This window comes from Streptomyces sp. NPDC001544 (genome assembly GCF_042894285.1).
In the GTDB taxonomy this organism is placed as follows: Bacteria; Actinomycetota; Actinomycetes; order Streptomycetales; family Streptomycetaceae; genus Streptomyces.
In genome coordinates, this window is the sequence record NZ_JBIAVN010000001.1 from 910,864 (window position 1) to 968,373 (window position 57,510).

The 57,510-nt window shown below is 71.4% G+C and carries 48 protein-coding genes (2 of these 48 cut by a window edge); 29 read left to right on the forward strand and 19 right to left on the reverse strand.

Features of this window, described 5'->3' with window-relative positions:
- From ACFY0F_RS04175 to ACFY0F_RS04190, 4 genes are all read right to left on the reverse strand, one after another.
- Positions 1-1,245, reverse strand: partial view of a phytoene desaturase family protein gene (locus ACFY0F_RS04175; protein ID WP_388788532.1) — the 5' portion only. It extends 267 nt beyond the left edge of the window; only the first 1,245 of its 1,512 coding nucleotides appear in the window; it begins with the start codon at positions 1,243-1,245; its stop codon lies off the left edge, out of view.
- Positions 1,246-1,620: 375 nt separating this feature from the next.
- Positions 1,621-2,250, reverse strand: a complete 630-nt coding sequence (locus ACFY0F_RS04180) for a TetR/AcrR family transcriptional regulator (protein WP_388788535.1) — start codon at positions 2,248-2,250, stop codon at positions 1,621-1,623.
- Between the two features lie 50 nt (positions 2,251-2,300).
- The gene (locus ACFY0F_RS04185) at positions 2,301-4,385 is read right to left on the reverse strand and encodes a YhgE/Pip family protein (protein ID WP_388788538.1); all 2,085 of its coding nucleotides are present in this window, start codon (positions 4,383-4,385) and stop codon (positions 2,301-2,303) included.
- Positions 4,357-5,190, reverse strand: a complete 834-nt coding sequence (locus tag ACFY0F_RS04190) for an ATP-binding cassette domain-containing protein (protein ID WP_388788540.1) — start codon at positions 5,188-5,190, stop codon at positions 4,357-4,359. The genes ACFY0F_RS04185 and ACFY0F_RS04190 overlap by 29 nt, the downstream gene beginning before the upstream one ends.
- Before the next feature lie 179 nt (positions 5,191-5,369).
- Here ACFY0F_RS04190 and ACFY0F_RS04195 point away from each other — a divergent pair, with 179 nt between their 5' ends.
- From ACFY0F_RS04195 to ACFY0F_RS04205, 3 genes are all read left to right on the forward strand, one after another.
- Positions 5,370-5,933 (forward strand): SAV_6107 family HEPN domain-containing protein, encoded by a 564-nt coding sequence (locus ACFY0F_RS04195; RefSeq protein WP_388788542.1) that lies wholly within the window; start codon positions 5,370-5,372, stop codon positions 5,931-5,933.
- Positions 5,934-6,021: 88 nt separating this feature from the next.
- The gene (locus tag ACFY0F_RS04200; protein ID WP_388788544.1) at positions 6,022-6,792 is read left to right on the forward strand and encodes a methyltransferase; all 771 of its coding nucleotides are present in this window, start codon (positions 6,022-6,024) and stop codon (positions 6,790-6,792) included.
- 284 nt (positions 6,793-7,076) lie between these two features.
- Entirely contained in the window at positions 7,077-7,466 is a 390-nt protein-coding gene (locus ACFY0F_RS04205; protein WP_388788547.1) for a DUF3040 domain-containing protein, read from the forward strand.
- 294 nt (positions 7,467-7,760) lie between these two features.
- Here the strand turns inward: ACFY0F_RS04205 and ACFY0F_RS04210 are convergent, their stop codons facing one another.
- The 4 genes from ACFY0F_RS04210 to ACFY0F_RS04225 form a co-directional block, all read right to left on the reverse strand.
- On the reverse strand, positions 7,761-10,148 hold the full coding sequence (locus ACFY0F_RS04210) for a DUF3488 and DUF4129 domain-containing transglutaminase family protein (RefSeq protein WP_388788550.1): 2,388 nt from the start codon (positions 10,146-10,148) through the stop codon (positions 7,761-7,763).
- Between the two features lie 22 nt (positions 10,149-10,170).
- Positions 10,171-11,532: a DUF58 domain-containing protein gene (locus ACFY0F_RS04215; RefSeq protein ID WP_388788553.1), complete on the reverse strand. Its 1,362-nt coding sequence runs from the start codon at positions 11,530-11,532 to the stop codon at positions 10,171-10,173.
- Complete coding sequence (locus tag ACFY0F_RS04220; protein ID WP_388788556.1) at positions 11,532-12,569, reverse strand: AAA family ATPase; 1,038 nt, start codon at positions 12,567-12,569, stop codon at positions 11,532-11,534. The genes ACFY0F_RS04215 and ACFY0F_RS04220 overlap by 1 nt, the downstream gene beginning before the upstream one ends.
- Positions 12,570-12,802: 233 nt before the next feature.
- Positions 12,803-13,351, reverse strand: coding sequence for a beta-class carbonic anhydrase (locus ACFY0F_RS04225; RefSeq protein ID WP_388788559.1), 549 nt, complete (start codon positions 13,349-13,351; stop codon positions 12,803-12,805).
- Positions 13,352-13,711: 360 nt separating this feature from the next.
- Here ACFY0F_RS04225 and rsmH point away from each other — a divergent pair, with 360 nt between their 5' ends.
- The 16 genes from rsmH to ACFY0F_RS04305 all read left to right on the forward strand — a co-directional run bounded on the left by rsmH (position 13,712) and on the right by ACFY0F_RS04305 (position 31,518).
- Positions 13,712-14,668, forward strand: a complete 957-nt coding sequence (gene rsmH, locus ACFY0F_RS04230; RefSeq protein WP_388788562.1) for a 16S rRNA (cytosine(1402)-N(4))-methyltransferase RsmH — start codon at positions 13,712-13,714, stop codon at positions 14,666-14,668.
- 64 nt (positions 14,669-14,732) lie between these two features.
- Entirely contained in the window at positions 14,733-15,239 is a 507-nt protein-coding gene (locus ACFY0F_RS04235) for a septum formation initiator family protein (RefSeq protein ID WP_388788565.1), read from the forward strand.
- A gap of 5 nt (positions 15,240-15,244) precedes the next feature.
- Positions 15,245-17,221 carry a peptidoglycan D,D-transpeptidase FtsI family protein gene (locus ACFY0F_RS04240; RefSeq protein ID WP_388788568.1) on the forward strand — a complete coding sequence of 659 codons (1,977 nt, stop codon included), beginning with the start codon at positions 15,245-15,247 and terminating at the stop codon, positions 17,219-17,221.
- Positions 17,222-17,425: 204 nt separating this feature from the next.
- Positions 17,426-18,946 carry a UDP-N-acetylmuramoyl-L-alanyl-D-glutamate--2,6-diaminopimelate ligase gene (locus ACFY0F_RS04245; RefSeq protein WP_388788571.1) on the forward strand — a complete coding sequence of 507 codons (1,521 nt, stop codon included), beginning with the start codon at positions 17,426-17,428 and terminating at the stop codon, positions 18,944-18,946.
- A gap of 4 nt (positions 18,947-18,950) precedes the next feature.
- Complete coding sequence (gene murF / locus ACFY0F_RS04250) at positions 18,951-20,366, forward strand: UDP-N-acetylmuramoyl-tripeptide--D-alanyl-D-alanine ligase (RefSeq protein WP_388788574.1); 1,416 nt, start codon at positions 18,951-18,953, stop codon at positions 20,364-20,366.
- The gene (gene mraY / locus ACFY0F_RS04255) at positions 20,363-21,436 is read left to right on the forward strand and encodes a phospho-N-acetylmuramoyl-pentapeptide-transferase (RefSeq protein ID WP_388788577.1); all 1,074 of its coding nucleotides are present in this window, start codon (positions 20,363-20,365) and stop codon (positions 21,434-21,436) included. The genes murF and mraY overlap by 4 nt, the downstream gene beginning before the upstream one ends.
- Complete coding sequence (gene murD / locus ACFY0F_RS04260) at positions 21,418-22,866, forward strand: UDP-N-acetylmuramoyl-L-alanine--D-glutamate ligase (protein ID WP_388788580.1); 1,449 nt, start codon at positions 21,418-21,420, stop codon at positions 22,864-22,866. The genes mraY and murD overlap by 19 nt, the downstream gene beginning before the upstream one ends.
- A gap of 85 nt (positions 22,867-22,951) precedes the next feature.
- Positions 22,952-24,307 carry a putative lipid II flippase FtsW gene (ftsW, locus tag ACFY0F_RS04265; RefSeq protein WP_388788582.1) on the forward strand — a complete coding sequence of 452 codons (1,356 nt, stop codon included), beginning with the start codon at positions 22,952-22,954 and terminating at the stop codon, positions 24,305-24,307.
- Between the two features lie 6 nt (positions 24,308-24,313).
- Complete coding sequence (gene murG / locus ACFY0F_RS04270; RefSeq protein ID WP_388788584.1) at positions 24,314-25,402, forward strand: undecaprenyldiphospho-muramoylpentapeptide beta-N-acetylglucosaminyltransferase; 1,089 nt, start codon at positions 24,314-24,316, stop codon at positions 25,400-25,402.
- Positions 25,403-25,428: 26 nt separating this feature from the next.
- On the forward strand, positions 25,429-26,232 hold the full coding sequence (locus ACFY0F_RS04275; protein WP_388788587.1) for a cell division protein FtsQ/DivIB: 804 nt from the start codon (positions 25,429-25,431) through the stop codon (positions 26,230-26,232).
- Positions 26,233-26,517: 285 nt separating this feature from the next.
- On the forward strand, positions 26,518-27,729 hold the full coding sequence (ftsZ, locus tag ACFY0F_RS04280; RefSeq protein WP_388788590.1) for a cell division protein FtsZ: 1,212 nt from the start codon (positions 26,518-26,520) through the stop codon (positions 27,727-27,729).
- A gap of 10 nt (positions 27,730-27,739) precedes the next feature.
- Positions 27,740-28,468, forward strand: coding sequence for a peptidoglycan editing factor PgeF (pgeF, locus tag ACFY0F_RS04285; RefSeq protein WP_388788593.1), 729 nt, complete (start codon positions 27,740-27,742; stop codon positions 28,466-28,468).
- A gap of 6 nt (positions 28,469-28,474) precedes the next feature.
- Positions 28,475-29,194: a YggS family pyridoxal phosphate-dependent enzyme gene (locus ACFY0F_RS04290; RefSeq protein ID WP_388788596.1), complete on the forward strand. Its 720-nt coding sequence runs from the start codon at positions 28,475-28,477 to the stop codon at positions 29,192-29,194.
- 129 nt (positions 29,195-29,323) lie between these two features.
- Entirely contained in the window at positions 29,324-29,956 is a 633-nt protein-coding gene (locus ACFY0F_RS04295) for a cell division protein SepF (RefSeq protein ID WP_388788598.1), read from the forward strand.
- A 50-nt stretch (positions 29,957-30,006) separates the two neighbouring features.
- A complete protein-coding gene (locus ACFY0F_RS04300) occupies positions 30,007-30,297 on the forward strand; it encodes a YggT family protein (protein ID WP_388788601.1) in 291 nt (96 codons plus the stop codon).
- 51 nt (positions 30,298-30,348) lie between these two features.
- Positions 30,349-31,518: a DivIVA domain-containing protein gene (locus ACFY0F_RS04305; protein ID WP_388788604.1), complete on the forward strand. Its 1,170-nt coding sequence runs from the start codon at positions 30,349-30,351 to the stop codon at positions 31,516-31,518.
- A gap of 170 nt (positions 31,519-31,688) precedes the next feature.
- Here ACFY0F_RS04305 and ileS read toward each other — a convergent pair whose 3' ends face one another.
- Positions 31,689-34,832, reverse strand: a complete 3,144-nt coding sequence (ileS, locus tag ACFY0F_RS04310; RefSeq protein WP_388788607.1) for an isoleucine--tRNA ligase — start codon at positions 34,830-34,832, stop codon at positions 31,689-31,691.
- 610 nt (positions 34,833-35,442) lie between these two features.
- Here ileS and ACFY0F_RS04315 point away from each other — a divergent pair.
- From ACFY0F_RS04315 to ACFY0F_RS04330, 4 genes are all read left to right on the forward strand, one after another.
- A complete protein-coding gene (locus ACFY0F_RS04315) occupies positions 35,443-36,465 on the forward strand; it encodes a TraR/DksA C4-type zinc finger protein (RefSeq protein WP_388788610.1) in 1,023 nt (340 codons plus the stop codon).
- Positions 36,466-36,535: 70 nt separating this feature from the next.
- Positions 36,536-37,120 carry a signal peptidase II gene (gene lspA, locus ACFY0F_RS04320; RefSeq protein WP_388788613.1) on the forward strand — a complete coding sequence of 195 codons (585 nt, stop codon included), beginning with the start codon at positions 36,536-36,538 and terminating at the stop codon, positions 37,118-37,120.
- Positions 37,121-37,190: 70 nt separating this feature from the next.
- Positions 37,191-38,135, forward strand: coding sequence for an RluA family pseudouridine synthase (locus ACFY0F_RS04325; protein WP_388788616.1), 945 nt, complete (start codon positions 37,191-37,193; stop codon positions 38,133-38,135).
- Positions 38,136-38,197: 62 nt separating this feature from the next.
- Entirely contained in the window at positions 38,198-39,784 is a 1,587-nt protein-coding gene (locus ACFY0F_RS04330; protein WP_388788619.1) for a Na+/H+ antiporter, read from the forward strand.
- A 58-nt stretch (positions 39,785-39,842) separates the two neighbouring features.
- On the opposite strand, the gene ACFY0F_RS04335 is transcribed toward ACFY0F_RS04330, so the two are convergent.
- Complete coding sequence (locus tag ACFY0F_RS04335) at positions 39,843-40,952, reverse strand: mechanosensitive ion channel family protein (protein ID WP_388788622.1); 1,110 nt, start codon at positions 40,950-40,952, stop codon at positions 39,843-39,845.
- Between the two features lie 117 nt (positions 40,953-41,069).
- Between ACFY0F_RS04335 and ACFY0F_RS04340 the strand changes: the two genes are divergently transcribed.
- Complete coding sequence (locus ACFY0F_RS04340) at positions 41,070-41,648, forward strand: dienelactone hydrolase family protein (RefSeq protein WP_388788625.1); 579 nt, start codon at positions 41,070-41,072, stop codon at positions 41,646-41,648.
- A gap of 32 nt (positions 41,649-41,680) precedes the next feature.
- Here the strand turns inward: ACFY0F_RS04340 and ACFY0F_RS04345 are convergent, their stop codons facing one another.
- The 5 genes from ACFY0F_RS04345 to ACFY0F_RS04365 form a co-directional block, all read right to left on the reverse strand.
- The gene (locus ACFY0F_RS04345) at positions 41,681-42,031 is read right to left on the reverse strand and encodes a hypothetical protein (protein WP_388788627.1); all 351 of its coding nucleotides are present in this window, start codon (positions 42,029-42,031) and stop codon (positions 41,681-41,683) included.
- A 103-nt stretch (positions 42,032-42,134) separates the two neighbouring features.
- A complete protein-coding gene (locus tag ACFY0F_RS04350) occupies positions 42,135-43,805 on the reverse strand; it encodes an alkaline phosphatase D family protein (RefSeq protein ID WP_388788630.1) in 1,671 nt (556 codons plus the stop codon).
- Positions 43,806-43,878: 73 nt separating this feature from the next.
- Positions 43,879-44,694 carry a thioredoxin domain-containing protein gene (locus tag ACFY0F_RS04355; protein WP_388788633.1) on the reverse strand — a complete coding sequence of 272 codons (816 nt, stop codon included), beginning with the start codon at positions 44,692-44,694 and terminating at the stop codon, positions 43,879-43,881.
- 77 nt (positions 44,695-44,771) lie between these two features.
- Positions 44,772-45,464: a hypothetical protein gene (locus ACFY0F_RS04360; protein WP_388788636.1), complete on the reverse strand. Its 693-nt coding sequence runs from the start codon at positions 45,462-45,464 to the stop codon at positions 44,772-44,774.
- Positions 45,465-45,531: 67 nt separating this feature from the next.
- Positions 45,532-46,857 carry a DUF2252 domain-containing protein gene (locus ACFY0F_RS04365; RefSeq protein ID WP_388788638.1) on the reverse strand — a complete coding sequence of 442 codons (1,326 nt, stop codon included), beginning with the start codon at positions 46,855-46,857 and terminating at the stop codon, positions 45,532-45,534.
- Between the two features lie 244 nt (positions 46,858-47,101).
- Between ACFY0F_RS04365 and dnaE the strand changes: the two genes are divergently transcribed.
- Positions 47,102-50,641, forward strand: coding sequence for a DNA polymerase III subunit alpha (gene dnaE, locus ACFY0F_RS04370; protein ID WP_388788640.1), 3,540 nt, complete (start codon positions 47,102-47,104; stop codon positions 50,639-50,641).
- A gap of 114 nt (positions 50,642-50,755) precedes the next feature.
- On the opposite strand, the gene ACFY0F_RS04375 is transcribed toward dnaE, so the two are convergent.
- Positions 50,756-50,929: a hypothetical protein gene (locus ACFY0F_RS04375; RefSeq protein ID WP_388788643.1), complete on the reverse strand. Its 174-nt coding sequence runs from the start codon at positions 50,927-50,929 to the stop codon at positions 50,756-50,758.
- A gap of 225 nt (positions 50,930-51,154) precedes the next feature.
- On the opposite strand from ACFY0F_RS04375, the gene ACFY0F_RS04380 reads away from it, so the two are divergent.
- From ACFY0F_RS04380 to ACFY0F_RS04395, 4 genes are all read left to right on the forward strand, one after another.
- Positions 51,155-52,372: an NYN domain-containing protein gene (locus tag ACFY0F_RS04380; protein WP_388788645.1), complete on the forward strand. Its 1,218-nt coding sequence runs from the start codon at positions 51,155-51,157 to the stop codon at positions 52,370-52,372.
- A gap of 133 nt (positions 52,373-52,505) precedes the next feature.
- Entirely contained in the window at positions 52,506-53,480 is a 975-nt protein-coding gene (locus tag ACFY0F_RS04385; protein ID WP_388789193.1) for an ABC transporter ATP-binding protein, read from the forward strand.
- A 74-nt stretch (positions 53,481-53,554) separates the two neighbouring features.
- The gene (locus tag ACFY0F_RS04390) at positions 53,555-54,376 is read left to right on the forward strand and encodes an ABC transporter permease (RefSeq protein WP_388789196.1); all 822 of its coding nucleotides are present in this window, start codon (positions 53,555-53,557) and stop codon (positions 54,374-54,376) included.
- Positions 54,377-54,410: 34 nt separating this feature from the next.
- A complete protein-coding gene (locus ACFY0F_RS04395; RefSeq protein ID WP_388788648.1) occupies positions 54,411-55,088 on the forward strand; it encodes an AAA family ATPase in 678 nt (225 codons plus the stop codon).
- Positions 55,089-55,357: 269 nt separating this feature from the next.
- Here ACFY0F_RS04395 and ybaK read toward each other — a convergent pair whose 3' ends face one another.
- The 3 genes in view from ybaK to ACFY0F_RS04410 are tightly spaced (at most 14 nt apart) and all read right to left on the reverse strand, a layout consistent with a single transcriptional unit that may run on beyond the window.
- Positions 55,358-55,867, reverse strand: a complete 510-nt coding sequence (gene ybaK, locus ACFY0F_RS04400; RefSeq protein ID WP_388788651.1) for a Cys-tRNA(Pro) deacylase — start codon at positions 55,865-55,867, stop codon at positions 55,358-55,360.
- Between the two features lie 14 nt (positions 55,868-55,881).
- Positions 55,882-56,622: an LON peptidase substrate-binding domain-containing protein gene (locus ACFY0F_RS04405; RefSeq protein ID WP_388788654.1), complete on the reverse strand. Its 741-nt coding sequence runs from the start codon at positions 56,620-56,622 to the stop codon at positions 55,882-55,884.
- A gap of 11 nt (positions 56,623-56,633) precedes the next feature.
- Positions 56,634-57,510, reverse strand: the 3' portion of a protein-coding gene (locus ACFY0F_RS04410; RefSeq protein ID WP_388788657.1) for a hypothetical protein. The gene runs 149 nt beyond the window's last position; only the last 877 of its 1,026 coding nucleotides appear in the window; its start codon lies off the right edge, out of view; the stop codon is at positions 56,634-56,636.

The following is a 57,510-nucleotide window of genomic DNA, read 5'->3' on the forward strand; positions in this document are numbered from 1 at the left end:
CCCGGGGACGGCGGACCCGGTGGCGTCCAGGACGAGCTCGGTGAAGCGCCGGACCAGGTCCTCCCGTTCCCAGCCCGCCTCCGCCGGCACCACCGCGTGGACGACCACCGACTCGTACCCGCCCTGCGGGCACAGGGAGGGGTCGTCGGGCCGCAGCACGGTCACCGTGGGCCGCACCGGCCCGGCGCCGCCGGGAGACGCCAGGAAGTCCTTCTCCGCCCCGGCGTCCGGCGCGTGCACGACCGTGCGGTGCGCGGTACCGGGCGCACGCTCGCCACGCAGGGCCAGCAGCACCGTGAACCGGCCCGTACGGGGCGTCGTGGTCTCGGCGCGCACGTCCCCCTCGGCGTCCAGCGGATGCTCCGTCAGGCCCCGCAGCAGCACCGGGTCCACGTCCGCCACCACGTGATCGGCCTCGGCCACCGCTCCGTCGGCCAGCTCGACCCCCACCGCCCGGCCGTCCTTCTCCCGGATCCCGGTGACCTCCGCGCCGAAGGTGAACTCCACCCGGCGGGTCACACACCGCTCGTACACCGCGCGCGCCAACTCCCGTATGCCACCGCGCACATACCAGACGCCGAAGGCGTGCTCCATGTACGGCAGCACGGCCGCGCTCGCCGGCGCCGTCCGGGGATCAAGGCCGTGGGCGAGGGCGTGGCTCTCCAGGAGCGCCGCGAGACGCGGGTCGCGCAGCTCCCACTCCCCGACCTCGGTCAGGGTGGTGGCACGCCGGGTGCGCAGCAGCCGCTTGTGCGGGACGGCCGGATAGGGCTCGCGCTCGGCCAGCACCCGCCAGTTCGGCCACAGGGGCTCTTCCAGCAGGGGGCGCCGGGTGCGGTCCCAGGCCTCGCGTGCCCGCACCAGGAAGTCGCCCCAGCGCCGGCCCGCGGCCCCGCCCAGGGCTTCGTCCAGGGCGGCCACGACCCCCGCGCGCGAGGCGTTCGGCAGCGACACCGCGGTGCCGTCGGCGAAGACGTGCCGCGACGACGGGTCGACCTGCACCAGCTCGACGCAGGACTCCAGGGGCTCCTTGCCGGTCTTGACGAACAGGTCGCGGTAGACCGCGGGCAGGGGCAGCAGTCCGGGCCCGGTGTCGAAGCGGAATCCGTCCCGCTCGAACCGGCGCACCGCACCGCCGTACGTCTCCGTCCGCTCGTACACCACCACCCGGTGGCCCGCGACGGCCAGCCGGGCGGCGGCCGCCATCGCGCCCATGCCGGCGCCGATCACCGCAATCCGTGCCATGCCTGCGACTCTAGCGACCGGCACCGACAGTTCCGCCCAGGGGCTGTGGATGAGCGCGCGGGGCTGAGTATCCGTACCTAGTGCATGAGATGAGTACGCGCACGGATGGGCTGCCACCTGCGCGGACGAGAGAGTGGAGACACGGAGAAGGGGCCTGGTCCCGGCACCGGCGACACGGGGCGCCGGAACGGGGCCGCCCTCGATCCGCTCGTTGCCGCCGATCCGTCGGCGGAAGCGAGGCACGGGGGTGCCTGGGGGCGACCGCACGGGGGGACGTACGGGGAGCAAGGGGGAGGCGCCGGTTCGAGGTGGCCCGCGGGGGACGCGGCCACGGCGGACCGGCGCTTTCTGCGTGCACGCGCGCGTGCGGCTCGCTCAGCCCTTTCCGCTGACCCGCCCCTGGAGCAGCCGGGACAACGCCGCGTGGACGTCGTCCAGCGACCGCTCCGGCTGGAACGACTTCCAGTCCAGCGCGGCCACCAGCACCATCCCGACCAGCGCGGCCGCGGTCAGCTGGACGTCGATGTCCTCGCTGAACTCGCCGTTCGCCACGCCCTCGCGCAGCACGCCCTCCACGACCGCGACGGCCTCCTGCCGGACCACCATCAGGGTCGACTGCCAGGCGCGGTTGGTCCGCCACAGCTCGGCCACGTACAGCTGGGTGAAGGCCGGGTAGCGGTCGATGAAGACCAGCCCGGCCCGGATCATCGCGTCCAGGGCGTCGACCCTGGTGCCGCCCTCGCTCGCCGTCCGCTCGGCGGCCTCGCGCAGGGAGGCGGTGAGGAGGCCGACACCGTGCCGCAGCAACTCCTCGAAGAGGACCGACTTGCTCGCGAAGTTGTAGTAGACCGTGCCCTTCGCGACTCCGGCCCGCTCGGCGATCTCGTCCACCGTCGTGGCGGAGAAGCCCTGTTCGGCTATGAGCGTGACGGCGGCCTCGTAGAGCTTCTGCCGGGTGGCCTCGCGGCGTGTGCTGCCACCCGACGTGGCGCTGCTGCTTTCCATGGCGTCGATTGTCACAGGAACGGCTCCCGAAGGGGACGCGAAAGGCGAGGTCACAGGCTCAGTTCCGGATGCAGCCGGTCCAGTGTCCACACCTGGCGGCGGCGGGCCGACAGGGCGGTGAGCGCGAGGGCCCCCGCGGTGAACGCCGCCAGCACGGCGCACGCCAGCCACACCGGGCCGAGCCCGCCGCCCGTGATGAGCCGGCGCAGGGCCGTCACGACGTAGCTCATCGGCAGGAAGGGGTGGATCGCGTTGAAGAAGCCCGGACTGGTCTGCACCGGGTACGTACCGCCCGCCGAGGTCAGCTGGAGCATCAGCAGGGCGAGCACCAGGATCCGGCCCGCCGCGCCGAAGCGCGCGTTCAGCCACTGCACGATCGCCGCGAAGCAGGCCGCCACCAGGAACAGGAAGCCCACCGTCCCGGCCGCCCGGGTCATCTCCAGGCCGATCGCCCAGTGCAGCACGGACATCAGCGCGGCCGTCTGCAGCACCCCGACCGCGGCCACCGGCAGCCAGCCCGCGAGCGCGATCCGCCAGGCGGAGGAGCCGACGGCGAGAGCGCGCCGGTTGAGCGGCGGGATCAGCATGTACGCCACCATCGCGCCCACCCACAGGGACAGCGGGATGAAGTACGGGGCGAACCCGGTGCCGTAGTTCGGCGCGTGGTGCAGATCCCTGGAGGCCAGTTGCACCGGGTCGGCCATGACCCCGGTGCGCCTGTCGCGGTCGTGCTTGTCGTAGTCGGGGATCTTCTTCGCGCCGTCGTGCAGGCCGCCGGCCAGCTTCCCGGATCCGTCGACCAGCTTGTACAGGCCGCCGTCGAGTTCCTCGGCGCCCGACTCGGCCGTGCCGATGCCCTTGTCCAGGGTGGTCGCGCCGGTGCTCGCGGTGCCCAGGCCGGTGTGCAGCCGCTCGGCGCCCGCGGCGACCTTGCCCGCGCCCTCGTTCAGCTTGTTGATCCGGGACACGGCGTCGTCGAGGTCCTCGGACAGGTGCGGGGCGCGGTCGGCGAGCGCCTGAGCCTGCGTCTGCAGCGTGGCGAGGTTCGAGCGCAGGGTGTTCAGGTCACCGCCCTGGTCGGCGATCAGCGTGTTCAGGTCGTCGGCGACCGCGGCCACGTCGGAGGCCGCCGTCCTCGCCTTCTTCAGGTCGGGGCAGACCGGGTCGGGGAGCACGGGTGTCCCGCAGTGCGTCCGGTAGACCTCGTCCAGGGTGCTGGAGGCCGCGTGGGCGGTCCTCGCCGCCACCGGAGCCGTCCGCACCAGGACGTCGAGGTTGTCGCGGACCGTCTTCGCCGAGTCGGCGACGAGCCGGGCGGTGTCCCCGATGGTCTTCTCGTTGTCCCGCACGAAGGGGCCGACCTGCGCGTAGACCCCGTTGACCTTGTCGGCGAGGGTCTGGGTGCCGTCGGCGACCTGCCGGGAGCCGTCCTGCAGGTCGCCCGCGCCCCGGTCCAGCTTCTCGAGGCCCTTGGCCAGCCTGCCGCTGCCGCTCTTGGCGTCCTTCAGCCCGTCGGCGAGGTCCTTGGCGCCCCGCTCCGCCTTCCCGATGCCGCCCTGCAGCTGGTCGGCGCCCTCGGCGGCCTTCTCCGTCTGCCCGTGGATGTCGGAGAAGGAGATGAAGATCCGGTCCAGGAAGGACCGGGACGCCTTGGTGGACGCCGCCGTGCGCACCTCGCTGAACACCGTCCGGGATATCTGCCCGACGATGTAGTTGTTCGCGTCGTTGGTGTGCACCTGCAGCGCGCCCGTCTCGGGGGAGTCGCCGGCGCTGGAGGCGACGCGCCGGCTGAAGTCGGCCGGCATGGTCAGCGACAGGTAGTAGGTGCCGTTCTCGACGCCCCGGCGGGCCTCCGCGGCGCTCACCTCGTGCCAGTCGAAGGTCCGGCTGCGGCGCAGCCCGTCGGTGATGTCGTCGCCCGCCGTGATCCTCTTCCCGTCGGCGTTCGCCCCCTTGTCCTGGTTGACGAGGGCCACCGGGATGCGGTCGAGGCGGCCGTAGGGGTCCCAGAACGACCACAGGTACAGGGCGCCGTAGAGCAGGGGCAGCACGAGGAGCGCGACGAGGGCGGCGCGGGGGAGCCTGCCCCGGCCGAAGCGCCTGAGCTCAAGGGCGGCCAGTTTCGGCGAGCGCATCGGCCGCCTCCTTCGCTTCCTCGTCGGTGGGTTCGGTGGGTTCGGTGGGCCGGCTGGGTTCTTCGGTGGGTTCTCCGGACTCCGCGGGCCGGGTGGAGACGGTCAGCACGCCCTCGGGGGCGTCGGCGTACACCGCCACGACCGTCGTCCCGGCCGCGGCCACGGAGGCCAGCAGCGCGTGCGCCTCGGCCCGCTCCGCGTCGGAGAGCTTGAGGTCGGTGTCGTCCACGGCCAGCAACCGGGGGTCGCCGACGAGGGCCAGGGCCACGGACAGCCGCAGCGCCTGAAGCCGCTCGAGGTCCCGTACGGTCGTCCGGGCGCCCTTGGGCAGGCCGTCCAGGTCGAGCCCGGCGGCGGCCAGCGCGGTGTCGAGCCGGCGCCGGGCCTCGTCCGCCCGCTGCGCCCGGGGCCGCAGCAGGGAGCGCAGCGAGCCGCCGAAGCGGCGTTGCAGCAGCGCCCGTTCACGCAGGTGTTCCCCGACGGTGAGGGCCGGGTCCAGGTCGGTGACCCCGGCGACGTTCGCCACGGCGCTGATCCGGCGGACGGCGGACATCTGCCGCGGGAGTTTGAGGCCGCCGACGGTGGCCACTCCTTCCGTGGGCTTCATGCGTCCCGTGAGCGCGAGCAGCAGACACGTACGGCCGGAGCCGGAGGGCCCGTCGACCGCGATCAGCGAGCCGGGCTCCGCGTCGAGCGAGACGCCCCGGAACGCCCAGCCGCGCGGCCCCCGCAGCCCGAGGCCGCGGGCCGTGACACCGAGGGCTGTGACACCGAGGTCCTGGGAACTGTCCTGTGACGGGTCCATGGCTCCCGCCTTCCCCCTGCGCGTGTTTTTGAACTGACTGGTCAGTGCAAAAACTAACCCGAACCTTCGATCGAAGCAAAAGCCCAGGTCAGAACGGATTGTCAGTGCCATACCTCACGATGGGCACATACGGCACCCCATAGCAGGAGTGCCGTCACCCAGACGACAGGAGGTTCGTCATGGCCCACTCCTCCGCAGCCGCCGCCCACCGGCGCCGCGCCACCGGCCCTGCCCCCTCACTGACCGGACCGGCGAGCGACGTGCACCCCGTGCTGCGCCGGTCCACGGCCCCGCCCGCCGCCCTCGACCTGCTCGCCCAGGCCCGCGCCGGACTCGACGAGGCCACCGTCCTGGAAACCCCCAACGAGCGCTACGCCACCGCCCACCTCGCCGCGCTGCGCACCGCCGCCGCCGTGCTCGCCGCACGCGGCCGCCCCGAGACCTCCCCGAGGCGCCGCGCGCGCATCCGGAGCGCCTGGGAAGTGCTCCCCGAGATCGCACCCGAACTCACCGAGTGGAGCGCGCTGTTCGCCTCCGGCGCCGACCGCCGCGCCCGGGCCGAGGCGGGCATCCAGGGCGCCGCGACCAGCCGTGACGCCGACGACCTGATACGTGACGTGGCGATGTTCGTCCGCCTCGTGGAACGGATGCTGGTGCTCCAGCCGGTGCTGCCGCAGCCCCGCCGCGACGCCGACGAGCCGGAGGGCCCGGCCGCCCCGCGCGAGATGCCGGACGCGGGATGAGACGGTGACCGCGAGCGGCGGCTGAGGCAATAGGGTGGAGGGCGCCCGAAGCGTTGCCGAAGCCTTCCGCCCCGAGGAGTCAACAACCGTGTCGGACCCGATGCGCCCTCGCGCCTCTCTCCGTACCGCCGTGGTCTGGGAGGTCCTCCAGGACGCCCTCGACCGCCGGGTCAAGGCCACGGGTCGGGACGCGCTGGACGTCCTCGACACCGGCGGCGGCAGCGGCAAGTTCGCGGTGCCCGTCGCCCGCCTCGGCCACCGCGTCACCGTCGTCGACCCCAGCCCCAACGCGCTGTTCGCGCTGGAGCGCCGGGCCGCCGAGGCCGGCGTCGCCGACCGGGTGCGGGGCGTCCAGGGAGACGCCCATGGCCTGTTCGACGTGGTCGAGCGCGGCGGGTACGACGCGGTGCTGTGCCACGGTGTCCTGGAGTACGTGGACGACCCGGCCGAGGGCGTCCGCAACGCGGTGGCCGCCCTGCGCCCCGAGGGCGTCCTCAGCCTGCTCGCCGCCGGCCTCGGCGGCGCGGTGCTCGCGCGCGCCCTCGCGGGCCACTTCAAGGAGGCCAAGCAGGCGCTCGAGGACCCCGACGGCCGCTGGGGCACCGGCGACCCGGTGCCGCGGCGCTTCACCGCCGAGCAGCTCACCGCCCTGGTCGAGGGTGCGGGCCTCAGGGTCGGTGCCGTGCACGGAGTGCGGGTCTTCGCCGACCTGGTCCCGGGCGTCCTCGTGGACACCGAGCCGGGCGCGCTCGACGCCCTGCTGAAGCTGGAGGCGGCGGCCGCCGAGCTCCCGGCGTTCCACTCCGTGGCCACCCAGTTGCACGTGCTCGGCGAGACGGCGGGGCCGAGGGAGGCGTGAGCCGCCCCACGTGCCACCGGGCGCACCCCGCTGATCAGGGCGTCGACGGCACATGGAGTACGCCACAGGCCCCCCGATCGAGGGGTTTGCGCCGTATGATCTAAGGAGACCGCTCGGCATGACGGGTCGGCCGCCGGGGAATGGAAGCCTCAGCGAGCCCGGCCCGGCATGGCGGTCCTGGTTGGCCAATTGGCGCAGAGGGGCGGGTTTCACGGGGGCGATTCCCTGCCTATCCTGAAGGGACCCCCCGGTCGCCCCGGCGACTGCACGATGAGGAGGACTCCGTGCCGCTCTCGGAGCACGAGCAGCGCATGCTCGAGCAGATGGAGCGAGCGCTGTACGCAGAAGATCCCAAGTTCGCGTCGGCGCTCGAGGGAAGCGGGCTGCGTACGTACACCCGGCGGCGGGTCTACCAGGCGGTCGCAGGCTTCCTCGTGGGTATCGCGCTCCTCATGGCCGGAGTGGTCGCGCAGCAGATCTGGGTCAGCGTGGTGGGTTTCCTCGTCATGCTGGGCTGCGCAGTGCTCGCCGTCACCGGCTGGCGCAAGGCCCCCAAGCCGGGCGAACAGCCCGCCGGCGCCCCGCACGCGCGCCGTCAGGGCCGGCCCAAGCGCTCCATGATGGACAGGATCGAACAGCGCTGGCAGCGCCGCCGCGACGAGCAGGGCCAGTAGCCTCCGACGGCTCGGAGGACAGACGTGAGAGGGGCGGACACCATCCCGGTGGCCGCCCCTCACGCATGCGGCGAAGCCTGTGACGCGGTCAGGTTGTCTCCCCCCAGCGCTTCCGGCCCGCCGTCCCGGCACCCCGTGCGCCGCGAAGGACGCCCGCCCCACGGACGCCGCCCGCCAGCCCCCGGCGGGTCGGTGACGCCGCGACAGGGCAACCAGCATCCTGGCGGCTGCCCCTCCGCCCCTCGTGCATGCCGCGAGGCTCTGCCGCTGTCCGGCGGTTCCCCGCCCGGAGCCTCAGCCCTGCTGGCCCGACGCCCCGCGCGGCGTCGGTCGGACAGCCGCCGCGCGCGCCGTGACAGACGCCCACCAGGCGGACGCCGCCCACAGCATCCGCACGGTCGAACGGGGCACGAACAACGCTCGCAGCCGCGTACCCGTACTCACCGTGCCCTCGAACGCGGCGATCACCTGCCGCACATCCTCCGCCAGCCCGGCCCTCGGGTGTGGCCGGGGCGCGTACAGCACCTGCTCCACCGCGTCCGCCACCCGGTGCACCGCGGCCCCGGCCGCCGGGTCGAGATGGCCGAGCCGGACGATCCGCGCGGCCGCCTTGCGCGGGGTCTGCGACTCGTCCGGCACGATGCCGAAGTCCCAGGCGGAATCGGTCAGTTCCTGCCAGACCGCCAGCGTGTGCGCCGCCGCACCCTCGTCGGTACGGGCGTGCCCGCCCAGCCGCGTCCCGCGCGTCCGGACCCGCCAGAGCATCGGTACGAACGGAACCAGAGCGACGGCGAGCCCGCCGAGCACCCACAGCGCGTACACCCACCACGGCCGGGAGTGCGGCTGGTTGTCCTGCGCCGCCTGCGCGGACAGGCCGTCGCACGCCTCGAGCTTGCGCTGCTGTACCGAGCAGCTCTCGCTCGGGGCGACCGGCACGGCCGGCGCCGCACTCGTCGACTGCGAGGGCCGCACCTGGTCCGGGAGGCTGCTGCCGGCAGGTGTGTCCGTCTCGGTGTACGGCGGCGCCGTGCCCCGGGTCGGGGTGGGCTCGAAACGGGTCCACCCCACACCCTCGAAGTACAGCTCCGGCCAGGCGTGAGCGTCCTTCAGACCCACCGACACCGAACCGTCCGCCTGCGGGGACCCGGGTGCGAAACCCACCGCCACCCGGGCCGGAATGCCCAGCGTGCGGGCCATCGCGGCCATCGCGAACGAGAAGTGCACACAGAAGCCCTGCTTCTGCTTCAGGAAGTTGGCTATGGCGTTCGGACCCCGGCCGACCTCCACCTGGGTGTCGTACTGGAAGCCGCCGGTCACGGCGAAGTAGTCCTGGAGCTTGACCGCCTCGTCGTAGTGGCTCGTCGCGCCCGCGGTGACCTCCTCGGCGGTCCGCTTCACCACCTTGGGCAGTGAGGACGGCACCTTGGTGTACTCCCGCAGCAGGGCCGCCGGCGCCTGCGGGGCCCCGGCCAGTTGCTGGGCGGTCGGATGCACGTCCACGCTGGTCACCGTGTACGACTTGCCACGCGTGTTCTGACCGTGGTCACCGACGACCGTCATGCCCACCGGCTCGTAGCGCCACTTGCCGCTGATCCGCACGCTGCTCGGTGGGTACGGCATCGGCAGCCAGTCCTGGGCGTACCCGTCCGCCGCCGTGATCGTGGTCCGGACGCTGCTGCGCTTGACGTCGGGGCTCAGGCCGATCGGTGTCGGGAACTGGTCCGGCACGCCCACGATGTGCCGTTGGGGCGGCTTCCAGGTGGTGCCGTCGAAGTCGTCCAGCGAGACGATCCGCAGGTACAGGTCCGAGATGTCGTTCGTGCTCGTCTTCACGGACAGCACCGTGCGGTCCTGGTTCAGGTTCAAGCTGTCGCGCAGCGACACCAGCGGGTTCACCGCGGAGATTGTGCCGCCGTCGCCGTTGCCCCTCACGAGGCCCGTGTGGGCGGGGTCCAGCAGGCCGCCGCTCATCGCGGGCAGGGCCAGCGGAACGAACAATGCCAGGCCCAGCGCCGCCGCGCCGATGCGCCGCCCGGTGCGGACCGGGGCCACCGCACCGTCCGACGACCCGCCGGGCCCGCGGGGCGCCCCGCCGAACACCCGGCCCCACTGCGAGAGCCGGTCCCGGCCCTCGGCGAGCAGCAGCATCAGATAGCCCGCGGCCGCGACCAGGAACCACAGCCAGGCGCCGCCGCCGTCGGACAGCCCGGCGGCGACGGAGTACAACGCGAGCAGCGGCAGTCCCGCCGGGGCCGCGCTGCGGAAGGTCACCGCGAGCGTGTCCACCAGCAGGCCGATCACCAGGACGCCACCGACGAGCATCAGCCGGATGCCGTCGGTCAGCGGCGCCGGGATCGCGTACCGGCTGACGTCGTCCGAGCCCTGCTGGAGCAGACCGGTCAGCTGCCGGAACGCCTCGGGGCCGGGTATCAGCCCGGCGACCGCCTGCTGATGGGCGAAGACCAGGGTCAGCAGCAGCAGGGTCACCAGGGCCTGCGCCGCCACGGTCAGCGGCCGGGCCAGCGGCACCCGCCGGGTGGCCGCGCCCACGCCCGTCTGCGCCGCCACCAGGAAGACCGCCTCGAGCAGCCACGTCGGCCGGTCCACCAGGGGCAGCAACGCACACGACGCCATCAGCGTGGCCGCCGCGGCGAACAGGGCCAGCCGAGCCCGCCCGCTCATGACAGTTCCTCCCAGCCGGTCCTCACAGTGCCTCCCCGCCGCCGACCGCGGCCACGCCCCGGCGTTCGTGGTCCGCCTGACGCCACAGATCGTCCAGGGAGGCGCCACGGGGGACGCTCACGGTCGTCCAGCCCGCCTCGCGCAGCATCCGCAGCCGCTCGCCGTGCGGGTCCGCCGGTCCGGCAACGCCGGCCGGTTCCCGCAGCCAGACGTCACCGTCCAGCAGAAAGGCGATCGCGCCGCCGCTGCGCCGGCGCATCTTGGCGACCACCGTGGCCTGCTCCTCGTCGAGGCCGCCCAGGAACGCCACCAGCAGCCCTTCGCTGCCGCCGCGCAGCACGTCGTAGGCGCGGGACAGATCCGTGCCGTCCGAGTGGTCGATCACGGCCAGCGTGTCCATGATCAGCCCGGCCGCGTCCGCCGTCTCCTGGCCGGCGCCGGCGAACCCGTCGGCGCCTTCCCCGGGCACCGCGCTGCCGGTGTCCGTCAGCAGCCGCACCGAGAAGCCCCGTTCGAGCATGTGCACCAGCACGGACGCCGTGCCCGAGACCGCCCACTCGAAGGCCGAGTCCGGGCCGGCGCCCGCGTAGGCGACGCCCCGGGTGTCCAGCAGCACCGTGCAGCGGGACCGCTGCGGCTGCTCCTCGCGGCGCACCATCAGCTCGCCGTGGCGCGCGGTGGAGCGCCAGTGCACACGGCGCAGGTCGTCGCCGTAGCGGTACCGACGCGGGATCATGTCGTCGTCGCCCGCCAGCGCCACCGAGCGGTGCCGTCCGTCGCCGGCCCCCTTCGCCTCGCCGCTGAAGCGCACCGGCGACAGCGGCTCCACGCGCGGTATCACCGTCAGGGTGTCGTACGTGGAGAAGGAGCGGGTCAGTTCGCACATCCCGAAGGGGTCCGTCAGCCGAAGCTGCAGCGGTCCCAGCGGATACCGGCCGCGCAGGTCCGAGCGGACCCGGTAGGACACCTCGCGCCGGCCGCCCGGCTCGACCCGGTCCAGGACGAAACGGGGCCGCGGCCCGAGGACGTACGGCACCCGGTCCTGGAGCATCAGCAGGCCGGTCGGCAGCCGCGAGACGTTGTCCATCCGCAGGTGCACGCGGGACTCGCTGCCGGCGGGCACCCGCGAGGGCGACAGCCGGCGGCTGCCGGCCACCCGGTAGCGGGTGCGGTACAGCACGGTCGCGCAGATCAGCGGCAGGACGGCCAGCAGCAGCCCGACCCGCAGCAGCTCGCTCTGCCCGAGGACGTACGCGCAGATCGCGGCGGCGACACCGGCGGCCAGGAAGGACCGCCCGCGGGTGGTCAGCCCGCCCAGGGCCGTACGGACGCCGCCCCGCTCCCCGCGGTCGACCTCGGCCGGCCCCGTCCCCCCGGTGGTCATCAGAGCCTCCGCGGGGGCTGCTGGGGATATGCCGGCACGCTCCGGCCGAGCCCCAGGCCGCTCTGCTGCGACGTGGCCACCGGCACCGGCGTGTTCTGCAGGATCTCCTGCACGACCTGTTCCGCGGTGCGCCGGTTGAGCTGGGCCTGCGCGGTGGGCAGCAGCCGGTGGGCCAGCACGGCCACGGCGAGGGCCTGCACATCGTCCGGCAGCGCGTACTCCCGCCCGCTGAGGGCGGCGGAGGCCTTCGCCGCGCGCACCAGGTGCAGCGTCGCGCGCGGCGAGGCCCCGAGTCTCAGATCGGGATGGGTGCGGGTGGCGGCGACCAGGTCGACCGCGTACCTGCTCACCGGTTCGGCGACGTGGACGGCGCGCACCGCCTCGATCATCTTTACGATCTCGTGCGCGTGAGCCACCGGCTGGAGGTCCTCCAGCGGCGAGATGCCGCCGTGCACGTCCAGCATCTGCAATTCGGCCTCGACGCTCGGGTAACCGACGGAGACCCGGGCCATGAAGCGGTCGCGCTGGGCCTCGGGCAGTGGGTAGGTGCCCTCCATCTCGACCGGGTTCTGCGTGGCGACCACCATGAACGGGCTGGGCAGTTCGTAGGTCTGCCCGTCGATCGTGACCTGGCGCTCCGCCATGGACTCCAGCAAGGCGGACTGGGTCTTGGGGGAGGCGCGGTTGATCTCGTCGCCGATCACGATCTGCGCGAAGATCGCACCCGGCTTGAACTCGAAGTCCCGGCGCTGCTGGTCCCAGATGGGCACGCCGGTGATGTCGGAGGGCAGCAGGTCGGGCGTGAACTGGATGCGCCGCACCGAACAGTCGATGGACCTCGCCAGCGCCTTGGCGAGCATCGTCTTGCCCACGCCGGGGACGTCCTCGATCAGCAGATGTCCCTCGGCGAGCAGTACGGTCAGCGAAAGCCGTACGACCTCCGGCTTGCCCTCGATCACTCCTTCCACCGAACTGCGTACCCGCTCCACGGTGGCGGTCAGATCTGTCAGGCTCGCTCGATCGTCATAGGTCGTCACCCGGCCCTCCTCGGCCCGTTCTTACAAGGGCCGTCGCTCTGCGGTGGCCCACCCCGAAACACGGACAGCACGCGGAAACAGTTCCCGAGTGACGTCACACCCCGCATTCTTGCTGCCGTTACCGTTTCGTGTCACTCGCCTGTGGACAACTGCCCGCACTATGTCGGTCTCATGACCATTTCGACGAGATTTTCGATGCCGGGATGGCGGTATTTCCGGGGTGGGCGGGCCGGTCAGGCAGGGTCGACCTCCCGCAGCAGACCTGTGCGGACGTCGAAGACGAAGCCGCGTACGTCGTCCGTGTGGAGCAGGAACGGCGAGGTGCGTACGCGCTGCATGGACTGCCGTACGTCCTGGTCGACGTCATGGAACGACTCGACCGCCCATGCCGGGCGCTGGCCGACCTCCATCTCCAGTTCGTTGCGGAAGTCCTCGGTGAGGGACTCCAGGCCGCAGCCGGTGTGATGGATGAGGACGATGCTGCGTGTGCCCAGCTTGCGCTGGCTGATGGTGAGGGAGCGGATCACGTCGTCGGTGACCACACCGCCGGCGTTGCGGATGGTGTGGCAGTCGCCGAGCGCCAGGCCGAGCGCGGCGTGCAGGTCGAGGCGGGCGTCCATGCAGGCCACCACGGCGACCTGCAGGACGGGGCGGGCGTCCATACCGGGGTCGGTGAACGCGGAGGCGTAGCGCTCGTTCGCCGCGACGAGGCGGTCGGTGACCTTGCCGTCGTTCGCTATGGCGCCTTCGGATCCGGTCGGGGCTGCAGAGGAAGTCGTCATAGCCATGACGTTACAAGTGTGCCGCTCAGGTGTGTCATCGTGGCTTGTTGTGAACTAACCCACACGGAGGGCAAACGTGTGCCGGAAGGGTGATTCCCTGTGAAATGCGCCCCCGCCCGGCACGCGATGCGCGACGCGCAGGCCGGTTGATTGACCGCGAGACACGGTGGACTAAAGTGACGCGAAGCGGGAGGCGACGCTCTCCCTGCTGGACTGATCTTCCCGCGCGGCGCGTACGCACGGCCCGGCCTCCTCCCGCTCCCGGCCGGCTGACGCCTCCGGCGCCGGCAGGCCTCCCCTTCTCGAGCGGGCGGGGACCCGGCGGTGCGTACCGCTTCGCGCCGCACATGAGAGGCACCCTTGACCCAGAGCCGACACGTTCCCGTGATGCTCCAGCGGTGCCTGGACCTGCTGGCGCCCGCCCTGGAGCGGCCGGGAGCGGTGGTCGTCGACTGCACCCTCGGCCTCGGCGGCCACAGCGAGGCGCTGCTGACCCGGTTCCCCGAGGCCCGGCTCGTCGCCCTCGACCGGGACAAGGAGGCCCTGCGCCTGTCCGGGGAACGGCTGGCGCCGTACGGAGAGCGGGCCACCCTCGTCCACGCCGTGTACGACGAGCTGCCCGACGTGCTCGACCGGCTCGGCATGCCGCGCGTGCAGGGCGTGCTGTTCGACCTCGGTGTCTCCTCCATGCAGCTCGACGAGGCCGACCGCGGCTTCGCCTACGCCCAGGACGCGCCGCTGGACATGCGCATGGACCAGACGACCGGCATGAGCGCCGCCGAGGTCCTCAACACCTACCCGGCCGGCGAACTCGTGCGGATCCTGCGCGCGTACGGCGAGGAGAAGCAGGCGAAGCGGATCGTCGCCGCCGTCGTCCGCGAGCGGGAGAAGGAGCCGTTCAGCACCAGCGCGCGGCTGGTCGAGCTGATCCGGGACGCGCTGCCGCAGGCCGCCAAGCGCACGGGCGGCAACCCCGCCAAGCGCACCTTCCAGGCCCTGCGCATCGAGGTCAACGGTGAACTCGCGGTTCTGGAACGGGCGATCCCGGCCGCGGTGAAGGCCCTCGCCGTGGACGGCCGGATCGCCGTCCTGTCGTACCACTCGCTCGAGGACCGTCTGGTCAAGCAGGTGTTCGCGGCCGGCGCCGCCACCACCGCGCCGCCCGGCCTGCCGGTCGTCCCCGAGCGCTACCAGCCCCGGCTCAAGCTGCTCACGCGCGGTGCCGAACTTCCCACCGAGGAAGAGGTCGCCGAGAACCGCCGGGCCGCTCCGGCACGGCTGCGCGGGGCCCAGCGCATCAGGGAGGACGTCGAGTGAGCGAGCCGGGTCGGTCGGTTTCCCTAACGCAGTCGGTCGGCTCCCCGGACGCACCGGAGGGCAAGTGAGCGGCAAACCCGAACTGAGGGGACGGGCGGCCCGGCTGGCACGGCTCTTCCCGGCCGGTCCGGGGCAGGCGGCGCGCACCCCGTTCGTGCTCCTCGTCGTCCTGCTCCTCGGCGGCGGTCTCATCGGCCTGCTCGTGCTGAACTCCGCCCTGAGCGAGGGGTCGTTCAAACTCGACGACCTGGAGAAGCAGACCAAGAGCCTCACCGACCAGCAACAGGCCCTCCAGCGGGACATCGACGCCTATTCCGCCCCCGACGCCCTCCAGCGCCGCGCCCGCGAACTCGGCATGGTGCCCGGCGGCGATCCGGCGTTCCTCGACCCCGACGGCACCGTCAAGGGCGTCCCCGGCCCGGCCTCCGCGGACCTGTCGGCCGAGCCCGCCGTCCCGCCCACGGCGCCCGCCGCCTCCGGCTCGACGTCCCCCACCCCGGCACCGCCCCAGCCCACCACCCCGGTGCCCGCCGCCCTCCAGCCCGCCACGACCACGACCCCCGGCAGGTGACGGAAGTGTCCGACAGGGAAGCACCGCGCCGCCGTGTGCCCGGCCCGGCCAAGCCGCCCGGGCCCCGTAAGGGGGGGAGTGCCGGACGTCCGGGGTCCGGTGCCCGGCCGGTTCGGCGTCCGAGTGGGGCCGGACGGCCGCGTCCGCCGGCGCCCCGCACCATCCGGCTCGGCAGCCCGCGCCCCCGTCTGCGCATGGTGAGCCTCGCGCTGACCCTGGTGCTGATCGCGTTCGTCGTCCGCCTGCTCCAGGTCCAGGCCGTCGACGCGAGCGCGTACGCCGCCAAGGCCGAGCAGAACCGCTATGTCGTGCACACCCTGGCCGCAGAGCGCGGCGGGATCACCGACCGCAACGGTGTGGCCCTGGCGATCAGCCAGGACGCGTACGACATCACGGCCGACCCCACGATGTTCAACCGCAAGCAGCTGAAGATCGGCGACGGCCCCGAACAGGCGGCCGCCCTGCTCGCCCCGATCCTCGGCCAGGACCAGGCCGACCTGGTGCGCAAGCTGCGGCCTGCCAACAAGAACCTGCGCTACGTGAAGCTGGCGAGCCGCCAGACACCGGAGGTCTGGAACCAGATCAAGGACCTGAGGTCCGCGCTCACCGAGAAGGCGGCCACGGACCACTCCACCGTTAACGTCCTCGCCGGCGTCTTCGCCGACCCCAGCAGCAAGCGCGTGTACCCCAACGGCGACCTCGCCGCCGGGATACTGGGCTGGGTCAACGCCGACGGCAAGGGCGGCGGCGGCATCGAGCAGCAGCTGAACAAGCAACTGACCGGCAAGGACGGCAAGGTCCGCTACGCCCAGTCCGGCGGCCGTCAGATCCCCACCGCCGGCTCCACCGAGACCCCGGCCGTGCCCGGCGCCGACGTAGAGCTCACCATCGACCGCGACATCCAGTGGGCCGCCCAGAACGCCATCACCGACCAGGTGAAGAAGTCCGGGGCGGACCGCGGCTACGTGATCGTCCAGGACACCCGCACCGGCGAGATCCTCGCCATGGCCAACTCGCCCGGCTTCGACCCGGGCGACCTGGCCAAGGCCGACGGCGCCGCCATGGGCAACGCCGCCGTCCAGGACGCCTACGAGCCCGGCTCCACCGCCAAGATCATGTCCATGGCCGCCGTACTGCAGGAGAACGCCGCCACCCCGCTCACCCACGTCGTCGTGCCCAACCGGCTGCACCGCGGAGACCGGCTCTTCTCGGACGACGTCGACCACGCCACCTGGTACCTCACGCTCAACGGCGTGCTCGCCAAGTCCAGCAACATCGGCACCATCCTGGCCACCGGCCAGCTCGGCAGGACCCAGCCGCAGGCCAACAAGGTCCTCTACTCCTACCTGCGCAGGTTCGGCATCGGCAGCCCGACCGGGCTCGGTTTCCCCGGCGAGACCAGCGGCATCCTCGCGCCCGCCGGCAAGTGGTCGACGTCGCAGCAGTACACGATCCCTTTCGGCCAGGGCTTCTCCCTCAGCGCCATGCAGGCCGCCTCCGTGTACTCGACCATCGCCAACGGCGGCGTCCGGGTCCAGCCGACCCTGGTCCGGGGCGAGAAGGGCGCCGACGGCCGCTTCGCCCCCGCCCCCAAGCCCAAGAAGAACCGGGTGATCAGCGTGAAGACCGCCAAGACCCTCGCCCGGATGCTGGAGTCGGTCGTGGGCGACGAGCAGGGCACCGGCATCAAGGCCCGTATCCCGGGGTACCGGGTGGCCGGCAAGACCGGCACGGCCAACCGTGTGGATCCGGCCACCGGCAGGTACCGCGGCTACACCTCGTCGTTCGCCGGATTCGCACCCGCGGACAAACCGCGCATCACCGTCTACTGCGCGATCCAGAACGCCACGAAAGGCAGCTACTTCGGCGGTCAGATCTGCGGCCCGATCTACAAGCAGGTCATGGAGTTCGCGCTGAAGACCCTCCAGGTGCCGCCGACCGGTGCCAAGTCCGCGAACCTGCCCGTCGACTTCAAGCCCTGACCAGGAACGATCCCCGTGACAACGATCACTCCCGACCCCGGGAACCCCGAGACCCCGCGCCCCTCGCCCCCCCGTCTCCCACCACCACCCTTGCCGGACCGCGCTTCGCGCGGGCTCCCCTTTGGCCCCGGAGCGGGTGCGCCCGGTACGCTCACCGCCGTGCCACACGCTGATCAGTCCCAAACCACCCAGAAGGGCGCTTCCGTGACATATCCGGGACCGCCGCGACCGGCGCGGGTCTCCGCCACACCCCTCGCGGAACTCGCCGATCAGCTGGGTGTCGAACGACCGGAGAGCGACGCGCAGGTCACCGGCATCACCCATGACTCGCGCGCCGTCCGTCCCGGCGACCTGTACGCCGCCCGCCCCGGCGAGCGGGTGCACGGCGCCGACTTCGTCACCCAGGCCGCCGGCCTCGGCGCCGCCGCCGTGCTGACCGACCCGGCCGGCGCCGAACGCGCCGCCGCGACCGGTCTGCCCGTCCTCGTCGTGGACGACCCCCGCGGCTGCATGGGGGAGCTGGCGGCCACCATCTACGGCCACCCCGGCCGCGACCTGCTCCAGATCGGCATCACCGGCACGTCCGGCAAGACGACCACCGCCTACCTCGTCGAGGGCGGTCTGAAGACGGCCAGGTCCACCGGGCTGATCGGCACGGTCGAGATGCGCATCGGCGACGAGCGCATCAAGTCCGAGCGCACCACCCCCGAGGCCACCGACCTGCAGGCCCTGTTCGCCGTCATGCGCGAGCGCGGGGTCGAGGCCGTCGCCATGGAGGTCTCCAGTCACGCCCTGGTCCTCGGCCGGGTGGACGGCTGCGTCTTCGACATCGCCGTCTTCACCAACCTCAGCCCGGAGCACATGGAGTTCCACTCCGGCATGGAGGACTACTTCCAGGCCAAGGCGCAGCTCTTCACACCGCTGCGCAGCAAACTCGGCGTGGTCAACACCGACGACGAGTACGGCCGCCGGCTCGCCCGGGAGGCCACCGTCCCGGTGATCACCTACTCCGCCGAGGGCCACCCCGACGCCGACTGGCGCGCCGAGGACGTCCACGTCGGCCCGATGGACTCGACGTTCACCGTGCTCGGCCCCCACGGCGAGCGGATCGCCGCCAAGTCGCCGCTGCCGGGCCCCTTCAACGTGGCGAACACCCTCGCCGCCATCGTCGCCCTGGCCGCCGCCGGACTCGACCCGCAGACCGCGGCCGACGGCGTCGCCGCGGTGCCGGGCGTGCCGGGCCGCCTGGAACGGGTGGACGCCGGACAGCCCTACCTGGCGGTCGTCGACTACGCCCACAAGACCGATGCCGTCGAATCGGTGCTCAAGGCCCTGCGCAAGGTCACCAAGGGCCGTCTGCACGTGGTCCTCGGCTGCGGCGGCGACCGCGACACCACCAAGCGCGCCCCGATGGGCGCCGCCATCGCGCGGCTCGCCGACACCGCCGTACTGACCTCCGACAACCCCCGCTCCGAGGACCCCCTGGCGATCCTGGCCACCATGCTCCAGGGCGCGGCGTCCGTGCCCGCGCACCAGCGCGGCGAGGTGCTCCTCTTCGAGGACCGGGCCGCCGCGATCGCCGCCGCCGTCGGCCGGGCCCACCCCGGGGACACCGTGCTGGTCGCGGGCAAGGGCCACGAGCAGGGCCAGGACATCGCCGGCGTGATCCGTCCGTTCGACGACCGCCAGGTGCTCCGCGAAGCTATCCAGAAGACCCAGGGATGAACTTGTGATCGCCCTCTCCCTCGCCGAGATCGCAGCAGTCGTCGGCGGGCAGACGCACGACATACCGGATCCGTCCGTCCAGGTCACCGGGCCCGTGGTCCGCGACTCCCGGGAGGCGGTTCCGGGCAGCCTGTTCGTCGCCTTCGTCGGCGAGCGCGCCGACGGTCACGACTACGCGGCCCAGGTCGTGGCGGCCGGCGCGGTCGCCGTACTGGCGTCGCGGCCCGTCGGCGTGCCCGCGATCGTCGTCGAGGACGTCCAGAGCGCCCTCGGCGCCCTCGCCCGGCACGTCGTACGACGGCTCGGCGCGACCCTCGTCGCGCTCACCGGCTCCGCGGGCAAGACCAGCACCAAGGACCTCATCGCCCAGGTGCTCCGGCGCAAGGCGCCGACCGTGTTCACACCCGGTTCGCTGAACAACGAGATCGGGCTGCCGCTGACCGCCCTGTCCGCCACCGAGGAGACGCGGTTCCTGGTGCTGGAGATGGGCGCCCGCGGCATCGGCCACATCCGCTACCTCACCGAGCTGACCCCGCCGAAGGTGGGGCTGGTGCTCAACGTCGGCTCCGCCCACATCGGCGAGTTCGGCGGCCGCGAGCAGATCGCGCAGGCGAAGGGCGAGCTCGTGGAGGCCCTGCCCCCGGCCCAGGACGGCGGGGCCGCGATCCTCAACGCCGACGACCCCCTGGTCCGGGCCATGGCCTCCCGTACCCAGGCGAAGGTGATCCTTTTCGGAGAGTCGGCCGAAGCGGACGTACGCGCCGAGAACGTGCGACTCACGGACAGCGGACAGCCCTCGTTCAGGCTTCACACACCCTCCGGTGCAAGTGATGTGACCATGCGCCTGTACGGTGAGCACCACGTGTCGAACGCGCTCGCCGCGGCCGCCGTCGCCCATGAGCTGGGCATGTCCGCGGAAGAGATCGCCACCGCGCTCTCCGAGGCGGGCTCCCTCTCCCGCTGGCGCATGGAGGTCACCGAGCGCCCGGACGGCGTGACCATCGTCAACGACGCCTACAACGCCAACCCCGAGTCCATGCGGGCCGCCCTCAGGGCACTCGCGGCCATGGGCCAGGGGCGCCGCACGTGGGCGGTGCTCGGCAAGATGGCCGAGCTGGGGGACGAGGCGCTCGCCGAGCACGACGCCGTCGGACGGCTCGCCGTCCGGCTCAACGTCAGCAAGCTCGTCGCGGTCGGGGGGATCGAAGCCTCCTGGCTGCAACTGGGCGCATATAACGAGGGTTCGTGGGGTGAGGAGTCGGTGCACGTGTCCGACGCACAGGCGGCGGTCCACCTGTTGCGCAGCGAGTTGCGCCCGGGGGATGTCGTGCTCGTGAAGGCGTCCCGTTCGGTGGGGCTGGAGAGCGTTGCCCAGGCGCTCGTCGAGAGCGGTGCCGAGGGTGAGGTCGCCGCCCGATGATGAACCAGATCCTGTTCTCGGGAGTCATTGGTCTCTTCCTGACGCTGGTCGGCACCCCGCTGCTGATCAAGCTTCTCGCGCGCAAGGGGTACGGCCAGTACATCCGTGACGACGGCCCGCGCGAGCACGCCAGCAAGCGTGGTACGCCGACCATGGGCGGTATCGCGTTCATCCTGGCCACGATCGCCGCCTACTTCCTCAGCAAGGTGATCAGCGGCAAGCCGGTGACGTACTCCGGGCTGCTGGTCCTCGGCCTGATGGCGGGCATGGGCCTGGTCGGCTTCCTGGACGACTACATCAAGATCGTCAAGCGGCGTTCGCTGGGTCTGCGGGCCAAGGCGAAGATGGCCGGCCAGCTGATCGTCGGTATCGCCTTCGCCGTGCTGTCGCTGATGTTCTCCGACTCGCGCGGCAACACCCCGGCGTCCACGAAGCTGTCGTTCATCACGGACTTCGGCTGGTCGATCGGCCCGGTGCTGTTCGTGGTCTGGGCGCTGTTCATGATCCTGGCGATGTCGAACGGCGTGAACCTGACGGACGGCCTGGACGGTCTGGCCACCGGTGCCTCCGTCCTCGTCTTCGGCGCCTACACCTTCATCGGTGTCTGGCAGTTCCAGGAGTCCTGCGCCAACGCCCAGACGCTGACCAACCCGAACGCCTGTTACGAGGTGCGCGACCCGCTCGACCTGGCCGTCGTCGCCTCCGCGCTGATGGGCGCCTGCCTCGGCTTCCTGTGGTGGAACACCTCACCCGCCAAGATCTTCATGGGTGACACCGGTTCGCTCGCCCTCGGCGGCGTCCTCACGGGCCTGGCCATCCTCTCCCGCACGGAGCTGCTGGTGGCCATCATGGGCGGGCTGTTCGTCCTCATCACCATGTCGGTCGTCATCCAGGTCGGCTCCTTCCGGCTCACCGGCAAGCGCGTCTTCCGGATGGCGCCGCTCCAGCACCACTTCGAACTCAAGGGCTGGTCCGAAGTCCTGGTGGTGGTCCGCTTCTGGATCATCCAGGGCATCTGTGTGATTGTCGGATTGGGCCTCTTCTATGCGGGATGGGCAGCGGACAAGTGACCTCCTCGGTGCCTGAAGGATCTTCGGAGTTCCAGGGCAAGCACATCACCGTCGCCGGGCTCGGCGTCTCCGGCGTCCCGGCGGCCAAGGTGCTGCACGGCCTCGGCGCGCGGGTCACCGTCGTCAACGACGGCGACGACGACCGCGCGCGGGCCCAGGCGGCCGAACTGGAGGCGCTCGGCGTCACCGTGCGCCTCGGTGACGGCGACTCCCTCCCGGAGGGCACCGAACTCATCGTCACCGCGCCCGGCTGGAAGCCGGACAAGCCGCTGTTCACGGCGGCCGCCGGGGCGGGCGTCCCGGTCTGGGGCGACGTCGAACTCGCCTGGCGGCTGCGCGGACCCGACGCCGCGCCCTGGCTGGCCGTCACAGGCACCAACGGCAAGACCACCACCGTCCAGATGCTCGCCTCCATCCTCCAGGCGGCGGGCCTGCGCACGGCGGCCGTCGGCAACATCGGCGTCTCGCTGCTGGACGCCGTGCTCGGCGACCAGGAGTACGACGTCCTCGCCGTGGAGCTGTCCAGCTACCAACTGCACTGGGCGCCCTCCCTGCGCGCGCACTCCGCCGCGGTGCTCAACCTCGCCCCCGACCACCTCGACTGGCACGGCTCCATGGAGGCCTACGCCGCCGACAAGGGCCGTATCTACGAGGGCAACCGGGTCGCCTGCGTCTACAACGTCGCCGACAAGCTCACCGAGGACCTGGTGCGCGAGGCGGACGTCGAGGAGGGCTGCCGGGCCATCGGTTTCACCCTCGGCACCCCCGGACCCTCCCAACTCGGCGTGGTGGACGGCATCCTGGTCGACCGTGCCTTCGTCGAGAACCGGCACAAGAACGCCCAGGAGCTCGCCGAGGTCTCCGACGTCGACCCGCCGGCCCCGCACAACATCGCCAACGCCCTTGCCGCCGCGGCCCTCGCGCGCGCCTTCGGGGTGCCCCCGCAGGCCGTACGGGACGGTCTGCGGGCCTTCACCCCGGACGCCCACCGCATCGCGAAGGTGGCGGAGCTGGAGGGCGTGACGTACGTCGACGACTCGAAGGCCACCAACACCCACGCCGCGGAAGCCTCCTTGGCGGCGTACGAGTCGATCGTGTGGATCGCGGGCGGTCTGGCGAAGGGCGCCACCTTCGACGAGCTGGTCGCCAAGTCGGCAAAGCGACTTCGCGCCGCCGTCCTCATCGGCGCCGACCGCGCCCTGATCCGCGACGCCCTGGCGCGACACGCGCCGGAAGTACCCGTCGTCGACCTCGACCGGACCGACACTGGGGCGATGCTCCAGGCGGTGACGGAAGCCAAGCGGCTGGCGGTCGCCGGCGACACGGTGCTGCTTGCGCCGGCCTGCGCCTCCATGGACATGTTCACCAACTACAACCAGCGCGGTGACGCGTTCGCGGAGGCGGTTCGCGAACTCGGCGCGGGCGCCTGACGACGGGTCCCGTCTCCAGTCGTGCTTCGGGGCCCCTGGAGGGACGCGTGAGACGGATGTGGCTGAAGGTCGGGAGGATCCGGTGATGTCCGGTAGCCGTACGGGCCGGCCTCCGGTTCAGCGAGCCGTCAGGCGGCCCGCGGCCCCCCGGCCGCCCCGCGACAATCCCGTACGACGGTTCGTCACGCGCGCGCGGAGGGCCTGGGACCGGCCGCTGACCGCCTATTACCTGATCCTGGGCGGCAGTGTGCTGATCACCGTGCTGGGCCTGGTGATGGTCTACTCGGCCTCGCAGATCACCGCCCTGCAGCTGTCGCTGCCGGGGTCCTACTTCTTCCGCAAGCAGTTCCTGGCCGCGGCCATCGGCGGTGTGCTGATGTTCGCCGCCTCCCGGATGCCGGTGAAGCTGCACCGGGCGCTGGCCTACCCGATCCTCGCGGGCGCCGTCTTCCTGATGGCCCTCGTACAGGTCCCCGGGATAGGGATGGCGGTCAACGGCAACCAGAACTGGATCTCGCTCGGCGGCTCCTTCCAGATCCAGCCCAGCGAGTTCGGCAAGCTGGCGCTGGTGCTCTGGGGCGCCGACCTGATGGCGCGCAAGCACGACCGGAAACTGCTGACCCAGTGGAAGCACATGCTGGTGCCGCTCGTGCCGGTCTCCTTCCTGCTGCTCGGGCTGATCATGCTCGGCGGCGACATGGGCACCGCGATCATCCTCACGGCGATCCTGTTCGGGCTGCTGTGGCTGGCGGGGGCGCCGACCCGGCTGTTCGTCGGCGTGCTGTCGGTCGCCGGCGCGATCGGCGTGCTCCTGATCAAGACCAGCCCCAACCGCATGGCCCGGCTGGCCTGCATCGGGGCCACCGAGCCCCGCTCGGGGGTGGCCGACTGCTGGCAGGCCGTGCACGGGATCTACGCCCTGGCCTCCGGCGGGCTCTTCGGCTCCGGACTGGGCGCGAGTGTGGAGAAATGGGGGCAACTCCCCGAAGCCCACACCGACTTCATCTTCGCCGTCACCGGTGAGGAACTGGGCCTGGCGGGGACGCTGTCGGTGCTCGCGCTCTTCGCGGCTCTAGGCTATGCGGGTATCCGCGTGGCCGGACGCACGGAGGACCCCTTCGTGAGGTACGCCGCGGGAGGCGTGACCACCTGGATCACCGCCCAGGCGGTGATCAACATCGGTGCGGTGCTCGGTCTGCTGCCGATCGCCGGCGTCCCCCTCCCGCTGTTCTCCTACGGAGGGTCGGCCCTGCTGCCGACCATGTTCGCCATCGGGCTGCTGATCGCCTTCGCGCGCGACGAGCCCGCTGCGCGGGCGGCGCTTGCGATGCGGCAACCTCGCTTTGGTAGAAAGCGGGGGGCCGGAGGTCCTCGGGGGCCCCGGAGATGGAACACGATGCGACGGCGTGCCTCGGCGGCGCGCTCGTCCGGAGAGCGGTGAATTTCGGTGCATGTCGTACTCGCCGGTGGGGGGACCGCCGGCCACATCGAGCCCGCGCTCGCCCTCGCGGACGCCCTGCGCAGGCAGGACCCGACCGTGGGGATCACGGCCCTTGGCACGGAGCGCGGCCTGGAGACCCGGCTCGTCCCGGAGCGCGGCTACGAACTCGCGCTGATCCCGGCGGTGCCGCTGCCCCGTAAACCCACGCCCGAGCTGATCACCGTACCGGGACGGCTGCGCGGCACGATCAAGGCCGCCGAGCAGGTCCTGGAGCGCACCAAGGCGGACGCCGTGGTCGGCTTCGGCGGCTACGTCGCCCTGCCCGGCTACCTCGCCGCCAAGCGTCTCGGCGTGCCCATCGTGATCCACGAGGCGAACGCCCGCCCCGGCCTGGCCAACAAGATCGGCTCCCGCTACGCCGCCCGGGTCGCCGTCTCCACGCCCGACAGCAAGCTGCGCGACGCCCGCTACATCGGCATCCCGTTGCGCCGCTCCATCGCCACCCTGGACCGCGCCGCCGTCCGCCCCGAGGCCCGCGCGCGCTTCGGTCTCGACCCGAACCTGCCCACGCTGCTCGTCTCCGGCGGCTCGCAGGGTGCGCGCCGCCTCAACGAGGTGGTCCAGCAGGTCGCCCCCTGGCTGCAGCAGGCCGGCATCCAGATCCTGCACGCGGTCGGCCCGAAGAACGAACTGCCGCAGGTGCACCAGATGCCGGGAATGCCGCCCTACATCCCGGTAAGTTACCTGGACCGGATGGATCTCGCGTACGCCGCGGCCGACATGATGCTCTGCCGTGCGGGTGCGATGACCGTCGCCGAACTCTCCGCCGTCGGACTTCCGGCCGCCTACGTCCCGCTGCCCATCGGCAACGGCGAACAGCGGCTGAACGCCCAACCGGTGGTCAAGGCCGGCGGCGGCCTTCTGGTCGACGACGCGGAACTCACGCCCGAGTGGGTGCAGCAGAACGTCCTGCCCGTGCTCGCCGACCCGCACCGGCTGTACGAGATGTCCCGCGCCGCCAGCGAGTTCGGCCGCCGGGACGCCGACGACCTGCTCGTCGGCATGGTGTACGAGGCGATCGCCTCGCGCCGATAGGACGATATGCACGGAGGGCAGTGAGTGTGGCCGGACCGACGACCGCCGAGCGCGGTGATCGCCAGCAGGAGTCGTCCGGCCCGCCGCCCGGAAGGCGGTTGGGAAAGCTCCGCCTTCCCCGCCTTCGTGGGATCGTCGTACTGGCTGCCGCGCTCGTGCTCCTCGTCGCCGGAGTGGTCTGGACGCTGTACGGCTCCAAGTGGCTCCGGGTGGACCACGTCTCGGTCCAGGGAACCGTGGTCCTGACGCCCGAACAGGTCCGCCAGGCCGCCCGGGTGCCGGTCGGCGAACCGCTGATCTCCGTCGACACCGATGCCATCGCCGCGGCGCTGCGCCGGAAACTGCCCCGGATCGACGAGGTCGAGGTCGTCCGTTCCTGGCCGCACGGAATCGGGCTGAAAGTAACCGAGCGTGTTCCGGTGCTCCTCATCGGGAAGGGTGGGCGGTTCGTCGAAGTGGACAAGGAAGGTGTCCGTTTCGCCACTGTTTCGCAGGCGCCGAAAGGCGTTGCCGCCCTGAAACTGGACCCGCCCCGGTCCGGTTCGGCCACCGCGAGCCTGCGCCGCTTCGGCGAGGACCGTCTGGTCCGGGAGGCGGTGGACGTGGCAGGTGACATTCCGGCCAACGTCGCGCGGGAGACACGGGTCGTCAAGGTGCGTTCCTACGACGACATCTCGCTGGAGCTGAGCGGCGGGCGCACGGTCGAGTGGGGCAGCGACGAGAACGGCGGCGCCAAGGCCCGCACGCTCAACGCTCTCATGAAAGCCGCTCCCCGCGCTGGGCACTTCGACGTCAGCGTCCCCACCGCCCCCGCGTCATCGGGGAGTTGACGCACATCCGCGCAGGCCAGCACCCTGGTTGGGCACCGCTATGCCTGATCACATAGGGTGAAAAGAAAAACGGGAGGTTCGGCGTGTTCGTTGAACGTGCGCCACTTGTCGACTTAGTGTCCTGTTCAGAAGACTTCAAGGAACAGACACACTGGTAACCCTAAACTTCAGGGTTAGGGTTCGGGTCGGCGTTCAGGACCGTCCCATTCGGCATCCGTCGTCGGATCGCGAAGCGCACGCTTCGGTGGCCCGGCGACACGTAACTCGAGGCGAGAGGCCTTCGACGTGGCAGCACCGCAGAACTACCTCGCAGTCATCAAAGTCATCGGTGTCGGCGGCGGTGGTGTCAATGCCATCAACCGGATGATCGAGGTCGGTCTCAAGGGCGTCGAGTTCATCGCCATCAACACCGACGCGCAGGCGCTGTTGATGAGCGACGCCGACGTCAAACTCGACGTCGGCCGCGAACTCACCCGCGGACTCGGCGCCGGAGCCAACCCGGCCGTCGGCCGCAAGGCCGCCGAGGACCACCGCGAGGAGATCGAGGAGGTCCTCAAGGGGGCCGACATGGTCTTCGTGACGGCCGGTGAAGGCGGCGGCACCGGTACCGGCGGCGCGCCCGTCGTGGCCAACATCGCGCGCTCCCTGGGTGCCCTCACCATCGGTGTGGTCACCCGTCCCTTCACCTTCGAGGGGCGGCGCCGCGCCAACCAGGCCGAGGACGGCATCGCCGAACTCCGCGAAGAGGTCGACACCCTCATCGTCATCCCCAACGACCGGCTGCTGTCCATCTCGGACCGCCAGGTCAGCGTGCTCGACGCGTTCAAGTCCGCGGACCAGGTGCTGCTGTCCGGTGTACAGGGCATCACCGACCTCATCACCACCCCCGGCCTGATCAACCTCGACTTCGCCGACGTCAAGTCGGTCATGTCCGAGGCCGGTTCGGCCCTCATGGGCATCGGCTCGGCCCGCGGCGACGACCGCGCGGTGGCCGCCGCCGAGATGGCGATCTCCTCGCCGCTGCTGGAGGCCTCCATCGACGGCGCCCGGGGTGTCCTGCTCTCCATCTCCGGCGGCTCCGACCTCGGCCTGTTCGAGATCAACGAGGCCGCCCAGCTGGTCAGCGAGGCGGCCCACCCCGAGGCCAACATCATCTTCGGCGCGGTGATCGACGACGCGCTCGGCGACGAGGTCCGGGTCACGGTGATCGCGGCCGGCTTCGACGGGGGCCAGCCCCCGGCCCGCCGGGACAACGTCATCGGCTCCACGTCGTCGTCGTCCACCGCCCGCCGGGACGAGCCGGCCCCGGCGCGGCAGCCCGAGAGCCGCCCGTCCTTCGGTTCGCTCGGCAGCGTCACGCCCAAGGAGGAGCCGGAGCCCGCGGCCGTTCCCGAGCCGGTGGCCGAGATCCCGACCGCCCCGCCGGTCCCGCCGGCCCCGCGGACGTACTCGGACAGCGCCGCCGAGGAGCTGGACGTACCGGACTTCCTCAAGTGACGCTTCTGCCGTGATAGGACAGCACGAGATCGTGAGCGGCGCGCACTTCGCCTTCACCGACCGGTGGGGCGGGGTGAGCGCCGTTCCGTACGCGGAACTCAACCTCGGCGGTGCGGTCGGCGACGACCCCGACGCCGTACGGACCAACCGCGAGCTGGCGGCGAAGTCCTTCGGTCTGGACCCGGCGCACGTGGTCTGGATGAACCAGGTGCACGGGGCGGACGTGGCCGTGGTTGAGGAGCCCTGGGGCGACGGCCCGGTGCCGGAGGTCGACGCGATCGTCACCTCGCGGCCGGGACTCGCCCTCGCGGTGCTCACCGCCGACTGCACACCGGTGCTGCTCGCCGACCCGGTCGCCCGGGTCGCCGCCGCCGCCCACGCCGGACGGCCCGGCATGGTCGCCGGGGTGGTTCCCGCCGCCGTACGCGCCATGGTCGAACTCGGTGCCGAGCCGGGCCGGATCGTCGCCCGCACCGGACCCGCGGTCTGCGGCCGGTGCTACGAGGTGCCGGAGGCGATGCGCGCCGAGGTGGCCGCGATCGAGCCGGCGGCGCACGCGGAGACGAGTTGGGGCACGCCGGCGGTCGACGTGAGCGCCGGAGTGCACGCGCAGCTCGAGCGCCTCGGGGTGTGCGACCGGGAGCAGTCGCCGGTGTGCACGCTGGAATCGGGCGACCACTTCTCGTACCGCCGGGACCGCGCCACCGGGCGGCTCGCCGGCTATGTGTGGCTGGACTGATGGGGCATGCCGGACCGTAAGGATGAACTCGCCGGAAACCTGGCGAAGGTGGAGGAACGCATCACCGCGGCCTGCGTGGCCGCCGGGCGCAAGCGGGAAGAGGTGACCCTGATCGTGGTCACCAAGACCTATCCGGCGAGCGACGTGCGGCTCCTGTCCGGGCTCGGTGTGCGCCACGTCGCCGAGAACCGCGACCAGGACGCGGCCCCCAAGGCCGCCGCCTGCTCGGATCTGCCCCTTTCCTGGCACTTCGTCGGTCAGTTGCAGACCAACAAGGTGCGCTCCGTGGTGGGTTACGCCGATGTCGTTCAGTCCGTGGACCGTCCCAAGCTCGTCACGGCCCTGTCGAGGGAGGCCGTCCGGGCCGGGCGCGAGGTGGGGTGCCTGATCCAGGTCGCGCTCGACGCGGGAGAGGGCGGGCGGGGCGAACGCGGTGGCGTGGCGCCCGGCGGCATCGAGGAGTTGGCCGGCCTGGTCGCCGGCGCCCCGGGACTGCGGCTCGACGGGCTCATGACCGTCGCGCCGCTCACCGGGGAGTACGCCGGGCGCCAACGGGCCGCTTTCGAGCGGTTGATGGATTTGTCGACCGACCTGCGCCGAGCCCATCCTGCTGCGAACATGGTGTCCGCAGGGATGAGTGCGGACCTCGAGGACGCCGTGGCGGCCGGAGCGACACATGTACGCATCGGCACCGCGGTACTCGGAGTCCGCCCCAGGCTCGGGTAACGTCGCCAAGAAGTCGGACCACAGCAGAAAATATGGTCAATGTCGCCGGAAGGCGGGCAGAACGACCTCGTGGATCGCAGGCACTTGGCAGTCGTCAGCCGATCCACCACAGAGCGGAGGACTCAGAGCATGGCCGGCGCGATGCGCAAGATGGCGGTCTACCTCGGCCTCGTGGAGGACGATGGGTACGACGGCCGCGGTTTCGACCCCGACGACGACTTCGAGCCCGAACTGGACCCGGAGCCGGAGCGGGACCACCGACGGCATGAGCCGTCACACCAGTCGCATCAGTCCCAAAGGGATGAATCGGTACGAGTCGTGCAGCCTCCCGCGCAGCGCGACCCGGTTTCCCATGCCGCTTCGCTCCCCGCGGAATCGAGCCGCCCGGCGCGGATCGCGCCCGTGGCGTCCATCACACAAGAACGTCAATCCCTGGAGAAGAACGCACCGGTGATCATGCCCAAGGTCGTGTCCGAGCGAGAGCCTTACCGGATCACCACGCTTCACCCCCGGACCTACAACGAGGCCCGTACCATCGGGGAACACTTCCGTGAGGGCACCCCGGTGATCATGAATCTGACTGAGATGGATGACACAGACGCGAAGCGACTTGTCGACTTTGCGGCCGGTTTGGTGTTTGGTCTTCACGGCAGCATCGAGCGGGTGACGCAGAAGGTGTTCCTGTTGTCTCCTGCTAACGTCGATGTCACGGCGGAGGACAAGGCCCGCATCGCAGAGGGCGGGTTCTTCAACCAGAGCTGAGAAGTACCAACGGAACGAAGCACGGAGCAGGGGAGAGGGAAGCACAGACCATGAGCGTGTTCGCGCAGGTGATCTACATCGCGCTGATGGTGTTCCTCATCGTGCTCATCTTCCGGCTGGTCATGGACTACGTCTTCCAGTTCGCCCGCTCGTGGCAACCCGGCAAGGCGATGGTGGTCGTACTGGAGGCCACCTACACTGTCACCGATCCACCGTTGAAGCTTCTGCGGCGGTTCATTCCGCCGCTGCGTCTCGGGGGCGTGGCGCTCGACCTGTCCTTCTTCGTACTGATGATCATCGTCTACGTCCTCATCAACATCGTGGGAAACCTGGTGGGGTGAACGTGGACGAAAGGTCTTGCCGACTGCCGATGACTACGTTGAGGTGAAGAGATGCCGTTGACCCCCGAGGACGTGCGGAACAAGCAGTTCACGACCGTCCGCCTCCGAGAAGGCTATGACGAGGACGAGGTCGATGCCTTCCTCGACGAGGTCGAAGCCGAACTGACCCGTCTGCTCCGCGAGAACGAGGACCTGCGGGCCAAGCTGGCCGCGGCCACGCGCGCGGCTGCGCAGAACCAGCAGAACATGCGCAAGCCCCCGGAGCAGGACCAGCAGCAGGGCGGAATGCAGCAGGGCGGTATGCCCCAGGGCGGGATGCAGCAGGGCGGCATGCCGCAGCAGGGCATGCGAGGGCCCGGCGCTCCGGTGCCCGCCGGGATATCGGGCCCGCCGCAGCAGCAGATGGGTGGCCCCATGGGTGGCCCGCCCCAGCTGCCGAGCGGTGCCCCGCAGCTGCCCGCCGGCCCCGGCGGTCAGGGCGGTCCGCAGGGTCCCGGCCCCATGGGCCAGGGTCCGATGGGCCAGGGCCCGATGGGTGGTCAGCCCCCCATGCAGCAGCAGATGGGCGGTCCGATGGGCGGCCCCATGGGCGGTCCGATGGGCGGCCCCGGTCAGGGCCCCGGTGGCGACAGCGCCGCCCGAGTCCTCTCGCTGGCCCAGCAGACCGCCGACCAGGCGATCGCCGAGGCCCGCTCCGAGGCCAACAAGATCGTCGGCGAGGCCCGCAGCCGTGCCGAGGGTCTTGAGCGTGACGCCCGCGCCAAGGCCGACGCGCTCGAGCGGGACGCGCAGGAGAAGCACCGCGTCGCCATGGGCTCCCTGGAGTCCGCGCGCGCCACGCTGGAGCGCAAGGTCGAGGACCTGCGTGGCTTCGAGCGCGAGTACCGCACGCGCCTGAAGTCGTACCTCGAGTCCCAGCTGCGTCAGCTGGAGACCCAGGCCGACGACTCCCTGGCGCCGCCGCGCACCCCGGCCACGGCCTCCCTCCCGCCGTCCCCGGCGCCCTCCATGGCACCGGCCGGCGCGAGCGCCCCGTCCTACGGCGGCAACCAGCCCATGGGCGGTGCGCCGAGCCCCGCTGCCCCGTCCTACGGCGGCCAGCAGCAGATGACCCCGGCGATGACCCAGCCGATGGCGCCGGTCCGTCCGCAGGGGCCGTCGCCGATGGGCCAGGCTCCCTCGCCGATGCGCGGGTTCCTGATCGATGAGGACGACAACTGACGGCCGGCACGGTCAGTAGTACGCCGTAGGCGTCGGCAGCGTTCAGGGCGGGACCCCGGACTACGGTCCGGGGTCCCGCCCTTTTTACGCGTGTTGACGCCGATGGGTTCTTCATACCGAAGGCCCGGCCCCACCGGGGACCGGGCCTTCGGTATGTCCGTCGGCAGGGCCTAGGCCTTGCGCAGGCGGAACGTCAGGCTCAGGCCTTCGTCGGTGAAGGGTTCGCCGTAGCTGTCGTCCGCCTCCCCCTGGGCGAAGTCGGTCGCGAGGACCTCCTCGGCGATGAGTCCGGCGTGCTCGGTGAGCGCCGCGATGACCGCCGGGTCCGTGGACGTCCAGCGCAGCGCGATGCGGTCGGCCACGTCCAGGCCACTGTTCTTGCGGGCCTCCTGGATCAGCCGGATGGCGTCACGGGCCAGGCCCGCCTGCCGCAGTTCCTCGGTGATCTCCAGGTCGAGGGCGACCGTGGCACCGGAGTCGGACGCCACCGACCAGCCCTCGCGCGGGGTCTCGGTGATGATCACCTCGTCGGGGGCGAGGCCGACCGTCTCACCCTCGACCTCCACCGACGCCGTGCCCTCGCGCAGCGCCAGGGACAGCGCGGCGGCGTCGGCCGCGGCGATCGCCTTCGCCACGTCCTGGACGCGCTTTCCGAACCGCTTGCCCAGCGCCCGGAAGTTGGCCTTCGCCGTCGTGTCGACCAGCGAGCCGCCGACCTCGCTCAGCGACGCCAGCGCCTCGACGTTCAGCTCCTCGGTGATCTGCGCGTGCAGTTCGGTGTCGAGGGTGTCGAAGCCCGCCGCGGCCACCAGCGCACGCTTCAGCGGCTGGCGCGTCTTCACGCCCGACTCCGCGCGCGTGGCGCGGCCCAGCTCCACCAGGCGGCGGACCAGGACCATCTGCCTCGACAGCTCCGGGTCGATCGCCGACAGGTCCGCCTCGGGCCAGGAGGCCAGGTGGACGGACTCCGGGGCGCCGGGGGTGACCGGCACGACCAGGTCCTGCCAGACCCGCTCGGTGATGAACGGGGTTAGCGGGGCCATCAGCTTGGTGACCGTCTCCACGACCTCGTGCAGGGTGCGCAGCGCCGCCTTGTCGCCCTGCCAGAAGCGGCGCCGGGAACGGCGGACGTACCAGTTGGACAGGTCGTCGACGAAGGCCGACAGCAGCTTGCCGGCGCGCTGCGTGTCGTAGGCTTCCAGGGACTGGGTGACCTGGTCGGTCAGCGCGTGCAGCTCGGACAGCAGCCAGCGGTCCAGCAGCGGGCGGTCGGCCGGGGCCGGGTCGGCCGCGCTGGGGGCCCAGCCGGACGTACGGGCGTACAGGGCCTGGAAGGCGACCGTGTTCCAGTACGTCAGGAGGGTCTTGCGGACGACCTCCTGGATGGTGCCGTGGCCCACCCGGCGGGCCGCCCAGGGGGAGCCGCCGGCGGCCATGAACCAGCGCACCGCGTCGGCGCCGTGCTGGTCCATGAGCGGGATCGGCTGCAGGGTGTTGCCCAGGTGCTTGGACATCTTGCGGCCGTCCTCGGCGAGGATGTGGCCCAGGCAGACGACGTTCTCGTACGACGACCTGTCGAAGACCAGGGTGCCGACGGCCATGAGGGTGTAGAACCACCCGCGGGTCTGGTCGATGGCCTCGGAGATGAACTGGGCCGGGTACCGGCTCTCGAACAGCTCCTTGTTCTTGTAGGGGTAGCCCCACTGGGCGAACGGCATCGAGCCGGAGTCGTACCAGGCGTCGATGACCTCCGGCACGCGCGTGGCCGTCGTCCCGCAGCCCTCGTGCGGGCAGGCGAAGGTGACCTCGTCGATGAACGGGCGGTGCGGGTCCAGCGCCGACTGGTCGGTGCCGGTCAGCTCGGTGAGCTCCGCGCGGGAGCCGACGCAGGTGAGGTGGTTCTCCTCGCAGCGCCAGATCGGCAGGGGGGTGCCCCAGTAGCGGTTGCGGGAGAGCGCCCAGTCGATGTTGTTGTTCAGCCAGTCGCCGAAGCGGCCGTGCTTGACCGTCTCCGGGTGCCAGTTGGTCTTCTCGTTCTCCTGGATCAGGCGGTCCTTGACCGCCGTGGTGCGGATGTACCAGGAGGGCTGCGCGTAGTACAGCAGCGCGGTGTGGCAGCGCCAGCAGTGCGGGTAGCTGTGCTCGTACGCGAGGTGCTTGAAGAGCAGACCGCGCGCCTGGAGGTCCTCGGTGAGCTTTTCGTCCGCCTTCTTGAAGAAGACGCCGCCCACCAGCGGTACGTCCTCCTCGAACGTGCCGTCCGGGCGGACGGGGTTCACGACCGGCAGGCCGTACGCGCGGCAGACCTTGAGGTCGTCCTCACCGAAGGCGGGGGACTGGTGGACGAGGCCCGTGCCGTCCTCGGTGGTGACGTACTCGGCGTTCACCACGTAGTGGGCGGGCTCCGGGAACTCCACCAGCTCGAACGGGCGCCGGTACGTCCAGCGCTCCATCTCGGCGCCGGTGAAGGTCTGGCCGGTGGCCTCCCAGCCCTCGCCGAGCGCCTTGCCGACGAGCGGCTCGGCGACGACGAGCTTCTCCGCGCCGTCGGTCACGACGACGTAACGGACCTCCGGGTGCGCGGCGACCGCGGTGTTGGAGACCAGCGTCCACGGAGTGGTCGTCCACACCAGGAGCGCGGCCTCGCCGGCCAGCGGGCCGGAGGTGAGCGGGAAGCGGACGTACACGGAGGGATCGACGACCGTCTCGTAGCCCTGCGCGAGCTCGTGGTCGGACAGGCCGGTGCCGCAGCGGGGGCACCAGGGGGCGACGCGGTGGTCCTGGACCAGCAGGCCCTTGTTGAAGATCTCCTTCAGCGACCACCAGACCGACTCGACGTACTCCGGGTTCATGGTCCAGTAGGCGTCGTCGAGGTCGACCCAGTAGCCCATGCGGGTCGTGAGCGCTTCGAAGGCGTCGGTGTGCCGGGTCACCGACTCGCGGCACTTGGCGTTGAACGCGGCGATGCCGTACGCCTCGATGTCCTGCTTGCCGGAGAAGCCGAGCTCCTTCTCGACCGCCAGCTCCACCGGGAGGCCGTGGCAGTCCCAGCCGGCCTTGCGGGCCACGTGGTAGCCGCGCATGGTGCGGAAGCGCGGGAAGACGTCCTTGAAGACGCGGGCCTCGATGTGGTGGGCGCCGGGCATGCCGTTCGCGGTGGGCGGGCCCTCGTAGAACACCCACTCCGGGCGGCCTTCGGACTGCTCCAGGCTCTTGGCGAAGATCTTCTGCTCGCGCCAGAAGTCGAGCACCGCGTGTTCGAGCGCGGGCAGGTCGACCTGGGCGGGTACCTGGCGGTACGTCGGCGCTGTCATCAGCGAGCTTCCTCCAACGGATGTGCTGCCTTCCGTCGGAGGGACGAGAGCCGTATGTGTCACGTGCGCCGGGTGCGGCGCGCTCCCGCGGTACCACCCTCCTTGGCCCTCCGTGCGCCGTGCACGCCGGTGAGCCCCCTCATTGAGGTCGCGAAGCCGGTTCTACTGGCCGCGATGGTGCTGCGGCTTTCTTCCGGCGGCTCCGGGGTGATCTTCACGTCGCGCTCGCCCCCGGGCTTCCACCGTCCCCGGGTCGCTCTGGGCTGCGTACGCCGCTACTCGTCCCCATCCACGCTTTTCGCTCCGCCCAGTGTACGGCGCCGCGACGACAGCCGCGGAACGATTTCGGGTGCGGGGAGGAGCACGATGGGGAAGGGATGGTTTGTCCCGAATGTGACCTGAATGGCGAGGTACGCGTGTTCGGATCCCAGGATGCCCGGCTCGGCGGATTACCGGGCGGGGAGCTGGGCACAACGCATGCATGCTTGTCGCGCGCGGGTCGCGGGGCGGGCGGATCGGGCGGCGTGCCCCGTTGCCGCGGGACTCGAGTCGATTTATCGTCCCAGCACGATTCGCGAGCGAAATCACAATATGTGAAGGGGCCGCGGCCATGGTGGCGAAGAAGACCGCGAGGGGCTCCGCCGAAGGGGCCGCAGAGCAGAGCGTGCGCGGGGCGGACGGTACGCAGAAGACCGCGGTGCGCAAGGCCGGGACCGCGGCCACGGAGACGGTGCGCGCGAAGACCCCGGCCAAGAAGACCGTGGCCAGGAAGACGGCGGGCGAGAAGGCGACGGGCGGGAAGGCGGCGGGCGGGAAGACGGCAGGCGAGAAGGCGGCGGCCGCCCCTCCCGGGGCCTCTGCCGGGAAGACCGCCACCAGCAGGCCCGCGGCCAGGAAGACGCCGGCCGCCGGGTCCGGGAAGGCCGCGATGGGGAAGGCTGTCGCACAGAAGGCGGTGACGGGGACCGCCGGCAAGGCACGGCGCGGCAAGGGAACCGGCGCCGGGAGCGGCCGCGCCGGAGCAGTGGGCGGCGAGGGCGAGGCGGCCGCGCGGGCCGCCGGAAGTGACGCGGGCACCGAGGAGGCGGTGGCCGGGAAGAGTTCGGCCAAGAAGGCGGGCGCGGCGCAGGCCGCGAAGCAGACGGGAGCCACGACGGTGGTTGCGAAGAAGACTTCTGGCACGGCCACGGCGGCGAAGACGGCCGTCCCCAAGGCACGCCTCGCCGCGGTGAAGCCCGGCGAGCTCGCGGTACGCCCCGGTGAGGACCCCTGGACCTCGGAGGAGGTCGAGGAGGCACGCGCCGAGCTGCAGTCCGAGGAGGCCCGGCTCAGCGCCGAGATCACCGCCTCGGAGCAGTCCCTGGTGGGGCTCATGCGGGACTCCGGGGACGGTGCCGGCGACGACCAGGCCGACACCGGCACCAAGAACATCACGCGGGAGCACGAGATGGCGCTGGCCGCCAACGCGCGTGAGATGCTCATCCAGACCGAGCGTGCCCTGGAACGGCTCGACGCGGGCACGTACGGTCTGTGCGAGAACTGCGGCAACCCCATCGGCAAGGCCCGTATGCAGGCCTTCCCGAGGGCGACCCTGTGCGTGGAGTGCAAGCAGAAGCAGGAACGCCGGTACTGACCGCTCCCGGCGCCCGCCGGGGGGTGCCGTAGTCTCGTCTGAAGTCAGGTACCTAGGTTGAGGGACTCACGTGGCAGAGGCGGAGCACATCATCGGTACGCCGGACACCCCGGACGCTGCTGGAGCGGCGGACGATGAGACCGCGGCGGCCCCGGCCGAGCGGTCTCGGGGCCGGCGCCGGATCGCGGTGCTGTTCTCGGTGGCCGCCTTCGCGTACGCCCTCGACCTGGTCAGCAAGCTGATCGTGGTCGCGAAGCTGGAGCACCACCCGTCGGTCCAGGTCGTCGGCGACTGGCTCGAGTTCACCGCCATCCGCAACGCGGGCGCGGCCTTCAGCTTCGGCCAGGCCTACACGGTCATCTTCACGGTCATCGCGGCCGCCGTGATCGTGGTGATCATCCGCCTGGCCCGCAAGCTCTACAGCCTGCCCTGGGCGATCGCGCTGGGCCTGCTGCTCGGCGGCGCCCTCGGCAACCTCACCGACCGGATCTTCCGCGCGCCGGGCGTCTTCCAGGGCGAGGTGATCGACTTCATCGCGCCCAAGGGCTTCGCGGTGTTCAACCTGGCCGACTCGGCGATCGTCTGCGGCGGCATCCTGATCGTGCTGCTGTCCTTCCGCGGCCTGGACCCGGACGGCACGGTCCACAAGGACTGACCTCCCGGGACGGTCCGGCCCTCGGGGCTCTCGTACGGGGCTGTCCGACCCGTCCGGCATACTCGACCGGGTGAGCACGCTTCCCGAGATCCGCACCCTGCCCGTACCCGACGGCCTGGAGGGCGAGCGCGTCGACGCCGCCATCTCCCGCATGTTCGGCTTCTCCCGTACCAAGGCGGCGGAACTGGCCGCCGCGGGCAAGGTCCAGGTCGACGGTGCGGTGGTCGGCAAGTCCGAGCGGGTGCACGGCGGCGCCTGGCTCGAGGTCGAGATGCCGCAGGCGCCCGCGCCGGTGCAGGTGGTCGCCGAGCCCGTCGAGGGCATGGAGATCGTGCACGACGACGACGACGTGGTCGTCATCGTCAAGCCCGTGGGCGTGGCCGCGCACCCGTCGCCGGGCTGGACCGGGCCGACCGTCATCGGCGGGCTCGCCGCCGCCGGCTACCGCATCTCCACCTCCGGCGCCGCGGAGCGCCAGGGCATCGTGCACCGCCTGGACGTGGGCACGTCCGGCCTGATGGTGGTCGCCAAGTCCGAGTACGCGTACACGTCGCTCAAGCGCCAGTTCAAGGAGCGCACGGTCGACAAGCGCTACCACACGCTCGTCCAGGGCCACCCCGACCCGACCAGCGGCACCATCGACGCCCCCATCGGCCGTCATCCCCAGCACGACTACAAGTGGGCCGTCACCGCGGACGGCAAGCCCTCCGTGACCCACTACGACCTCATCGAGGCCTTCCGCGCCGCCTCTCTGCTCGATGTGAAGCTGGAGACCGGCCGCACCCACCAGATCCGCGTCCACATGGCCGCCCACCGACACCCGTGCGTCGGCGACCTGACCTACGGCGCCGACCCCACGCTCGCCAAACGGCTCCGCCTGACCCGCCAGTGGCTGCACGCCGTACGCCTCGGCTTCGAACACCCCGGGGACGGCCGGTGGGTGGAGTTCGCGTGCGACTACCCGGAGGATCTGCAGCACGCGCTCGACCAGGTCCGTGAGGAGACCTACGGGTGACCGGCAGGGACATGGCACGCTTGACACCAGCCGTCTGACGTCGATCTCCCGGAGCGTTGGCCGTGGACCAGTTGGCCCTCTTGTTCGTGCTGTTGCTGGGGGCCCTGGTGAGCGTGCCGGTGGGGGACCGGTTCGGCCTGCCGGCTCCGGTGCTGATGACGCTGCTCGGGATCGCCCTCGCGGTGTCGGACTTCGTGCCGAACGTGAACATCCCGCCGGACCTGATCCTGCCCGCGCTGCTGCCGCCGCTGCTGTACGCGGCGGTACGGCGGACGTCCTGGCGGCAGTTCGCCGCCAACCGCCGGCCGATCTTCCTGCTCGCCGTCGCCCTGGTGTTCGTCACCACGGTGTGCGTGGCAGCCGTCGCCTCGGCGATCGTGCCGGGACTGCCGATCGCCGCCGCCGTCGCGCTCGGCGCGCTGGTCGCCCCGCCCGACCCGGTCGCCGCGACCGCCGTCGCCGGCCAGCTCGGGCTGCCGCGTCGGCTGGTGTCGATCCTGGAGGGCGAGGGGCTGTTCAACGACGTCACCGCCATCGTGCTCTACCACGTGGCGATCGCCGCCGTGATCAGCGGGAGCTTCTCGCCGTGGCGGGCCGGACTGGACCTCGTGCTGTCCGCGGTGGTCGCGGTCGCCGTGGGGCTGGCGCTCGGCTGGGGTGCGAACCGGCTGATGGACATCCTGGGGGACGCCACCCTGCAGATCGGGCTGACCCTGCTGGTCCCGTACGCCTCCTACGTGCTGGCGGAGGAACTGCACGGGTCGGGGGTGCTCGCGGTGCTCACCACGGCGCTCTTCCTCGCCGAGTACGCCTCCGACCCGGACGACGTGATGACGCGCCTGGCCGGGCACACTTTCTGGGACATCGTCGACACGCTTGTCACCGGGGTGGCGTTCGGGCTGATCGGCCTGGAGCTGCACAACGCGATCAGGACGGCGTCCGGCCGCTGGGGGGAACTGCTCGGCTGGGCGGCCGCGATCGCGGGCGTGGTGGTCGTCGTGCGCCTGCTGTGGCTGCTGCCGGCGACCTGGCTGACCAAACGGCTGCACGCCAGGCGGGACACCGAGGAGGAGATCCCGGTGGGCTGGCGGGAGACCGTCGTGATGTGGTGGTCCGGGATGCGGGGCGTGGCCTCGGTGGCGCTGGCGCTGGCGGTGCCGCTGACGACCGACGACGGGTCCCCGTTCCCCGACCGGGACGAGATCGTGTTCATCGCCTTCGGGGTGATCATGGCGACGCTGGTGCTGCAGGGGCTGACCCTGCCGTGGCTGGTGAAGCGGCTGCGGGTGCGGGCGGACACGGAGCGCGAGAAGGAGATCGAGAAGGAGCTGGCCGTGCGGGCGGCGAAGGCGGCGAAGCGGCGGCTGAAGGAGATCGAGGCGGTCGAGGAACTGCCCGAGGAACTGTCCGAGCAGATGGCGCGGCGGGCGTTCGACATCGGGCTGCGGATCAGCCCGGACGTGGGGGAGGACGAGCGGCGGGAGGCGCACGAGAAGCGGGTGCGCCGGCTGAAACGGGTGCGCCGCATCCAGGGGGAGATGCTGAGCGCCGCACGGCACGAGGTGCTGGCCGCCCGGAGCGAGCCCGGGGCGGATCCGGAGATCGTGGACCGGGTGCTGCGGCATCTGGACGTGCGCAGCCTGCGATGACGACGGCCCCCTGCCGGGGTTGCCCGGCAGGGGGCCGTGGTGGACGGTGTGAGGCCGGTCAGCCCCGACGTGTCCCCGGTTGCTCGTAGGCGCGGTGGCGGACGCCGTCCTGGGACGGGATGCGTGGCCAGTGGGCGGGCAGCACCGCGTCGGCCGTGTTGACCCGGGGCAGGGCGTACGGGTGCTCCTCGCACAGCCAGTTGATCATTTCCTCGCGGACCGTGACCCGGGCCGTCCAGATGTCGTCGGCGTCCTTCGCGGTCATCAGGGCGCGGACCTGGATCGTGTTGGGCGTCGAGTCGGTGACCACCAGGCCGTGCGCGCGGCCGTCCCAGGCCGGGCACTCACGCAGGATGTCCCGCAGCTTCTCGCGCATCGCCTCGACGGGGGCGCTGTGGTCGAGCTGCCAGTAGACGATGCCGGTCATCTGCGGGGTGCCGCGCGACCAGTTCTCGAACGGGTTCGATGTGAAATACGACACGGGCATGGTGATCCGGCGCTCGTCCCAGGTCTTGACCGTCAGGAAGGTCAGCGTGATCTCCTCGACCGTGCCCCACTCGCCGTTCACGACCACCGTGTCCCCGATCCGCACCATGTCGCCGAAGGCGATCTGCAGCCCGGCGAACATGTTGCTCAGCGTGGACTGCGCGGCGACACCGGCGACGATGCCGAGGATGCCGGCGGAGGCCAGCAGTGAGGCGCCGGCCGCGCGCATCGCCGGGAAGGTCAGCAGCATCGAGGCGGCGGCCACCACGATGACGATCGCCGAGACCACCCGCATGATCAGCTCGACCTGGGTGCGCACCCGGCGCACCCTGGCCACGTCGCGGTGGGCGCGGGCGTACCTGCTGTAGGACGTCTCGACTATCGCCGCCGCGATCCGGATCACCAGCCAGGCGGCGGACCCGATCAGCACCAGGGTCAGGACCCGGCCGATCGCGGTCTGGTGCCGCTGCACCAGCTGCGCCTGGTCGTACGACCCTCTGAGCAGGGCTGCGCACAGCACGAGCTGATAGGGGATGCGCCCGCGGCGCAGCAGTCCCCACAGCGGGGTGTCACTGTCTCGTTCGTCGGCCTTGCGCAGCAGCCGGTCCGTGGCCCAGCCGATGGCCAGGGTCAGGATCAGCGAGCTGCCGATCACGATCAGGGGGCGGAGTACGTTCTCCATGCCTCCGAACGTAACCGGCCGTCGGCGGACATGAACATGTGACTTCGAACGCGTCCTGGGTAGGGCACCGGGCGGTCACGGACCGCCACTGTCGTACCCGGCTGGCACCATGGCCTCATGAACATCATGCTCTTTCACTCGACCTATGGCCTCAGGCCCGCGGTGCGCCGGGCCGCGGACCGGCTGCGTGCCGCGGGGCACGAGGTGTGGACGCCGGACCTCTTCGAGGGGCGCACGTTCGACACGGTCGAGGAGGGCATGGCCTTCAACGAGGAGATCGGCAAGGACGAGTTGCTCAAGCGCGCCGTCCTGGCCGCCGCGCCCTACTCCGACCGCGGGCTCGTGTACGCGGGGTTCTCGCTCGGTGCCTCCATCGCGCAGACCCTCGCGCTCGGCGACGAGAAGGCACGCGGACTGCTGCTCCTGCACGGCACCTCGGACCTGGCGCCGGACACCGCCGTGGACGAGCTGCCGGTGCAGCTGCACGTGGCCGAGCCGGACCCGTTCGAGACGGACGACTGGCTGAGCGCCTGGTATCTGCAGATGGGCAGGGCCGGCGCCGATGTCGAGGTGTACCGGTACGCCGGGGCCGGTCACCTCTACACCGACCCCGATCTGCCGGACTACGACGAGGAGGCCGCCGAGGCCACCTGGCGGGTGGCGCTCGGCTTCCTCGACAGTCTGCGGACCGCCTAGCGTGGACCGCCCAGTCGGCGGCTGCCAGGGGCTCAGCCCGGGAAGCACTCCTTGGGGTTGTGCACCAGCGACTCGAAGTGCCCGGAGTACACCCAGGCCGTCGGCTTGTTGTTCCAGAGCCGGAACCACAGGGCCCCCGAGGGGGTGTGGCGGGTCGAGCACTGGATGCGCAGGGTCTCCTCGAACCGCGCCGTGCGGAACCTCTCCGACGAGGAGGTGGGTTGCGCGTAGATGGGGGCACCGTGGGTGTCCAGCACGGTCAGATTGACGAACTCCGGTGCTGCCGAAACCTCAGTCGCCTGGGCGACGGAGGCGAGGCCGGCGAGCGTCATGGCAGCGGCAATCGTCGCGGTCTTCTTCAAGACACCTTGGGGGGTGGCCATGTGACTCCAATCCTGAACGAACCTGACGGATCGCCAGGTAGGGCGACCCGCCAGGATGTTCGATGCCCGAAAGATCTTCTCGGTTGCCTCGAGCGTGGATTTTTTACACAGGGTTGTAGGTGCGCTCGACCTTCTGCGTGCCGCTACGGGTGTGGTACGAACGGGCCCAGGACGCGGTCGCGTTCGGACTCGTGCGGTCGGACAGCACGTAGTAGTCCATCTGGGCGCGGTCGGCGGTGATGTCCAGCACGCCGTAGCCGTGCCGGTCGGTGTCGACCCAGTGGACGTGCCGGTTGGCGGCCCTGATGACGGGCGCGGCGACGGCGGAGACGGTGCCCTCGGGGACCTTCACGATGTCGTCGAGGTTGTCGGAGGTGACCGAGGTGACCACGAACTCGGTGGCCGCCGACGCGGACAGCGGATAGGTCCCGGCGTCCACGGGCACGTCGTTGGCCCACGCCATGTGGATGTCACCGGTCAGGAAGACGGTGTTGCCGATGGCGTTGGAGCGCAGGTGGGCCAGCAGTTCGCGCCGGTCGTCGGTGTAGCCGTCCCACTGGTCGGTGTTCAGGGCGAGGCCCTCCTGCGGCAGCCCGAGCAGCTTGGCGAGCGGCTTCAGGAGGTCGGCGGAGAGGGAGCCGATGGCGAACGGCGAGATCATCACCGAGTTGCCGACCAGCCGCCATCTGGTGTCGGACGCCTTCAGCCCGGCCTTCAGCCAGTCGAGTTGGGCCCGGCCGGTGATGGTGCGGTCCGGGTCGTCGACCGAGCCGTTGCCGGTCTTGACCTGCTGGGAGCGGAAGGACCTCAGGTCCAGCAGCGAGAGGTCGGCGAGCTTGCCGAAGCGCAGCCGGCGGTAGGTCGTGCCGGCGATCGCCGGGCGCACCGGCATCCATTCGAAGTAGGCCTGCCTGGCGGCCGCCTGACGTGCCTTCCAGGTCCCCTCGGCTCCCTCGGTGTGGTTCTCGGCGCCGCCCGACCAGGCGTCGTTGGCGAACTCGTGGTCGTCCCAGATCGCGATGACCGGGGCCTTGGCGTGCAGGGCCTGCAGGTCGGGGTCGGTCTTGTACTTGCCGTGCCGCGTGCGGTAGTCGGCGAGGTTGAGGATCTCGTGGGTGGGTGCGTGCGGCCGTACGACGGTTCCGCGCGCGCCGTACTCGCCCGTGCCGTACTCGTAGATGTAGTCGCCGAGGTGCAGCCACGCGTCCAGGTCGCCGCGGGCCGCGAGGTGACGGTAGGCGGCGAAGTAGCCGCCCTCCCAGTTGGCGCAGGAGACCACGCCGAAGCGCAGGCCCGCGACGCTCGCGTCCGCCGCCGGTGCGGTGCGGGTACGGGCCGGCGGGGAGTCGGTGCCGCCGGCCGAGAAGCGGAACCAGTAGTCGGTGGCGGGCTCCAGACCGCGGATGTCGGCCTTGACCGTGTGGTCGGAGGCGGCCGTCGCGATGGTCGACCCCTTGGAGACGACGGTGCTGAACGCCCGGTCCTTCGCCACCACCCAGCTGACCTCGGTGTCCGGGCCGAGCCCGGACCCGGGCGTCGCCTCGGCGGTGGGCGTCACCCGGGTCCACAGCAGTATCCCGTCGGGCAGCGGGTCACCGGAGGCGACGCCGTGCAGGAAGGCGGGCGTGTCCGCGGCGGCCAGCGCGGGCAGGGCGGCGGTGAGCGGGCTGGCCAGGACAGCGGTCGCCGCCGCGGCCTTGACGACCGTACGGCGGCGTGGAGTGAGGGAGTTGACTCCCTCGGACGATATGAAGGCTCTGTATCGACTGGTCACGGCCGAGAGGTTACTGGCCGGTACGCAAAAGGGCGGGCGAACTCACGAAGTTCGCCCGCCCGTCATGCGGCGGTCAGCCCTTGAGGGCCGCGTCCACCTTCGAGTTGAACTCGGCGACAGTCCAAGGCTGGTTGGGGTCCGAGGTCTTGATCTGCTTGCCATCCATGACGAAGCTCGGCGTGCCGGTGACGCCGTCCTTGTTGGTGTCGAAGGTCTTCGACATGGCCATCGCCCAGGCGTCGTAGGTGCCGTTCTTCACCGCGTTCTGGAACTTGGTGTTGTTCTTCAGCGCGGGCACCGTGTCGGCGACCTTGAGGAGGTACGCGTCGTCCTTGAACTTGTCGGTCGTCTCGTCCGGGTGCCACTTCTTCGAGTACAGGGCGGTCTTGTACTGGAGGAACGCGTCCGGGCTGACGTTCAGCGCGGCGCCGAGCGCGCTCAGTGCGTTCTTGGAGCCCTCGCCGTTGTCATGGTTGTCGATGAACGTGCCACCGATGTACTGGATCTTGAACTTGCCGTCGTCGATGTCCTTGGTCACCGTGGAGCCGACGGTCTGCTCGAACTGGGCGCACACGGGGCAGCGCGGATCCTCGTAGACCTTCAGGGTCTTCGCGGCGCTGCTCTTGCCGATGACGACGGTGGTGCCCTTCGCGCCCGTCGTGTTGGCCGGGGCGACGACCTTGGCGTCCTTCAGGCCCTCCCAGTAGGCGGGCTTGTTGGCCTGGACGACGGCGTAGCCTATGCCGCCGGCCGCCGCCAGCACGGCCACGACCGAGCCGGCCACGATGGCCTGCCGCTTGGTCTTGTCACGCTTGGCCTGGCGCTCGCGCTCCTGGCGCAGCCGCTCCCGGGCCGCCGTCTTCGCTGCTGCACTGTTCCGCTTGCTCATGGTGGGTGATCTCCCTATGGGACGCGCACATGCTGTACGCGGGATACGTGTGGGGGTGGCTGGTACTCGGCCGGCGTTCAGGCGAACGCGAGCGAGTACGGCGGTCCGCGCCGTCCCAGGGAGTGCGTGCGGATCCGGTCCCGGACCGTGGCCGGGCGAGGGCGCGGAAGCCGTACGCGCCGCACCGCCGGTCCCGGCCGCACGGTCACCGCGGCCACCGCCAGCAGCAGTGGCCGGAACGTCGTCGCGGCCACGGCACGCAGCAGTTGCGCCAGCGCCCGTTCGCCCCGGCGCAGCCAGGCGGCGACCAGCAGGCCGACGGCGATGTGCGCGGCGAGCAGCAGCCAGGCGGTCGCCGGATCGGCGTGGGCGAGCAGCGCGGCCAGCCGGTCCGTGTCCGTGCCGGTGACGCGGGCCAGCGGTGTGCCGACCTGGCTGCCGTCGCCGCACAGCACGTCCCAGCCGACCGAACGCAGCGGGCCCGCGACCGGGCCGCCCGCACGCCCGTAGCAGACGTTCTGCCCGGTGGTGAACACGGTGTCGGCGGCCAGTTCGAGCGGTACCAGCAGGACGGCGATCCTGCCGAAGCCGCGCTCGCGGCCCGCGAGGGCGTACGCGAGGAGGAACACGGCGACCGCGACCGCGGCCACCGTGTTCGCCGGCAGCGGGACCCGGGACAGCAGCACGTGCGACGCGGTGCCGAGCGTCACGACCAGTGCCGTGAACAGCGCCGCGCGTACGGCTCTGAGCTGGATCCCGGATATGTCCATAGCGTGGAGAGTGTGACACGTCCTGCTGTAAGAGACCCCTAAGGGGTGCCTGTGGGTGGCCCCCCGGTCACAGACCGGGGATCCGGCCGTTGCGGAACAGGTCGACGAAGATCTGGTGGTCGGCACGCGCGCGTGCGCCGTAGGAGTGCGCGAAGTCGGTGAGCAGGTCCGCGAAGCCCTCCTCGTCGGCCGCGATCGCCGCGTCGATGGCCCGCTCGGTGGAGAACGGCACCAGGGACTCGCCGGAGGTGTCGTCGGCCGCCGCGTGCATGGTGGCGGTGGCCCGGCCCAGGTCGGCGACGACCGCCGCGATCTCCTCCGGGTCGTCGATGTCGCCCCAGTCCAGGTCGACGGCGTACGGGGACACCTCGGCGACGAGCTGGCCCGCCCCGTCCAGCTCGGTCCAGCCCAGCCACGGGTCCGCGTGCGCCTGGAGGGCGCGCTGGGAGATCACCGTGCGGTGGCCCTCGTGCTGGAAGTAGTCCCGGATCGCGGGGTCGGTGACGTGCCGGGAGACGGCCGGGGTCTGGGCCTGCTTGATGTAGATCACGACGTCGTTCTCCAGGGCGTCGCTGTGGCCCTCCAGCAGGATGTTGTACGACGGCAGCCCGGCCGACCCGATACCGATGCCGCGCCGCCCGACGACGTCCTTCACCCGGTAGGAGTCCGGGCGGGCCAGGGAGGTCTCCGGCAACGTCTCCAGGTAGCCGTCGAAGGCCGCCAGCACCTTGTAGCGGGTGGCCGCGTCCAGCTCGATGGAGCCGCCGCCCGGGGCGAAGCGGCGCTCGAAGTCCCGGATCTCGGTCATCGAGTCCAGCAGCCCGAAACGGGTGAGGGAGCGGGCGTCGCGCAGCGCGTCCAGCAGGGCGCCCTGCGCGGTGTCCAGGGTGAAGGGCGGCACCTCGTCGCTCTTGGCGCCCGTCGCCAGGGCGTGCACGCGCTCGCGGTAGGCGGCCGCGTAGATCCCGACCAGTTCGGTGATCTGCTCGTCGCTGAGCGCCTTCGCGTACCCGATCAGGGCGATGGAGGCGGAGAAGCGCTTCAGGTCCCAGGTGAACGGGCCGACGTACGCCTCGTCGAAGTCGTTGACGTTGAAGATCAGCCGGCCGTTGGAGTCCATGTACGTGCCGAAGTTCTCCGCGTGCAGGTCGCCGTGGATCCACACGCGCGAGGTGCGCTCGTCCAGGTACGGGCCGCCGCGCTTCTCGGCGTCGAGGTCGTGGTAGAAGAGGGCCGCCGTGCCCCGGTAGAAGGCGAAGGCCGAGGCCGCCATCTTCCGGAACTTCACGCGGAACGCGGCCGGGTCGGCGGCCAGGAGCTCGCCGAAGGCGGTGTCGAAGACGGCGAGGATCTCCTCGCCGCGCTGCTCGCCGTTGAGCTGGGGAACCGACATCGCTGGGTGCCTCCTGGTGCATGAATGTGTCCGACGGCGTCTGCCGTCTCCAACGCACGAAGGTACGCGTGGGTGCCCACCCGTCGCCCGGCCACCACCCCTCATGGAGGCGCTTCGCGCCACGGCCTCCACTCGAATGTCATTCCCGAGGCATAGACTTCGACGCTGTCCCCCAGACTGTCCGCAGTCGGTCCACGGCCGGTCGGAAGTCTGTCGACGCCCGTTCTCCTTGGAGGCCCGAACCGTGTCAAAGCCGCCCTTCACGCACCTGCACGTCCACACCCAGTACTCGCTGCTGGACGGTGCCGCGCGGCTCAAGGACATGTTCGACGCCTGCAACGAGATGGGCATGACGCACATCGCCATGTCCGACCACGGCAACCTGCACGGGGCGTACGACTTCTTCCACTCCGCGAAGAAGGCCGGAGTCACCCCGATCATCGGCATCGAGGCGTATGTCGCCCCCGAGTCGCGGCGCAACAAGCGCAAGATCCTGTGGGGCCAGCCGCACCAGAAGAGGGACGACGTCTCCGGTTCCGGTGGTTACACCCACAAGACGATGTGGGCGGTCAACAGCACGGGCCTGCACAACCTCTTCCGGCTCTCCTCCGACGCGTACGCCGAGGGCTGGCTGCAGAAGTGGCCCCGCATGGACAAGGAGACCATCGCCCAGTGGTCCGAGGGGATCGTCGCCTCCACCGGCTGCCCCTCCGGCGAGGTGCAGACCCGGTTGCGGCTCGGCCACTTCGACGAGGCCCTCAAGGCGGCCGCCGACTACCAGGACATCTTCGGCAAGGACCGCTACTTCCTGGAGCTGATGGACCACGGCATCGACATCGAGCACCGGGTCCGCGACGGCCTCCTGGAGATCGGGAAGAAGCTCGGCATCCCGCCGCTGGTCACCAACGACTCCCACTACACGTACGCGCACGAGGCGGGGGCGCACGACGCGCTGCTGTGCATCCAGACCGGCAAGAACCTCTCCGACCCGGACCGCTTCAAGTTCGACGGCACCGGCTACTACCTGAAGTCCACGGACGAGATGTACGCCATCGACTCCTCGGACGCCTGGCAGGAGGGCTGCGCCAACACGCTCCTCGTCGCCGAGATGGTCGACACCACCGGCATGTTCGAGGCCAAGAACCTCATGCCGAAGTTCGACATCCCGGAGGGCTACACCGAGGTCACCTGGTTCAAGGAGGAGGTCCGCCGCGGCATGGAGCGCCGCTTCCCCGGCGGTGTCCCCGAGGACCGGCAGAAGCAGGTCGAGTACGAGATGGACGTCATCATCCAGATGGGGTTCCCGGGGTACTTCCTCGTCGTCGCCGACTTCATCATGTGGGCCAAGAACAACGGCATCGCGGTGGGCCCCGGCCGAGGCTCCGCGGCCGGTTCGATCGTCGCGTACGCCATGGGCATCACCGACCTCGACCCGATCCCGCACGGTCTGATCTTCGAGCGCTTCCTCAACCCCGAGCGCGTCTCCATGCCCGATGTCGACATCGACTTCGACGAGCGCCGGCGCGTCGAGGTCATCCGGTACGTGACCGAGAAGTACGGCGCCGACAAGGTCGCCATGATCGGTACGTACGGCAAGATCAAGGCCAAGAACGCGATCAAGGACTCCGCGCGCGTGCTGGGCTACCCGTACGCGATGGGCGACCGCATCACCAAGGCGATGCCCGCGGACGTCCTCGGCAAGGGCATCGACCTCAACGGCATCACCGACCCCTCGCACCCCCGCTACTCGGAGGCGGGCGAGGTCCGCGGGATGTACGAGAACGAGCCCGACGTGAAGAAGGTCATCGACACCGCCAAGGGCGTCGAGGGCCTGGTCCGGCAGATGGGCGTGCACGCCGCCGGCGTGATCATGTCCAGCGAGACCATCACCGAGCACGTGCCCGTCTGGGTCCGGCACACCGACGGCGTGACCATCACGCAGTGGGACTACCCGAGCTGTGAGTCGCTCGGCCTGCTGAAGATGGACTTCCTCGGCCTGCGCAACCTGACGATCATGGACGACGCCGTCAAGATGGTGAAGTCCAACAAGGGCGTCGACCTGGAGCTGCTGAGCCTGCCGCTGGACGACCCCAAGACCTTCGAACTGCTCCAGCGCGGCGACACCCTCGGCGTCTTCCAGTTCGACGGCGGCCCCATGCGCTCGCTGCTGCGGCTGATGAAGCCCGACAACTTCGAGGACATCTCCGCCGTCTCCGCGCTCTACCGTCCCGGCCCGATGGGCATGGACTCGCACACCAACTACGCGCTGCGCAAGAACAAGCTCCAGGAGATCACCCCGATCCACCCCGAGCTGGAGGAGCCCCTCAGGGAGGTCCTGGACGTCACCTACGGCCTGATCGTCTACCAGGAGCAGGTGCAGAAGGCCGCCCAGATCATCGCCGGCTACTCGCTCGGCGAGGCCGACATCCTCCGCCGTGTGATGGGCAAGAAGAAGCCCGAGGAACTGGCGAAGAACTTCGTCCTGTTCCAGAAGGGCGCCCGCGAGAAGGGCTACAGCGACGAGGCCATCCAGGCGCTGTGGGACGTGCTGGTCCCGTTCGCCGGATACGCCTTCAACAAGGCGCACTCCGCCGCGTACGGCCTGGTCTCTTACTGGACCGCCTACCTGAAGGCGAACTACCCCGCCGAGTACATGGCGGCGCTGCTGACCTCCGTCAAGGACGACAAGGACAAGTCGGCCGTCTACCTCAACGAGTGCCGCCGCATGGGCATCAAGGTGCTCCCGCCGGACGTCAACGAGTCGATGTCCAACTTCGCCGCCCAGGGCGACGACGTGATCCTCTTCGGCCTGTCCGCCGTCCGCAACGTCGGCACCAACGTCGTCGACGCGATCATCAGGTGCCGCAAGACCAAGGGGAAGTACACCTCCTTCCCCGACTACCTCGACAAGGTCGAGGCGGTGGTCTGCAACAAGCGCACCACGGAATCGCTGATCAAGGCCGGCGCCTTCGACGCCATGGGGCACACCCGCAAGGGCCTCACCGCCCAGTACGAGCCGATGATCGACAACGTGGTCGCGGTCAAGCGCAAGGAGGCCGAGGGCCAGTTCGACCTCTTCGGCGGCATGGGCGAGGAGACCAGCAGCGAACCCGGCTTCGGACTCGACGTGCAGTTCACCGACGAGGAGTGGGACAAGACCTATCTGCTCGCCCAGGAGCGGGAGATGCTCGGTCTGTACGTCTCCGACCACCCGCTCTTCGGTCTGGAGCACGTGCTGTCCGACAAGGCCGACGCGGGCATCGCCCAGCTCACCGGCGGTGAGCACGCGGACGGTGCGGTCGTCACCATCGGCGGCATCATCTCGGGCCTGCAGCGCAAGATGACCAAGCAGGGCAACGCCTGGGCCATCGCGACCGTGGAGGACCTCGCCGGTTCCATCGAGTGCATGTTCTTCCCGGCGACGTACCAGCTCGTGTCCACCCAACTCGTCGAGGACGCGGTCGTCTTCGTCAAGGGCCGCCTCGACAAGCGCGAGGACGTGCCGCGGCTGGTCGCGATGGAGCTGGCGGTCCCCGACCTGTCCAACGCGGGCACCAACGCGCCCGTGATCCTCACCATCCCGGCCACGCGGGTCACCCCGCCGATGGTCAGCCGCCTCGGGGAGATCCTCAGCCACCACAAGGGCGACAGCGAGGTCCGTATCAAGCTCCAGGGCCCGCGCAAGACCACCGTCCTGCGCCTCGACCGGCACCGTGTGAAGCCGGACCCGGCGCTCTTCGGTGATCTGAAGGTGCTGCTCGGGCCGTCCTGCCTGGCGGGCTGAGCGACCCGGCCGGATCCTGGGCGCGCGGCCCGGAGACCGGCGTGAACGAGGGGCGTGTCCGTGACCGGACACGCCCCTCGTCAATGCCTGGGCTCAAAGGCCCGCGCGACGGTCTCAGTTGTGGCCGAAGCGCTTGTGCTGCTTACGGGCAACATCCGCCGGGCCGCCCGCCATCTCGGGCTCGTGCGCCTGAGCCGGGGGGCGCTGCGTGTGCTCCTGCGGCTGCTCGGCCTGCGAGGAACGGTTCTTCGGGCCGGCCTGCTTGCGGTTGTTCTTGTTCTTGGCCATGGTGATCTGCCTCCTGAAGGGGGTCTAGGGGCCAGGGCCGCCATCAGATTCACATAGGCTGACAATGAACGCATTCCGGATAATTACCGTCTGTGACAGGCTTGTCGGGGCGCGCGGCCCGGAAACGCCACGCCGAAGATCGAGTTCGGGCCGTTAACGCCCGCGCGGTCGGGCAGACTCGAAGCAAGCCGCAAGCACAAACCTCCCGGGAAGAGGGTGAGTCGCGTGGACCGTTGCATCGTCCTGGTGGACGCCGGGTACTTGCTGGGGGCCGCCGCCAGCCTCCTCGCCGGAGAGCCCTCACGGTCCCGGATCACCGTCGATCACGCCGCCCTGATCCAGGCGCTGCGCGAGCGCGCGGAGGCCGACACCGAGCGACCCCTGCTCCGCATCTACTGGTTCGACGGCGCCCCGGACCGCGTCCCCCAGCCGGAGCACCGCCGGCTGCGCGTGATGCCCCGGGTCACCGTCCGGCTCGGCGCGCTGACCCGCAGCGACGGACGCTGGGCCCAGAAGGGCGTGGACGCCGCCATGCACGCCGAGCTCACCGAGCTGGCCCGCAACCGCGCCTGCTCCGACGTCGTCCTGGTCACCGGCGACGGCGACCTGCTGCCGGGCATGATGGCCGCCAAGGAGCACGGCGTGGCCGTCCACCTGTGGGCCGTACAGGCCGCCGACGGCGACTACAACCAGTCCGAGGACCTGGTCGCCGAGGCGGACGAGCGGCGGGTGCTGGACCGCGCCTGGATCACCCAGGCGGTACGGGCCAAGGAACTCACCGGCGTCTGCGCGCCGCCCCCCGCGCCCCGTCCGGAGATCGCCGCGATCCTCTCCGCGCCGCTGCCCGAGTCCGCGCTGACCTCGGCGGCCGAGCGGCCCGCCGAGGAGGAGCACGCGCCCGCGGCCCGCGTCCAGGAGAACGGCGCGCAGGAGCGGGTGCCCGCACCCAAGGGCGTACCCACCCCGAAGGACCTCGCCGCGCTGCGCGCCCCCGGCGCCCCGGCCGCGCAGCACCCCACCACGGCCACCCTGCGCTGGTCCTCCGACAAGGGCTGGGTGGACCGGCCCGGCGTGGTGCCCGAACCGCCGGAGGCCGCCTCCATGCCGACCCTGGCCCAGCTGACCACGGCCGAGCAGCGCTGGGCCGACCGCGAGGAGGACATCACCACGGTCGGCGGGGACCCGTTCGAGGTCGGGCAGGTCTTCGCCCGGCGCTGGATCTCCCGCCTGGGCGACCAGAGCCACCTGCAGAAACTGTCCGGGATGTACCCGCGCATCCCGCACCGCATCGACGGCGAGCTGCTGCGCTACGCGGCCCGTTTCGGTCTCCTCGCCCACAAGGACGACCAGATCGACGAACACGACCGGTACGCCATCCGGGCGGGGTTCTGGCGGGAGATCGACGTGCCCTCGTCCGCGGAGCACGCGCCCGCGGGGGAGTGAACCGCCGACGGTTGTCCACGCCCACGGGATCACGGCCTGGGCGCCCCAAAGGCGAGTAAAGGCCCTCGACGGCGTACTCTCGTCCCTTGTGAGTACGCGCGTGGCACAGGCACTTCGGCATCCCGATGACGTGGTGTGCACCGTGCGCGGGCTGACGAAGACCTATCCGTCCGTGCGCGGGCGGCGTGGTGCGCCGGGCGTCCCGGAGGTCCGGGCCACCGACGACGTGACGCTCGACGTCCGCCGCGGTGAGATCTTCGGACTGCTCGGACCCAACGGCGCCGGCAAGTCCACCCTCGTACGGCAGCTCACCGGGCTGCTGCGGCCGGACGCCGGCAGCGTCGAGCTGCTCGGCCACGACATCGTGCGGCACCCGGAGCGGGCCGCGCGCATCCTCGCCTACCTCGGTCAGGAGTCGACCGCCCTGGACGAGCTGACCGTCTCCCTCGCCGTGGAGACCACCGGGCGGCTGCGCGGCCTGGACGTCACCCGGGCGCGCGCCGAACGGGACGCCGTGCTGGAGGAGCTCGGGCTCACCCCGATCGCCGGGCGGGCGCTGAAGAAGCTCTCCGGCGGGCAGCGGCGGCTCGCCTGCTTCGCCGCCGCCCTGGTCGGTGACCGCCCGCTGCTGGTGCTCGACGAGCCGACCACCGGCATGGACCCGGTGGCGCGGCGTGCGGTCTGGGGGGCCGTCGACCGCCGGCGGGCCGACCGGGGCACGACCGTGCTGCTCGTCACGCACAACGTCATCGAGGCCGAGACCGTCCTCGACCGGGTCGCCGTCCTGGACCAGGGCCGGGTCATCGCCTGCGACACCCCCGCCGGGCTCAAGGAGAGCGTGTCGGGCGAGGTGCGGGTGGAGCTGGTGTGGCGGGACCAGGCGCCCCTGGAGGTGCCGGAGGTCGCCGGCTTGCGCGAGCGGGCCGTGGAGGCCGGGCGCCGCTGGACGCTGCGGCTCGCGCCGGAGGAGGCCCGTGCGGCCGTCGCCACGGTCACCGGCGGGGCCGCCTTCGCCGCCCTGGACGACTTCACGCTGGCCACCCCCAGCCTGGAGGACGTGTACCTGGCACTGGGCGGTGCCGCGCGGCAGGGTTTGGTGAAGGCGTGAGCACGCGGGGCGCCGCATCCGTACGGTCCACCGAGGGACGGCTCGGCCGCCGCAGGGAAGAGGAGCAGCTCGACGTGAGTGCCGTATCCGCGCAGTCCCCCTCGGGGAGCGCCGTGTCCGTTCCGGGGGCGGCGAGGGGCGCGGCGGAGCTGGCGCCGCCGGCGCGGCTGTGGCCGTCGCTGGCCGCCGTGTACCGGGCGCAGCTGTCCCGGGCCCGGGTGGCGCGGATGCCGCTGCTGTTCGTGGCCACCTTCCAGTCCGTCGGCATCATGATCATGATGCGCGGGGTGGTGGACTCCCGGGGCGAGGCCCAGTCCGTGGTGGCCGGGTCGTCGGTCGTCGTCGTCGCGTTCGTCGCGCTGAACCTGCTGGCGCAGTACTTCGGGCAGCTCCGGGCCGGCGGAGGCCTCGACCACTACGCCACGCTGCCGGTGCCGCCGGCGGCGGTGGTGCTGGGGGCGGCGGGGGCGTACGCGTCCTTCACCGTGCCCGGGACCCTGGTGACCGCCGTCTTCGGCTGCGTGCTGTTCGGGCTGCCGCTGGGCAACCTGTGGATCCTCCTCGCGGTGATCCCGCTCGCGGGCGCCGCGCTCTCCGGGCTCGGCGCGGCCTGCGGTCTGCTCGCCCCCCGGCCGGAACTGGCCACGCTGCTGGGCCAGCTCGGCATGTCGGCGGCGCTGCTGCTGGGCGTGCTGCCGCCCGACCGGATGCCGGAGATCATCCGGCTGGCCCGGGACCTGCTGCCGTCCACCTACGGTGTGGAGGCCTACGCCCGGACCTTCGCGGCGCGTCCGGACTGGGCGTTCGTCGCCGGTGACCTGGGCGTGTGCGCCGCGGTCGGGGTGGTGTCGCTGGCCGTGGCGACCTGGGCGTACCGCAGGGCCGCCGTCCGGTGACGCGCGGCACAGGGCGACCTGGCACGATGTCAGGGTGACCGCACCACTGACTCCGCCTCCGCCGCCGCACGAACCGTCCTCGCACCAGGGCTGGCACGGGCCGCAGCCCGCCGGTGCCGCGGGAGGCGCCTACGGACAGGACGGCCCCGGGATGAAGACCGAAGTGCGGGAGGCCGCCGTCGTCACGGTGGCGCTCGCGCTGGGCGGAGTGCTGCTGGGGTTGCTGTGGTGGTGGCTGGCGCCGCATGTGCCGTTGGTCGGCTCCGTGGACGACACGGGCCGCTGGATCGTCTACCTCAAGGACACCGAGGGGGAGCAGGCCGTCGGCGTCGACGGAACGTTCACGCTGCTGGCGCTGGCCTTCGGGGTCGTCAGCGCGGTCGTCGTCTTCCTGCTGCGGCGGCGCGGGGGTGTGCCGCTGGTGGTCGGGCTGGCCGTCGGCGGTGTGCTGGGGTCGCTGCTGGCGTGGCGGCTCGGGGTGTGGCTCGGGCCGGAGAAGGACGTCCTCGCCCATGCCAGGGCCGTGGGCAAGGGGGTGACCTTCTCGGCACCGCTGAAGCTCGGCGCGAAGGGGGCGTTGCTGGCGTGGTCGCTGGCCGCGCTGCTCGTGCATCTCGGGCTGATGGCGCTGTTCGGGCCGCGGGATCCGGATCCCTACCAGGAGGGTTCGTACCAGCAGGGGCCGTACGGCGCGCCGCCCGCGCAGGGGTGACCGCCGGGCTTGTCTCGCCCCCGCCGCCCTCACCCTTCCCGTCCCCAGGGGCTCCGCCCCTTCGACCCCGCTGGGGGCTGCCGCCCCCAGGCCCCCGCTTCGGCCTAAACGGCCTCGTCCTCAAACGCCGGACGGGCTGAGTAATGCCGACCGGCGCTGACAGGTCCCGACTGAGCTGAGAGGAAGCCCGCGCCTTTCAGCTGGGCGAGACGGGTGGTTGGTGGGCACAGGCCGGGGGCCTGGGGGCGGAGCCCCCCAGCAGCCCGAGGTCAGCCGCGGCCGATGGGGGCCAGGACGGCCTCCGTGAGCCGGGCCAGGTCGGCGGGCGAGAGCTCGACCTCCAGCCCCCGCCGGCCCGCCGAGACGCAGATCGTGGCATGGGCGGCAGCCGAGTCGTCCAGGACCGTCGGGAGCTTCTTCCGCTGGCCCAGCGGTGAGATCCCCCCGCGCACATAACCCGTGGTGCGTTCCGCCAGCGCCGGGTCCGCCATCGCCGCCCGCTTACCGCCCACCGCCGCCGCCAGGGCCTTCAGGTCCAGGGAGCCCGCCACCGGGACCACGGCCACCGTGAGGGCGCCGTCCACGTCCGCGACCAGGGTCTTGAAGACGCGCTCGGGGGAGACGCCCATCGCCTCGGCCGCCTCCTCCCCGTAGGAGGGGTGGGACGGGTCGTGGTCGTAGGCGTGGACCGTGTAGTCCACGCCCGCCGCCGTCAGGGCCACCGTCGCCGGCGTGCCGCCGGACTGCTGCTGTTTCTTGTTCCTGGACTTCTTCGCCATCGGGGATGCGGGCCTCAGTTCAGACTCGTCGGGCCGCGCGTCAGCTCGGCCGCAGGCAACGACGGCAGATTACGGATGATCGCCGTCTCCGCGCGAAGGAGTTTCAGCTCGTCGCGCAGCCGGGACGCGATGTCCGGCGCCTGGAGCAGCCGCTGCTTGGCCGGGGTGTCGAGCATCATCGCCGCCGCCACCAGGAAGGACACGACGGCGGGTTCGTCCGGCAGGTCCGCCCCCGTGGTCAGCGAGCGCTCCCGCGCACCCGCCAGCCGCTTCTGGTACTGGCGGAACGCCCGCAGGACGCCCTCGGCCAGTGCCCCGGCCTCGTCGCCCTGTTCCTCGGGCAGCTCCTCCAGCTCGGCCGTCAGGAACGGCCCCGACGCGTCCACGGACAGCAGCCGGACCCGGGTCGTCCCGGTCGCCAGTACCTCGAACGTGCCGTCGGCCCGCTCCCGTACGGTCGCCGCGTCCGCCACACAGCCGACGGCGTGGAACGCCCGCAGGGGATCGGCGCCGAACCCCGCGGCGGCCCCGCGTTCGAGCAGGGCGGTCGGATCCGGCATGCCCGGTTCGCTCGGCGCGACCTCATGGCCGTCGCGGATCGCCACGACGGCGAACCGGCGCAGCTCTTCCTCGGGCGTCTTCAGCAGCTCGCGCATCATGGCGCGGTAGCGCTCCTCGAAGACGTTGAGAGGCAGCACCAGGCCCGGGAACAGTACCGAGTTCAACGGGAAGAGGGGGAGACGGACGGTGGTCACGGCGCCCCAGCCTAATGGTCACCGGCGCGGACGTGTCCGGGGTACTCACTTCGCGGTCGCTGGGGCGCCGGGATCAGCCCCGTCAGGAGTTCCTCGCGCAGCCGCAGGAAGTGGCCCAGCGGGTCGTCGGAGACCCGGTCCCACGGGAACGAGGTGGCGTACGGGCCGATCAGCCGGAGCTGGGTGCGGGCGTCCTCCCAGCGGTCCAGCCGTACGAGGACGTACGTCAGCTTGTTGCGGACCTCGGCGGGCCAGGGATCCCCCGCCGGGAACCGGCCGGAGAGCGCGATCGCCCGGTCGGCCGCCGCGTCGAGCCGTTCGCGCGGCACCTCGGGCCCGCAGCCGTCGGTGAGGTAGGCGAAGGCCGCCCGCGCGGGCAGCGCCTGCACGAGCGAGTCGGCCGGGGCGTCCTGCGCGGCCAGGTCGGCGAAGTCGAAGCACTCGCGGTGGGAGCCGTGCCAGGAGGCCGCCAGGTACCGCAGGGCCGCCACATGGCAGCCGTAGTGGTGCGGGGCGCGGCGGACGGCCGCCTCCCACAGCTCTTCGAAGTACCGGTGTCCGGCACGGGTGCCGCGCGCGTGGTCCAGGGCGATCCGCCAGGGCACCGGGTCGCGGTCGTCGCCCTTGGCGGCGGCCGTGATCGACGGGCTCACCTCGCGCAGCAGCTCGGCCCGGCCCGGCGACGGCCAGGCACGGTCCACCGCCAGCTGGGCCGTCATCAGCAGCACGTCGGGGTCGCCGGGGGCGGCCCCGCGCCACTCCTCGAACCACTCGGAGCGCGAGCGGGCGAAGGCGGCCAGGCGCCGTGTGTAGCGGTCCCGGTTCTCCCACTCGGCGGCCGCGCGGGTGGCGGCCAGCAGCTCGGCGGCGGCGCGGTGGTCGCCTCTT

What these genes read in the sequence shown, in the direction of transcription:
- ACFY0F_RS04355 (WP_388788633.1), bottom strand. Translation starts at nt 44,694, where the DNA reads ATGAGCAAGCGGAACAGTGCAGCAGCGAAGACGGCGGCCCGGGAGCGG.
- ACFY0F_RS04195 (WP_388788542.1), top strand. Translation starts at nt 5,370, where the DNA reads ATGGCCCACTCCTCCGCAGCCGCCGCCCACCGGCGCCGCGCCACCGGC.
- ACFY0F_RS04335 (WP_388788622.1), bottom strand. Translation starts at nt 40,952, where the DNA reads ATGGAGAACGTACTCCGCCCCCTGATCGTGATCGGCAGCTCGCTGATC.
- ACFY0F_RS04185 (WP_388788538.1), bottom strand. Translation starts at nt 4,385, where the DNA reads ATGCGCTCGCCGAAACTGGCCGCCCTTGAGCTCAGGCGCTTCGGCCGG.
- ACFY0F_RS04180 (WP_388788535.1), bottom strand. Translation starts at nt 2,250, where the DNA reads ATGGAAAGCAGCAGCGCCACGTCGGGTGGCAGCACACGCCGCGAGGCC.
- murD (WP_388788580.1), top strand. Translation starts at nt 21,418, where the DNA reads ATGGGCAGCGGACAAGTGACCTCCTCGGTGCCTGAAGGATCTTCGGAG.
- ACFY0F_RS04345 (WP_388788627.1), bottom strand. Translation starts at nt 42,031, where the DNA reads ATGGCCACCCCCCAAGGTGTCTTGAAGAAGACCGCGACGATTGCCGCT.
- ACFY0F_RS04290 (WP_388788596.1), top strand. Translation starts at nt 28,475, where the DNA reads ATGCCGGACCGTAAGGATGAACTCGCCGGAAACCTGGCGAAGGTGGAG.
- ftsW (WP_388788582.1), top strand. Translation starts at nt 22,952, where the DNA reads ATGTCCGGTAGCCGTACGGGCCGGCCTCCGGTTCAGCGAGCCGTCAGG.
- ACFY0F_RS04190 (WP_388788540.1), bottom strand. Translation starts at nt 5,190, where the DNA reads ATGGACCCGTCACAGGACAGTTCCCAGGACCTCGGTGTCACAGCCCTC.
- ileS (WP_388788607.1), bottom strand. Translation starts at nt 34,832, where the DNA reads ATGACAGCGCCGACGTACCGCCAGGTACCCGCCCAGGTCGACCTGCCC.
- ACFY0F_RS04210 (WP_388788550.1), bottom strand. Translation starts at nt 10,148, where the DNA reads ATGAGCGGGCGGGCTCGGCTGGCCCTGTTCGCCGCGGCGGCCACGCTG.
- ACFY0F_RS04340 (WP_388788625.1), top strand. Translation starts at nt 41,070, where the DNA reads ATGAACATCATGCTCTTTCACTCGACCTATGGCCTCAGGCCCGCGGTG.
- mraY (WP_388788577.1), top strand. Translation starts at nt 20,363, where the DNA reads ATGATGAACCAGATCCTGTTCTCGGGAGTCATTGGTCTCTTCCTGACG.
- ACFY0F_RS04305 (WP_388788604.1), top strand. Translation starts at nt 30,349, where the DNA reads ATGCCGTTGACCCCCGAGGACGTGCGGAACAAGCAGTTCACGACCGTC.
- ACFY0F_RS04360 (WP_388788636.1), bottom strand. Translation starts at nt 45,464, where the DNA reads ATGGACATATCCGGGATCCAGCTCAGAGCCGTACGCGCGGCGCTGTTC.
- ACFY0F_RS04375 (WP_388788643.1), bottom strand. Translation starts at nt 50,929, where the DNA reads ATGGCCAAGAACAAGAACAACCGCAAGCAGGCCGGCCCGAAGAACCGT.
- ACFY0F_RS04215 (WP_388788553.1), bottom strand. Translation starts at nt 11,532, where the DNA reads ATGACCACCGGGGGGACGGGGCCGGCCGAGGTCGACCGCGGGGAGCGG.
- ACFY0F_RS04225 (WP_388788559.1), bottom strand. Translation starts at nt 13,351, where the DNA reads ATGACGACTTCCTCTGCAGCCCCGACCGGATCCGAAGGCGCCATAGCG.
- ACFY0F_RS04315 (WP_388788610.1), top strand. Translation starts at nt 35,443, where the DNA reads ATGGTGGCGAAGAAGACCGCGAGGGGCTCCGCCGAAGGGGCCGCAGAG.
- ACFY0F_RS04365 (WP_388788638.1), bottom strand. Translation starts at nt 46,857, where the DNA reads ATGTCGGTTCCCCAGCTCAACGGCGAGCAGCGCGGCGAGGAGATCCTC.
- ybaK (WP_388788651.1), bottom strand. Translation starts at nt 55,867, where the DNA reads ATGGCGAAGAAGTCCAGGAACAAGAAACAGCAGCAGTCCGGCGGCACG.
- ACFY0F_RS04300 (WP_388788601.1), top strand. Translation starts at nt 30,007, where the DNA reads ATGAGCGTGTTCGCGCAGGTGATCTACATCGCGCTGATGGTGTTCCTC.
- ACFY0F_RS04295 (WP_388788598.1), top strand. Translation starts at nt 29,324, where the DNA reads ATGGCCGGCGCGATGCGCAAGATGGCGGTCTACCTCGGCCTCGTGGAG.